At 65.2% G+C, this 57,671-nt stretch carries 45 protein-coding genes, 1 tRNA gene and 2 pseudogenes (2 of these 48 cut by a window edge); 25 read left to right on the plus strand and 23 right to left on the minus strand.

The genetic code is table 11. The annotated features are described in order from the left end of the window. Both H0P51_RS03170 and H0P51_RS03175 read right to left on the minus strand, forming a co-directional pair. Window positions 1-1,120, minus strand: partial view of a mannitol dehydrogenase family protein gene (locus H0P51_RS03170; RefSeq protein WP_180916605.1) — the 5' portion only. The gene continues 269 nt to the left of window position 1, outside the view; only the first 1,120 of its 1,389 coding nucleotides appear in the window; its start codon is at window positions 1,118-1,120; the stop codon falls past the left edge of the window. Further along, window positions 1,117-1,950: a helix-turn-helix transcriptional regulator gene (locus H0P51_RS03175; RefSeq protein ID WP_180916606.1), complete on the minus strand. Its 834-nt coding sequence runs from the start codon at window positions 1,948-1,950 to the stop codon at window positions 1,117-1,119. The genes H0P51_RS03170 and H0P51_RS03175 overlap by 4 nt, the downstream gene beginning before the upstream one ends. Window positions 1,951-1,959: 9 nt before the next feature. On the opposite strand from H0P51_RS03175, the gene H0P51_RS03180 reads away from it, so the two are divergent. From H0P51_RS03180 to H0P51_RS03190, 3 genes are all read left to right on the plus strand, one after another. Further along, window positions 1,960-2,637, plus strand: coding sequence for a class I SAM-dependent methyltransferase (locus H0P51_RS03180; RefSeq protein WP_246398364.1), 678 nt, complete (start codon window positions 1,960-1,962; stop codon window positions 2,635-2,637). A 42-nt stretch (window positions 2,638-2,679) separates the two neighbouring features. Then, window positions 2,680-3,282, plus strand: a complete 603-nt coding sequence (locus H0P51_RS03185; RefSeq protein WP_180916607.1) for a hypothetical protein — start codon at window positions 2,680-2,682, stop codon at window positions 3,280-3,282. Between the two features lie 245 nt (window positions 3,283-3,527). Further along, complete coding sequence (locus H0P51_RS03190) at window positions 3,528-3,842, plus strand: DUF732 domain-containing protein (protein WP_180916608.1); 315 nt, start codon at window positions 3,528-3,530, stop codon at window positions 3,840-3,842. Between the two features lie 273 nt (window positions 3,843-4,115). On the opposite strand, the gene H0P51_RS03195 is transcribed toward H0P51_RS03190, so the two are convergent. Further along, the gene (locus tag H0P51_RS03195) at window positions 4,116-6,707 is read right to left on the minus strand and encodes a flavin-containing monooxygenase (RefSeq protein ID WP_180916609.1); all 2,592 of its coding nucleotides are present in this window, start codon (window positions 6,705-6,707) and stop codon (window positions 4,116-4,118) included. Window positions 6,708-6,794: 87 nt separating this feature from the next. Beyond that, window positions 6,795-8,195 carry an amidohydrolase family protein gene (locus H0P51_RS03200; RefSeq protein WP_180916610.1) on the minus strand — a complete coding sequence of 467 codons (1,401 nt, stop codon included), beginning with the start codon at window positions 8,193-8,195 and terminating at the stop codon, window positions 6,795-6,797. Window positions 8,196-8,515: 320 nt separating this feature from the next. Here H0P51_RS03200 and H0P51_RS03205 point away from each other — a divergent pair, with 320 nt between their 5' ends. Further along, window positions 8,516-9,346: a CDP-diacylglycerol diphosphatase gene (locus H0P51_RS03205; protein WP_180916611.1), complete on the plus strand. Its 831-nt coding sequence runs from the start codon at window positions 8,516-8,518 to the stop codon at window positions 9,344-9,346. Window positions 9,347-9,415: 69 nt separating this feature from the next. On the opposite strand, the gene H0P51_RS03210 is transcribed toward H0P51_RS03205, so the two are convergent. Then, window positions 9,416-11,110 carry an aldehyde dehydrogenase family protein gene (locus H0P51_RS03210; RefSeq protein ID WP_180916612.1) on the minus strand — a complete coding sequence of 565 codons (1,695 nt, stop codon included), beginning with the start codon at window positions 11,108-11,110 and terminating at the stop codon, window positions 9,416-9,418. A gap of 30 nt (window positions 11,111-11,140) precedes the next feature. Beyond that, window positions 11,141-12,370, minus strand: a complete 1,230-nt coding sequence (locus H0P51_RS03215) for an oxygenase MpaB family protein (RefSeq protein ID WP_180916613.1) — start codon at window positions 12,368-12,370, stop codon at window positions 11,141-11,143. A 241-nt stretch (window positions 12,371-12,611) separates the two neighbouring features. Here H0P51_RS03215 and H0P51_RS03220 point away from each other — a divergent pair, with 241 nt between their 5' ends. Further along, window positions 12,612-13,274: a TetR/AcrR family transcriptional regulator gene (locus H0P51_RS03220; RefSeq protein WP_180916614.1), complete on the plus strand. Its 663-nt coding sequence runs from the start codon at window positions 12,612-12,614 to the stop codon at window positions 13,272-13,274. A 39-nt stretch (window positions 13,275-13,313) separates the two neighbouring features. Here H0P51_RS03220 and H0P51_RS03225 read toward each other — a convergent pair whose 3' ends face one another. From H0P51_RS03225 to H0P51_RS03235, 3 genes are all read right to left on the minus strand, one after another. Continuing rightward, window positions 13,314-13,733, minus strand: a complete 420-nt coding sequence (locus H0P51_RS03225; protein ID WP_180916615.1) for a DUF1761 domain-containing protein — start codon at window positions 13,731-13,733, stop codon at window positions 13,314-13,316. An 89-nt stretch (window positions 13,734-13,822) separates the two neighbouring features. Further along, on the minus strand, window positions 13,823-15,037 hold the full coding sequence (locus H0P51_RS03230; RefSeq protein ID WP_246398367.1) for a Fic family protein: 1,215 nt from the start codon (window positions 15,035-15,037) through the stop codon (window positions 13,823-13,825). A 363-nt stretch (window positions 15,038-15,400) separates the two neighbouring features. Further along, window positions 15,401-15,474 (minus strand) — tRNA-Gly (locus H0P51_RS03235). A 29-nt stretch (window positions 15,475-15,503) separates the two neighbouring features. On the opposite strand from H0P51_RS03235, the gene H0P51_RS03240 reads away from it, so the two are divergent. The 6 genes from H0P51_RS03240 to H0P51_RS03265 all read left to right on the plus strand — a co-directional run bounded on the left by H0P51_RS03240 (window position 15,504) and on the right by H0P51_RS03265 (window position 22,223). Then, a complete protein-coding gene (locus tag H0P51_RS03240) occupies window positions 15,504-15,986 on the plus strand; it encodes an SRPBCC family protein (protein ID WP_180916616.1) in 483 nt (160 codons plus the stop codon). Between the two features lie 117 nt (window positions 15,987-16,103). After that, on the plus strand, window positions 16,104-16,787 hold the full coding sequence (locus H0P51_RS03245; protein ID WP_180916617.1) for a VldE C-terminal domain-containing protein: 684 nt from the start codon (window positions 16,104-16,106) through the stop codon (window positions 16,785-16,787). Window positions 16,788-16,813: 26 nt separating this feature from the next. Continuing rightward, window positions 16,814-17,386 (plus strand): dCTP deaminase, encoded by a 573-nt coding sequence (dcd, locus tag H0P51_RS03250; RefSeq protein ID WP_180916618.1) that lies wholly within the window; start codon window positions 16,814-16,816, stop codon window positions 17,384-17,386. 115 nt (window positions 17,387-17,501) lie between these two features. Beyond that, on the plus strand, window positions 17,502-19,259 hold the full coding sequence (locus H0P51_RS03255) for a DUF7159 family protein (RefSeq protein ID WP_246398368.1): 1,758 nt from the start codon (window positions 17,502-17,504) through the stop codon (window positions 19,257-19,259). Between the two features lie 140 nt (window positions 19,260-19,399). Continuing rightward, on the plus strand, window positions 19,400-20,815 hold the full coding sequence (locus tag H0P51_RS03260; protein ID WP_180916619.1) for a DUF7159 family protein: 1,416 nt from the start codon (window positions 19,400-19,402) through the stop codon (window positions 20,813-20,815). 76 nt (window positions 20,816-20,891) lie between these two features. Continuing rightward, window positions 20,892-22,223, plus strand: coding sequence for a UDP-glucose dehydrogenase family protein (locus H0P51_RS03265; RefSeq protein ID WP_180916620.1), 1,332 nt, complete (start codon window positions 20,892-20,894; stop codon window positions 22,221-22,223). Here H0P51_RS03265 and H0P51_RS03270 read toward each other — a convergent pair. Then, a complete protein-coding gene (locus H0P51_RS03270) occupies window positions 22,192-23,988 on the minus strand; it encodes an N-acyl-D-amino-acid deacylase family protein (protein WP_180916621.1) in 1,797 nt (598 codons plus the stop codon). The genes H0P51_RS03265 and H0P51_RS03270 overlap by 32 nt on opposite strands. A gap of 39 nt (window positions 23,989-24,027) precedes the next feature. Continuing rightward, entirely contained in the window at window positions 24,028-24,660 is a 633-nt protein-coding gene (locus tag H0P51_RS03275; RefSeq protein WP_180916622.1) for a TetR/AcrR family transcriptional regulator, read from the minus strand. A 91-nt stretch (window positions 24,661-24,751) separates the two neighbouring features. Between H0P51_RS03275 and H0P51_RS03280 the strand changes: the two genes are divergently transcribed. The 3 genes from H0P51_RS03280 to rfbA are packed head-to-tail and all read left to right on the plus strand — an operon-like array spanning window position 24,752 to window position 26,786. After that, window positions 24,752-25,507, plus strand: a complete 756-nt coding sequence (locus H0P51_RS03280) for a maleylpyruvate isomerase family mycothiol-dependent enzyme (protein ID WP_180916623.1) — start codon at window positions 24,752-24,754, stop codon at window positions 25,505-25,507. An 11-nt stretch (window positions 25,508-25,518) separates the two neighbouring features. After that, complete coding sequence (locus H0P51_RS03285; protein WP_180916624.1) at window positions 25,519-25,893, plus strand: nuclear transport factor 2 family protein; 375 nt, start codon at window positions 25,519-25,521, stop codon at window positions 25,891-25,893. A 26-nt stretch (window positions 25,894-25,919) separates the two neighbouring features. Next, window positions 25,920-26,786, plus strand: coding sequence for a glucose-1-phosphate thymidylyltransferase RfbA (gene rfbA, locus H0P51_RS03290; protein WP_180916625.1), 867 nt, complete (start codon window positions 25,920-25,922; stop codon window positions 26,784-26,786). 87 nt (window positions 26,787-26,873) lie between these two features. Here the strand turns inward: rfbA and H0P51_RS03295 are convergent, their stop codons facing one another. The 3 genes and pseudogenes from H0P51_RS03295 to iniR form a co-directional block, all read right to left on the minus strand. Continuing rightward, a complete protein-coding gene (locus H0P51_RS03295; protein ID WP_425488955.1) occupies window positions 26,874-28,139 on the minus strand; it encodes a pyridoxal phosphate-dependent aminotransferase in 1,266 nt (421 codons plus the stop codon). A 564-nt stretch (window positions 28,140-28,703) separates the two neighbouring features. Next, window positions 28,704-31,298: pseudogene (locus H0P51_RS03300) on the minus strand ((Fe-S)-binding protein); the annotation flags it as partial. 226 nt (window positions 31,299-31,524) lie between these two features. Beyond that, on the minus strand, window positions 31,525-33,960 hold the full coding sequence (iniR, locus tag H0P51_RS03305) for an isoniazid response ATPase/transcriptional regulator IniR (protein ID WP_180916628.1): 2,436 nt from the start codon (window positions 33,958-33,960) through the stop codon (window positions 31,525-31,527). Window positions 33,961-34,185: 225 nt separating this feature from the next. Here iniR and H0P51_RS03310 point away from each other — a divergent pair, with 225 nt between their 5' ends. The 3 genes and pseudogenes from H0P51_RS03310 to H0P51_RS03315 all read left to right on the plus strand — a co-directional run bounded on the left by H0P51_RS03310 (window position 34,186) and on the right by H0P51_RS03315 (window position 36,043). Next, window positions 34,186-34,746: an Rv0340 family IniB-related protein gene (locus tag H0P51_RS03310; RefSeq protein WP_180916629.1), complete on the plus strand. Its 561-nt coding sequence runs from the start codon at window positions 34,186-34,188 to the stop codon at window positions 34,744-34,746. Between the two features lie 279 nt (window positions 34,747-35,025). Beyond that, window positions 35,026-35,118: pseudogene (locus tag H0P51_RS29170) on the plus strand (IniB N-terminal domain-containing protein); the annotation flags it as partial. Between the two features lie 691 nt (window positions 35,119-35,809). Then, window positions 35,810-36,043, plus strand: coding sequence for a hypothetical protein (locus tag H0P51_RS03315; protein WP_180916630.1), 234 nt, complete (start codon window positions 35,810-35,812; stop codon window positions 36,041-36,043). Here the strand turns inward: H0P51_RS03315 and H0P51_RS03320 are convergent. Continuing rightward, window positions 36,040-39,219: a hypothetical protein gene (locus H0P51_RS03320; RefSeq protein WP_180916631.1), complete on the minus strand. Its 3,180-nt coding sequence runs from the start codon at window positions 39,217-39,219 to the stop codon at window positions 36,040-36,042. The two genes, H0P51_RS03315 and H0P51_RS03320, sit on opposite strands and share 4 nt — an antisense overlap. On the opposite strand from H0P51_RS03320, the gene H0P51_RS03325 reads away from it, so the two are divergent. The 3 genes from H0P51_RS03325 to iniC all read left to right on the plus strand — a co-directional run bounded on the left by H0P51_RS03325 (window position 39,202) and on the right by iniC (window position 43,346). After that, window positions 39,202-39,903, plus strand: coding sequence for a hypothetical protein (locus tag H0P51_RS03325; RefSeq protein ID WP_180916632.1), 702 nt, complete (start codon window positions 39,202-39,204; stop codon window positions 39,901-39,903). The two genes, H0P51_RS03320 and H0P51_RS03325, sit on opposite strands and share 18 nt — an antisense overlap. Window positions 39,904-40,014: 111 nt before the next feature. Then, on the plus strand, window positions 40,015-41,856 hold the full coding sequence (locus H0P51_RS03330) for a dynamin-like GTPase family protein (protein WP_180916633.1): 1,842 nt from the start codon (window positions 40,015-40,017) through the stop codon (window positions 41,854-41,856). Then, window positions 41,853-43,346: an isoniazid-induced dynamin-like GTPase IniC gene (gene iniC / locus H0P51_RS03335; RefSeq protein ID WP_180916634.1), complete on the plus strand. Its 1,494-nt coding sequence runs from the start codon at window positions 41,853-41,855 to the stop codon at window positions 43,344-43,346. Before H0P51_RS03330 ends, iniC begins: the two co-directional genes overlap by 4 nt. An 89-nt stretch (window positions 43,347-43,435) precedes the next feature. On the opposite strand, the gene H0P51_RS03340 is transcribed toward iniC, so the two are convergent. The 5 genes from H0P51_RS03340 to H0P51_RS03360 form a co-directional block, all read right to left on the minus strand. Next, window positions 43,436-45,241, minus strand: a complete 1,806-nt coding sequence (locus tag H0P51_RS03340; protein ID WP_180916635.1) for an Hsp70 family protein — start codon at window positions 45,239-45,241, stop codon at window positions 43,436-43,438. 82 nt (window positions 45,242-45,323) lie between these two features. Next, window positions 45,324-45,830, minus strand: coding sequence for an oligopeptide transporter substrate-binding protein (locus H0P51_RS03345; protein WP_180916636.1), 507 nt, complete (start codon window positions 45,828-45,830; stop codon window positions 45,324-45,326). Between the two features lie 74 nt (window positions 45,831-45,904). Continuing rightward, window positions 45,905-46,795 (minus strand): hypothetical protein, encoded by an 891-nt coding sequence (locus tag H0P51_RS03350; protein ID WP_180916637.1) that lies wholly within the window; start codon window positions 46,793-46,795, stop codon window positions 45,905-45,907. 34 nt (window positions 46,796-46,829) lie between these two features. Further along, window positions 46,830-47,411: a hypothetical protein gene (locus H0P51_RS03355; protein ID WP_180916638.1), complete on the minus strand. Its 582-nt coding sequence runs from the start codon at window positions 47,409-47,411 to the stop codon at window positions 46,830-46,832. A gap of 118 nt (window positions 47,412-47,529) precedes the next feature. Beyond that, entirely contained in the window at window positions 47,530-48,945 is a 1,416-nt protein-coding gene (locus tag H0P51_RS03360; protein WP_180916639.1) for an amino acid permease, read from the minus strand. A 160-nt stretch (window positions 48,946-49,105) separates the two neighbouring features. Here H0P51_RS03360 and H0P51_RS03365 point away from each other — a divergent pair, with 160 nt between their 5' ends. After that, window positions 49,106-50,161, plus strand: a complete 1,056-nt coding sequence (locus H0P51_RS03365; RefSeq protein WP_180916640.1) for a DUF4185 domain-containing protein — start codon at window positions 49,106-49,108, stop codon at window positions 50,159-50,161. Here the strand turns inward: H0P51_RS03365 and H0P51_RS03370 are convergent. Then, window positions 50,142-50,804 carry an enoyl-CoA hydratase-related protein gene (locus H0P51_RS03370; protein WP_180916641.1) on the minus strand — a complete coding sequence of 221 codons (663 nt, stop codon included), beginning with the start codon at window positions 50,802-50,804 and terminating at the stop codon, window positions 50,142-50,144. The two genes, H0P51_RS03365 and H0P51_RS03370, sit on opposite strands and share 20 nt — an antisense overlap. Further along, window positions 50,801-51,442: a TetR/AcrR family transcriptional regulator gene (locus H0P51_RS03375; protein WP_180916642.1), complete on the minus strand. Its 642-nt coding sequence runs from the start codon at window positions 51,440-51,442 to the stop codon at window positions 50,801-50,803. Before H0P51_RS03375 ends, H0P51_RS03370 begins: the two co-directional genes overlap by 4 nt. Window positions 51,443-51,680: 238 nt before the next feature. On the opposite strand from H0P51_RS03375, the gene H0P51_RS03380 reads away from it, so the two are divergent. Continuing rightward, window positions 51,681-53,099 (plus strand): FAD-dependent oxidoreductase, encoded by a 1,419-nt coding sequence (locus H0P51_RS03380; protein ID WP_246398370.1) that lies wholly within the window; start codon window positions 51,681-51,683, stop codon window positions 53,097-53,099. Further along, window positions 53,096-53,785: a type 1 glutamine amidotransferase domain-containing protein gene (locus H0P51_RS03385; protein ID WP_180916643.1), complete on the plus strand. Its 690-nt coding sequence runs from the start codon at window positions 53,096-53,098 to the stop codon at window positions 53,783-53,785. The genes H0P51_RS03380 and H0P51_RS03385 overlap by 4 nt, the downstream gene beginning before the upstream one ends. Window positions 53,786-53,860: 75 nt before the next feature. Here the strand turns inward: H0P51_RS03385 and H0P51_RS03390 are convergent, their stop codons facing one another. After that, complete coding sequence (locus H0P51_RS03390) at window positions 53,861-54,604, minus strand: class I SAM-dependent methyltransferase (RefSeq protein ID WP_246398372.1); 744 nt, start codon at window positions 54,602-54,604, stop codon at window positions 53,861-53,863. A 56-nt stretch (window positions 54,605-54,660) separates the two neighbouring features. On the opposite strand from H0P51_RS03390, the gene pip reads away from it, so the two are divergent. Together pip and dnaK are read left to right on the plus strand one after the other, a co-directional pair. Beyond that, entirely contained in the window at window positions 54,661-55,635 is a 975-nt protein-coding gene (gene pip, locus H0P51_RS03395) for a prolyl aminopeptidase (protein WP_213016722.1), read from the plus strand. A gap of 256 nt (window positions 55,636-55,891) precedes the next feature. Beyond that, window positions 55,892-57,671 carry the 5' portion of a molecular chaperone DnaK gene (gene dnaK / locus H0P51_RS03400; protein WP_180916644.1) on the plus strand. Its footprint extends 89 nt past the window's final position, so 1,780 of the gene's 1,869 nt are visible here — the first part of the coding sequence; its start codon is at window positions 55,892-55,894; the stop codon falls past the right edge of the window.

Genomic DNA, 57,671 nt, shown 5'->3' on the forward strand with positions numbered 1-57,671 from the left:
GCGTCACCGGGCGGTCGGCACGCAGGTTGTCGCGGATCACCGGCAGCAACCACTTCGGGATGCGATCGGAGGCCCCGGCGCACAATCGGGAGACCGTGTCGCGGACGTAGGCATTGGCGAAACGGGGCAGGAGCTGATCCTTGAACTCGGTAAGGCCGTCGACCGGGGCGAGTGTCGGCACCGCCTCGAAATCCAGATATCGGCGGAGAAATTCGGCTATCAGCGGATCCTGGGCAGCCTCGTGCACCAGGCGGTAGCCGGCCAGATAGCCGAAGTAGCACAGGCCCTGGTGGCCGGCGTTGAGCAGTCGCAGCTTCATCGCTTCGTACGGTGCGACGTCGTCGACCAGTTTGACGCCCGCCAGCTCTAGTGGGGGCCGGCCGTCACTGAAATCGTCCTCGAGCACCCACATGGCGAACGGTTCTGCGGCCACCGGCCAGGCATCCTCGACATCGAACTCGGTGGCGAGTTGTTCCACGACTTCGGGTGTGGTGACGGGGGTGATTCGGTCGACCATCGAGTTGGGAAACCGTGTGTTCTCCTGCATCCATTGCGCCAGTTCGGGATTGGTCGCTTGCGCGCAACTGGTGAAGACCTGCTGCGCCACCCGGCCGTTCTCGCAGATGTTGTCGCACGAGACGATTGTGGGGGACTTCAGGCCCCGGATGCGGCGCAGCTCGAGTGCCTCGGCCACCAGCCCGAACACGTTGCTGAGCGGCGCGTTGTAGCCACCTTCGGTGATGGTCAGCGAGATAATTCGAACGGTCGGATCGGCGAGCAACTCGAGCACGGGATCCTCAGGCGCATAACGAAAGTCGACGATAGAGCCGATGACTCGGGGCTCCCGGGTGCCGTCGGGATGCTCGAGGATCAAAGTGTAGAGGTGGTCTTGGCCGCGCAGCGCATCGCGCAGGCGCCGGTCACCCGGCAGCACCCCGATGCCGCAGATGCCCCAGTCCCGCGCCAATCGCTGCTCGAGCAAGCGGTCGATGTACATCGCTTGGTGAGCACGGTGAAATCCTCCGACACCGAAATGTACGATGCCGACCGTGATTTGGCTGCGGTCGTAGCTCGGCGTGGCGACTTTGTGCCCGGACAGATTCCGGGCGCTCAGCTTCACGAAGGGAGCTCGCTTCCGTGCCGACGGTACGCTGATGGCGGCTGCCCCCAGGCGTCACGGAAGGCGCGGGTGAACGAGCTGGCGCTGTCGAAGCCGACGCGGGTGGCGACCTGCAGCACGCTCAGTTCGGGATCGGCGAGCAGCGCGGCGGCTCGCATCAAGCGTGCTTGCCGCGTGTAATCCCGCCAGGTCATCCCTAATTCGCGGCTGCACAACCGGCGCAGTGAGCGCGGCGACATGCCCGCTTGCTGTGCGGCATCCTCGATAGTGATGTCGGACAAAGCATTACGTGTGTGCTTGAGTATCGAGACAAGTTGTGGGTGCGTCGTGGTAGGTAGGCTGAACGGGCTTTGCTTTTCCAGCAGTTCGGCGAGCAGCTCGGCGAAGCAGTGAAAGTACGCGTCGGCGATGGCGTCGGAGGACCCACGGTCGATGGGCCAGCGGCAGGCGTAGAGGATCATCTGCCGGATCAGCGGCGACACCGGGAGGATTCCGGCAGCGGGACGCACGGGATGCATCAGCATCGGGTGCAGGAATATCGACACCGAGCGCACCTGGGTGTCGATGGTGCTGACGTGGCCAAGTCCGGCGGGAATCCACGCCGCCTGCCGTTCGGACATCAGGTAGGTGCCCGCGTCCGTCTCGACCTCGAGCATGCCCGCAACGACGTACTCCAGCTGATGCAGGTCGTGTGCATGGCGCGCGAAAGTGATCGGTTGCCCCTGGTAGACGAACGCGCCCGCCGTCGGCCGGCCGCCCTGGCGCATGTCTACCAGCGCGGTGCTGTCCGCTGAGGACAATGATGTGTCCGTTCGTGCAGAGAAAGTCATCTTGGTCCGATGGTACGACTAGTAGCCATGTCCACACCGTCGTTCACTCCTGCCGCGGGTAATCCGAAGTACACCAAGCACTACGACACGGTCATCGCACTGCTGACCCGCGAGCAGCGCTGGCGATCGGCTGCGATTGCGCAACTCGGCCTGCAACCCGGTGACGTGGTAGCCGATATCGGCTGTGGCACAGGGTCATTAGCGATCATGATCAAGCGACACCAGCCTGCCGCACGGGTGATCGGGGTGGACCCCGATCCCGAGGTTCTGCAGATAGCGCGAGGCAAGGTGCGCAAAGCTGGCGTCGACGTCGAATTCGTGCAAGGTATGGGAGACAAGGCGGCCGAACTCGTCGGCCGCGGCCGTGCCGATAAGGCCGTGTCCAGTCTGGTGTTGCACCAGTGCCCGGTGCCCATGAAGGAAGCGATCATCGCCAACATGTTCGCGCTACTGCGGCCCGGTGGTGACCTGGTGATTGCGGACTACGGGCTGCAACGCAGCGCCTTGATGCGGTTCGGATTCCGGTTCGTGCAACGCGTCGACGGCAAGGCCGATACCCAGCCAAACGCCGACGGCATCCTGCCGGAGTTGATCGAGCAGGCGGGCTTCGTCGACGTCGCCGAACGTGCGGTGATTCCGACGGTTACCGGGTCTTTCTCGATCTATCACGCACACCGACCTGATTAGGTTTGCTGGCCCTTGGGCACGGTCGCGTTGAATAATCGGACGATGTTCTCAACGCTGAGACCAAGGGGCAGACACTGGGTGGGCGTCACGCTGGGGGGAATGCTGGCCGCGGCGGTCTGCCTGGCCACTGCGGCCAACGCCGAGTATCAGGCGCTCCCGGTGTTCGTGCCGCACCCGTCGGACTGGCAACCGAACTACACCGTGTTCCCGTACAACTTGTGGCAGACCCGGGTGACCCCTGAGCAGATCACCGCCGAGCAAGAGTCCTGCCAGTGGTTCAACGCACAGTATGGGCAGCTGATGGATCAGGTGGTCGGGTTCCAGCACTTCCTCGGCGACCAACACGACGAGTGGTCGGCGCCAGGCGTGCAGTCCGCCGGCGACGTCGTGATCGGTAACCTCGACCAGTCGGCGGCATTCCTCGATCCGCGCGCCCACACGCTTTACATCGTCAACTATCCCGATCAGAGCCAGTATTCGCCGCTCTACAACGGCGACTCTTTTTACCACCTCTGGTATCAGCTGACTCAGATCAGGGACAAGATGAAGCAGCGGATGGTGTCCGGAGTGATCAACGCCCCCGTCGCGACGGGCAGCGTATACGGCAACACGATCCGCGACTCCGGGGTCTGCGACGGAGCCTGACGTCGTCGCCGACAGCGCACGGTGAGGCAGTCGGCAACGACGACGCGGTGGTCTGTTCTTCGACCAGCAACGGGCTACCGGTCACGCAGAACACGGGCCACTAGGACCTCACCGCGCGTTCACCAGTTAGCCAGATTGCCAGATTGGCCTACTCAAATCCGCAAAATTGCGCAAAGATCGTTCTAGCTGAACGCAGTCGGGGTGCGGCTCATGCGCCTAGTGGTGTCTCGCGAAAGGAACCGTCCATGAAATCGATACTGCGCATTGCTGCGCCTGGTCTGGCCATGCTGGCTACCGGCGCCGCCATCCTGTCGGCTCCAGGAGCTTGGGCCGACCCCAACAGCTTTCTCGACGAGCTGCAGACCAACAACGTCCATCTGCCGGGCAAGACGCCGGCTCAGACGATCGCCGCAGGCAATCAGGCGTGCAGTGACCTGCGCGGCGGCGCCTCCGTGCTCGACGAAATGAGCAAAGTTGAGAAGCAGTACGGCTTCAGTCAGGGCACGTTGTTCGTCAGTGCCGCGACGACCAATCTGTGCCCGGACTTCGCCAACCACTGAGCGTGCGAAGGGTGCTGCGTTATACGGCTGCGCTTTTCAGCAGAGTTCGAAGCACCTTTTGAGCCGCTGGGCAGGCAGGTATTGACCGCGGTAGCGGTAGCGCCACGACGCCGGTTTGTAGCTCAACCGCCCGACCGAGTTCCGGCAAACCCGGTACCGATGGGGCGTAGTTGGACGGCAAACAGCCGTTCGGCCACGAGGTCAGCGCGACCGCCGCGTCGCGGCGCCCCCATTGTCGCGGCACCGAGCGGCCTGTCCGGCCACGTCCGCGGGCTAAGCGGATTCGGCCACCTGGGCCGGGAAAAACCCGTGTAGCGCGGCGGCCAGCTGGGCGCGGATCTGCGCTCCGGAGATCACTACGTCGACCATCGTCACTGACAGGTGGGTATGTCCACGGGCCCGAACCAACTGTGCCTGAACCCCTGCTGCGGCAAGGGCTTCGGCGTAGGCGATGCCCTCATCGCGCAACGGGTCGAACTCCGCGACGACGACGATCGCCGGCGGCAGCGCCGACAGGTCCGCGGCGCGCAGCGGCGCGATTCGCGGATCGTTGCGAACATCGGGATCGGCGTAGTAGTCGAAGAACCACTTCATCAGCCCCGCGGTAAGGATGTAGCCTTCGGCGTTCTCGACGTACGAGCCGCGGGTCTGATCGGTGTCGGTGACGGGGGTGAGCAACGCCTGCCCGACGATGGTCGGACCGCCCGCGTCCCGGGCAAGTTGGCAGACCACGGCCGCGATTCCGGCGCCCGCGCTCCATCCGCACACGGCTAGCTGTCCGGGGATGCCGCCGAGTTCCGCGGCGTGATCGGCCACCCACCGCGTGGCCGCCCAACCGTCGTCGAGCGCGGCGGGGAATCGGTGCTCGGGTGCGTGCCGGTAGTCCACCGAGACGACGAGCGCGTCGCTGCGCACGCACAGATCGCGGCATAGCGGATCGTCGGATGTCGCGTCACCCAGCACCCAACCGCCGCCGTGGAAATAGAGGACCATCGGGTGCGGCCCCGGGCTGGCCGGCCGGTAGAGGCGGTAAGCCAGAATCCCTTCGGCGCCGGACAGGGTGCCGTCGACGATCTCACCGACCTCCGGGCCCGGCGGGCGCGCGCGATTCAACTCGTCCATGACGGCACGTGTCTGTTCGGCGGGCATCGATTCCAACGGGGGCAGACCCATCAACGCCATCTGCTCTAATACCCTCTGAACGTCGGGCTGCAGGCGACGCACCACACCGTCGTTGCATTGCCCACCGTCGGGGCCGGACAGCCGGAAGCCCAGATAGTCCCGCGCTACCACCTCGTCGCAGGCCACCCGGTAGAAGTCGACACCGGCGGCGTAGGCCATGAAAGTCCGCGGCTTACCCGGCACGTTGGCGCCGACATACCACGAGTTCCCTTGCGGGAAAAGCGTTATCGACGAGGCGTCGTCCGAATGCTGCATCCAGCCCGCCTCGGCTAGCGGGGTGGGTTCGATCCGGTCAAAGCCATGGTCTGAAAGGTACGCCAGGGCATCGGCGACGAAGTCGACATGTTGCTCGATCGACACCGCCATGTTCGACAGCACCGACGGGCTGTTTGGGCCGGCGATGAGGAATAGGTTGGGGAAACCCTGGGTGGTCAGGCCCAGGTACGTGGTGGGCCCCTGTGACCACTTGTCCTTCAGTGGAACTCCGTCACGGCCGAGGATATCGATCGCCGCGACAGCACCGGTGATGGCGTCGAAACCGGTGGCGAAAACAATCGCGTCGAATTCGAAAGAATCCGTGGCCGTGTCTATTCCAGCTTCGGTGACCCCGACCAAGGGATCGTTGCGCAGGTCGACTAGCCGCACGTGCGGCAGATTGAACGTGTCGTGGTAGCCGGTATCCAGGCAGAGCCGCTTGGCGCCGACCGGATAACTGTTGGGGCACAGCGCTTCGGCTATCTGCGGATCGCGCACGATGCCCCGAATCTTGGCTCGGATGAATTCGGCGAATTCCGCGTTGGTGTCCGGGTTGGTCATCACGTCGGTGTAGAGGTTGATTACCTCAAGCAGTTCGCCGCGCTGCCACGCGCGCTCATAACGCTCCTGCCGATCTTCGGCGGATACCGCGAACGACGGTGTGAGGGTCCGTTCCAGCGGTACGCCGCCGAAAGAGTACTTCGCCGCGTGCCGGTAGGCGGCGTGGTCGGCCAGCTGCGCGAGCTTCTCGGGTGCGATCGGGCCGTTGTGGGCGGGGATCGAAAAGCACGGTGTGCGTTGGAAAACCGTCAGCTGGGCTGCCTGCGCTGCGATCAGTGGGATCGATTGGATCCCGGAGGACCCGGTGCCGACCACCCCGACGCGCTTACCGGTGAAGTCAACGGGGTGGTGTGGCCATCGGCTGGTGAAATACACTTCGCCGGTGAATTTTTCGACGCCTTCGATGTCGAGTTCCTTGGGCACGGATAGACAGCCCGTCGCCATTACGAGGTAGCGGCAGGCGATGTCGTCGCCACGATCGGTGCGCACACGGTACGTGCCGGAGTCGTCATCCCAGTGCGCCTGCGTGACTCGGGTGTTGAACTGCATGTCGCGCCGCAGGTCGTGCTTGTCGGCGACATGGTTGAGATAACGCAGGATCTCAGGCTGGGTGGCGTATTTCTCCGACCACTGCCAGTCCCGCGACCAGTCCGGGTCGAAGCTGAACATGTAGTCGAGGCTGGGGATGTCGACGCGGGCGCCAGGGTAGCGGTTCCAGTACCACGTGCCTCCGATGTCGTCGCCGGCTTCGAAGATCCGCATCGAATGACCCGTGAGCCGCAGGCGGTAGGCGCTGTAGAGACCGGCGAATCCGGCGCCGACGACCACTACATCTACATCCACATCGGTGTGGTGTGCATCATTCATGCGGTAATCATTCGCCCGACGCGCACGTTTTGGTAGCGAAATGCGCGAGGGATGCACATCGCGGCGCCTCGCTGGCTGACACGGCAGTCAGCTCAGGCGGCGGCCCCGAACGTACACCTCAGCGACCGACGACTCCCGGATGCCCATCAGCAGGGCAAACAGTGTCTGTTGGCCGGCAAGACCAGCGTCCTGGGAGCGCACGCCGTATTTCAGCGCGGATGCGAGCGCCGGCGTTCCGCCGGGGTCGATGACGACGAAGTCGGCCTCCTTGCCGGGGTCGAAGTTGCCGAAGCGCTCCTCCTGGTCGAGTGCTCTGGCGCCGCCGAGGGTACCGAGGAACAGCATCTCCGCGGGACGCATCGACACGCCGGCCTCACCCGGTTCGCTGACGTGCACCTTGAACGCGTCACCAAGCACCCGCGGAATCAGAAACTCGTCACCGCCGCCGACGTCGGTGCCCGCGGCGATGTTCACCCCGGAGGCGACGGTGCGCTTCCAGGGCATGGTGCCGGAGCCCAGGAACAGCTGCGAGATCGGGCAGTGCGCGATCGAGGTGCCGGTCTCGGCCATCCGCTCGAGCTCAACGTCCTGGCAGTGCACGGCGTGCGCCATGATGGTGCGTTTGCCGAGCAGGCTCTCGCCGCCGGCCTTCGAGCCGGGCAGGAACTTGCCGTCATAGGTGTCGAGATAGGTGTCGACCTGGAATTGTGCCTTGGTGGTGTCCACTTCGCCGGTGCCGGGTCGGTTGTTCTCGTTGAGGTGACTGTGGAAGTACACACCGCGGTCGCGCACCGAATCATAAAGCTGCCCAAGTGATTTGAACGTATCAACGGTAATAGACAGGGAGAACCGCGGGATGATGGCCACCTGCAGCAGTGCGGTCTTCGGGTCGCCGGTGTCGGCCGCGTGCCACTTGTCGATCTCTTGCATGGTGAGCCGGACGGCCTCCTCCTCGGACGTCACCAATGGTGGTGCGCTCCCGAAGTTGACGGTTTGGATTGCTCGGCCGGAGACCAATCGCAGCCCACGCCGCCGAGTCTCGGCGAATAACGCGTCCTGAGCGTGCGGAAACGGTGATCCGAAAGCCATCGCCGCGGTGCTACCGGCAGCGATCCGGCGGTTGCAGAACTCCACGGCGGCACGCTGCGCGAACTCCGGGTCGCGCAACAGCGCCTCCGCCGGATAGATGCAGGAGTCCAGCCAGTCCAGCAATTGACCGCCTCCGTAGGAGTCGAACGCGAACACCTGCGGGAAGTGGATGTGGGTATCGACGAAACCCGGCAACAGGAACCCCGATCGGTGATCGACGACCTTGGCGTGCTGCGCAGTCGCGGGAAGTGCGTGCCTATCGCCGCAGTAGGTGACCAGACCGTCCTCGACGACCAGCGCCCCGTTCGGGATTTCTGTCAGCGCCGCATCCGCCTCGGTGATCTTCGGGCTACCGGCGAGGTGATAGATATGGCCCAGGTGGACGGTGGTGGCGGTCATGGCGTTCTCCTTGCGGTCATCGGGGTTGCCTTGCGGTCATCGGGGTTGCCTTGCAGTCATCGGGGTTGTCGTCGATTGTTCAGCCGGGGATGACGGGCTAGGCCTTGCCGGTGCTGACCGGCTCTCGCGCCACGGACCGCCCGCAAAGCCGAACCTAGCGGCGCTTGGATGCGGTGGTGGCGAACGTCGCAAACAACAGATTTCTGCGACGACATCCATTCAACATCCGATATATTGATGAGTGAATACTCACTGCAAAAAATGACCTCCGATCATCTTGCAAGCTTCAGCTACTCCACCTACCTAGACAAGGGCGCCACATGGACACAACGGGCTCGGCCGATCGTCGCGTGACACGTCGGCAGTTCATCACTACTTCGGGAGCGTTGGGGGTCGGCGCGGCGTTTGTCGGGTCCGCAGCGTGGCGGGCCGTCGGGGACCCCGGCTCGACGACGCCCGATTGCGGCGGCCCCAACGACGGTGGTGAATTGTATGAGTCCGTGAAGGATGCCCAACCCGGTGACAAGCATCTGGCGTTGGTCGACTTCCCAACCCCCAACAAGGATCGTGCCTACGGTTACGCGATCAAAACCGGAGCAAAAGGCGCGTGGGACTGGCTGTGCATCCCGCTAATTCGGGTCTCCGGCATCGAATGCGAAAAGTGCTGGAAGGGCCAGATGCTCAACCTGTGGCCATATGCCGCCGCCTGGGTCAACGACCCGCAGAGCAAACTTGCGGGGACGGACTGGGCACTGGGTATCAATTCCGGCGATCCGCAGGCGCGCACCCAGAACCAGATGCACATCCACGTGACCAAACTCCAGAAGAGCGTGCGCGACCAGATCACTGCGGCTGAGAAGAACAAGGTGCCCGTGGCCGAGAGTTTCGGTGATTGGCCCAAGAAGACGATCGAGCTCAACGGCCGGCTGTTCCGCTGGGTCCACGTCAAGACCATGGACCACCACATTTTCGTCGAGGCCTTCAACACCGTCGCGCAAGGCAAGGCGTCCGAGATGAAACATCAATGCATTGCGGTCACCTCGGCGGGCTCCGGTGGTTTTTACGTCATCAACAGCCAGGCGCAGCTGGACACTCAGGGCCACCACCCGTTCGGCATCAAGACCATCGACGGGCTGCTATACCGGGGATAGCTGCGGTTTGGCTTTGGCGGCCGCTGATCATCACGTGCCCGCCACCGAAAGACGAAGTCATCCATGGGGTCAGGCCCGGAAGGCCTGGTTGAAGATGCCGGGAAGCTTGGCCCACCCGGGGCTGGCCGCGAAGCGTGTGAGACGCTCGGCGACGCCTTTGGCCGACCTGGCGGTCACGAACCAGGCCGGTTTGGGTGACAGAGCCATCTCGCCACCTGCGATCGATCGCGGGAACGGCCGGAACGGTCCGGTCACGACGCTGCGTTCGATGTTGGTCAGCAGGCGCGAGTTGTGCACGATGCCGATTCCGGACCCGACATCACCGAGGGTATTGCCCGGATAAGCTCCCCACGACAGCGCCGGCACTAGGAAGCCGATGGCGCTCCACACGTTGATGCCGATGGTGCCGTAGTGCAGATCGGCGACGGCTGCTTCGAATGCTGTTCCCATGGCTTTGCGGTCGTCGGGGGCCACGATGATGCTGGCGCCCAGATTGCCGCCGAGCTTATCGTTGCAGAATTCGATTGCGGCACACAGGAATTCGAGCCCTATAGCTGGTAGTTCGGTGTGGGCCAGCACCGGGCCAAAGTACTCGGTGGTCAGCGCTTCCTGCGACGTCGATTGATCGACCTTCAGCAGGATTCGTCCGTTTAGGCGCTCGGCGTCGGGATAAGCCAAGGCGGCGGCCGCAACTTTCTTGTCGGCGCCCGGATACCACAACGTCCGTTGGGGAAGTGCTTCGACGACGCGGCGGATCTCGGCGAGGAACGCGTCTTTCTGCGGCCAGTCCGCGGATACGACGAGTACCTGGCCGCCGATGCAGTTGTGTCCGCAGTTGTGGAACCGCTGCGTTGCGACGTGCTCGGCCTGGTAGCGCAAATCCGCGTCATCCCACTTGCCGGGCACGACGATGATCGGCGACACTCCGCCGAGCTCGCTGGTGATTGGCTTGCCGAGCTTAGGTGCGCCGTCCTTTTCCGTGCGCGACCCCCACACGATCATGTCGTGGGTCGCGCGGCTTCCGGTGATGTGTACGTGCGAGACACCCGGGTGAGCGGTGAGGTACTGGCCAACCTCGGTGCCGCCGTTGACGATCCGCACCAGGTTGGCGTTGATCAATGGCGCGAAAGCGGCCTCGTACGCAGCGATCAGACCGGCGAAGGTCGGGTTCAGTTTGAGGACACTGACGCGGTTGTGGGCGATCAGTTCGTAAAGGACGTCAAGAGGGCCGATCGCTGCGATGTTCCCCGCTCCGAGCACCAGGCCGACTCCGCCGTTCTCGCCGGAACGCCTAGCGCCCAGACCGGCCGTGCGGCGCGCTTCATCGGCGGAGACGCCTGGCGTCAGCCAAACTTCGGCGCTGAACCCGTTGAACAGGTTGAACTCGAACAAGTCGCCCGGGAGCATCGCGAATGCGGTCCGGTTGCCCGGCACCGTGCGGGACTTGAGTCCGCACGCCGGCGACTTGCCTGCGGCGATCTTCTTCAGACTGTCGATGACCGCCCCGAAGGCGCAGAGGGTCGCGTACGGACCAGACATCCATTCCTCGCCCTCCAGCGGGCCAGGCGGAATGCCCTTGGCGACGATTGCTGCGGCAGCCCAAGCGTCTGCGGCGTCGGCGATGCTGCGCTGCGTGCGTTTGAGCAGTGTGATGCGTTCCGTTAGTCCCGTCACCGCCCACCGCTGCGCGCCGCGTGTGAGTTCGTCAATGGCGGTGTCCAGTTCCGCCTCGGTGGCGAATGTGACGTCGTATGTGCTGGTCATGAGTCTTCCGTTGGGGGTGGTAGGGCGTGATTACTGATCGGTGGGCTGACCGCCGACCGGGGTACCGCGATACTCGGCTTTGATGCCTCGCAGGCCCCGCTCGATGGCGTCGTCCAGGGTCTTCTGGCCGTTCTCGTCGAAGTGGTCGCGCACCCGCTTCAATCGGGTGAGCTGGTTGGGGATTTTCAGCAGGAACGCCACAATGCGCACCAGGATCTCGGCCATCGGCACGGGCGCCACGCCGAGGCACTTGCGCAAGTCGCCGTTGGGAACCGTTGCCGCCATCTTGGGCGCGAGGAGTTGCCGCGTGACTGCCTGGTTGATGGTTCGTGAGCCGCGGAAGGACCCCATCCGCGTCGCTCCGGCAATCACGCTCTCGGTAAGTTCGGCGCCCTTGGCGCTCGGCTCGTAGAGGTACTGGTGTTCCCGCGACTGTAGAGCGAATTCTTCAGCGTGCGTGCGACCGAGTAATTGGTTGTTCGCGCCTTCGATGCGGGCGATCCAGCGCCACATCAGTGCGAACCCGTCACGCTCCGCCTGGCTGACGACGCCACCGGCGAACTTGATGACATTCACCCGATGCTGGCCAAAAATGTAGCTACATGCGGCGGTGGCGAGCTGACTGACAGGCACGCCCCGGTCGTAGCGCGTCCACTGCTGAGTGCGGTGGATGCCTAGGCGGATCATGGTGTGCAGCAGCCGAATTCGCACCCACAGGATCCATCGCTGGCCGCCTGGTAGCATGCCGTCGACATCGAGCGCGCCGACGAAGCCAGCTGCGGTCTCGACCATCCGGCGACGGTAGTCGCCCCCGCTGGCCAGCCGGCCAGTCGCGCCCATTACCTCTGCGGTCGCTGGGTCGATGTAGGTAAACGGCAACGCGGAAACCATGCCAATTTTCATTCCGAAAAGGTTGCGGCGCCCCATGCTGGCGCCTACCCGCAGCGAGTCCAGGTCGAACCAGGACGGAAGGGTCTCGACGTCTCGGAAAAAGGCGGTTGCTTCCGGTATGCCCTCGGCCTCCAGCTTGCGGGCGTTGGCGTAGAGGTCTCCGCCCATCACCTTGCGGGCGCGCATCAGCTCGATCAGATCTTCGGCGAGCGGATCACCGACGTGATTCCAGGCTTCGTAGTCGACGTCAGCCGGGTCGAGGTACACCTCGGATCCCGGTATACGAGCCAGCGCGGTCACCGCGGCGACGCGCTCGGCGAGATCCGTGCCGGGCGGATGTGAGTCGGTGTTGAGGGCGAAAGTGGCCACGTCGTCTCCTAGGTATCGGTCTTGTGACGGTTGCGGGTTCTCCCGGGCCTTTGCGGCAACCGGCCGGTGTGCACAACCAGAGTCTCACTCTAATCTAGAGTTCTACTCTAAACTAGAGTCAACTCTAGATTAAGGTACTTGTGCATTGCCGTCTACGCCGCCAACCTCACCTCTTAGGCCCGTCGACGCGGAGCTACACGGCACCAGCTTGCGGACTGCCGGTGCACTACCATCAGCGGCGATGACGACCGACAAGGCGGCCAGCCTTGCCTCCGCGCGCGGAGAACGCCGGCGCGCGAAAACGCGCGCGTCGATAGTCGCCGCGGCTGAGAAGCTGCTCGCCCACACCGCGCCGGAGTCGGTTCGAATCGAGGACGTCGCCGCGCTCGCAGGCGTATCGCCCGCGTCGGTATACGTGCACTTTGGCACCAAGGATGGACTGGTCGCCGCGACCACCGAGCATCTACTAGAGATCGCTACCACCGAAATCGCTGCGGTACACAGCAACAACAAACGTGCAGTGGATCGCGTGATCGCAACAGGAAGGGCATACCTCCAACTGCTGATCGATCACCCTGCATTGACCCGGTATCTGACTGCGCGCGCACTGCGCACCGACGAGTCCGCATCACCGACCGACGTGAGAATCGACAATCGATTCGAGACCGCGCGCGTCACCTTCCAGCAGCAGATACAAGAGGCGATAGATGACGGCGACGTGCGTTCGCTGGATGCAAGGCTGATGTCACACTTCTTGTTCGGTGCCTGGGTGGGGCTAGCGACGCTGTCTCTGGGGGGCAACAGCTACCCGCTGGCGCCGCACGACGTGAGCCGAGCCGGACTGCAAGCGCTGGAAGTACTGACGCGCGGCGCATCCTCGTGGTCCGTCGACGCAGGCGACTGACAACGACTCGATGCTCATCGGCACGAGCGAGGGCTTCTGCTACTGGATCAGGCCGATGGGGAGAGCCATGCCCAGAAACAAGACGAGCTGGTATGCGCTGTTGATCGCGGTGAGCTGAGAAGGCTTCTGTTCGAAGCCGTTGTGCTGCGCCAGGGTCGAGAGTGAGAACCCTAGCCATGCGGTGAGACCGACGGCCAGGGCGAGCCAGACCGAGTTGTCGCCGAAGAACCCGGCCGCGATGGAGCAGGAGGCGGCAAGAGCGACAGCGGTGACGATGATCGATGCCACCAGAATCACGAAAGGCCCCTTGCCGCCTTTCGCGGAGTCCTCCTTGGTCACTCCGGTCAGCCTCCGCCAAGTACTGCCGACCAGCCCCCAATCGCTGTACCAGACCCATGCGATGGCCATCCCGACGACAATCGCGACCACGACGGCCAACCAGCTGATGTTCAGCTCCATGGGGGCCCCTCTCCTCGACAGTCCATCCAATAGTGGAGATAATCAAGTCTGATGTAGAAAGTCAATCACAAGCCAGGGGGCATCCGCAGCTATGGGCAGTTCTGCGATTTCCCAACGAGCTCGGGATTCTGAACACCCACAAGGGCGCCCCAAGGCATCCTGGGCGACCGTGGCGTTTCGTTCGTTCGATCGCCAAGTTGTCCGGGACTGAAGTCAAGTGCTCGCTCGATCCTGCGCCCCAAGTCGTCTAGTTCGTCGAGTACAAGGCTTGCTCCCCATACCTGGTCCCGTTTGCGGTCAGTCAATGGGCGTAGAACGCCGGAGTCGTGCAGTCGTTTTATTGCGGCGAACACGCTGCTTCGAGGTGCATCGACAAGTGATACGACGTCGTCGGATGAAACGATCGGCGTCGACGGTAAAAGCAGGAGTAGTTTGTCGGTCGCGCTATTACGCCTAATCGGTCCGGTCATGTTTCGCCACTCAATTGGTATCTCGGCCAAACGCGCTGCAGTAGTTCGTGATTCGGCGGCAGCAGTCTTTGATGCATTCGCGAATGTGACGATCAGTGGGCGTAGGTCGCCGGCGCGGTATGTGGTGAGCGCGCCGAAGTAGCGCGCTCGGTGAGCAACAAGCGCCGATGCCAGAGGGACAACGAGGCGCGTTGTTGCTCCCCTCCGCCTAAAGATGGCGTTGATGAGTGCCCGGCCGATGCGGCCGTTGCCGTCGGTGAAGGGGTGGATTGATTCGAACTGTGCATGCGCGATGGCGGCCTGAATCAGAACGGGAACGTCGGTTCGGTTCGCGAACTCCATCAGGTCGTCCATGTACGCGTGCACCGTGTCTGGCGGTGGCGGAACGTACAACGCATCTCGCGGCGAGTAGTCGCTTCCGCCGATCCAGGTCTGGACACTCCTTATTCGACCAGCATGCTGCCCTTCTGTCGGATCTTCTCGCATCAGCGCCTCATGTGCGCGCAGGATCACGGACATCTGCACGGGGGCATCTCGATCGACGCTCGCGATCATTTCGTTTAGGGCGGTGGTTGCCGCCGCCATCGAGACCGCGCTCGAATTGCCTCTTCCGCCGTGCAACGCGCGCGCGTAGTCGTCCAAGCTCGCTTCAACGCGCTCAATTTTCGAAGAGGCCACCGATTCTGTTCGAAGTAGGAGAGTGCTGAGCGCTGCGAGGTGGGTTCCGTGCGTGCTGTCGAGTCTAGAAATCTCGCTCATGGCGGCTTCGAGTTCGACAGCGATATCCGCGTCGACGTTGGCATCGATTTTGGCGATGTAGGGAGGAAGCGACACTGTGACCGAACGAAGTGTCCTGTCCTCGCGGGTGCCCCCCCTTTGGGTCTGTGCCCACGGGCGTTGCTCTGCCCTGTGGCGAGGCCACGCATCTCTGGGTTGCATGGATGTCTCCTAACTCGGACTAACTATAGTGTTAGTCCGAGTTAGATCGATAAATCGGATTTTGGTACGCATTGGTCCGGGGTTACGAGAGCGACCATCCACGGGCACCCGCGCGGTCGACCACCTGCTGAGGGGCGACGCTGGTCACGGTTTGTCAGCAGATCGGTGTATCCCGTCACCTGGGGTTTCGCTGATGGCAAGGCGGTGACACTGAGACCGATTTTCGAACGGATCGAACAGCGTTTTCGCTGGTGAAACTGGAGCCGATGACGGGAATCGAACCCGCGTATTCAGCTTGGGAAGCTGATGTTCTGCCATTGAACTACATCGGCGCAGTGCCCAGAAAGGCTAGCATCGGTCGATGTCCAACGGGGCGCGGGTCGAACAATCCCGCACGATTCCAGTGACTCCCGAGCAAGCCTTCCGGGGCATCATCGAGATGGATATCCCGACCGTGTTCCGGCGCCGATACGGCCCCCTCCCGCCGATCGTCGCCGTCAGCGGACGTGATGCTGGCCACTGGAGCGGAGCCGTCGGGCAAACCCGGGTGCTGGAATTGGGCGGGGGCTTCGGAGCCCTCCGCGAGACCGTCGTCGAGGTTGACGAGCCACACGCGTGGCGGTATCGCATCAGCGATCTGCGCGGCCCGCTGGGCGCCCTGCTCACCGGGATCGACGGCGAATTCCTGTTTGCTCCAGCGGGAACGGGTACTCGAATCACGTGGCGCTACAACATGTTTCCGCGCTCGCCCCTCGTCGAACCAGTGCTGCCGGCCTTCGGCTGGTTCTGGCGGGGCTACGCGCGCCAGATGCTCGAGGAACTGTCCAAGCTTCTCGTCAAGTGATCAGCGAAACCACCCGAATTACAGCGATGTAAGTTTGAACGACCATTCTGATAAATGGTCGAACGTGAATGCGTTTACCCTTTCGTTATTATTCGTAACCCTCTATCGTGACCTTTCGTGGGGAAGCACGAGTTAGCCAAGGAGAGGCGAAAGGCGCCAGCACTGCTGGCTAAGGCCATCGTCCCGGCGGCGGCGCTCTTCGCGGTCGGCGGGGCGCTAGGGGCAGACGTGAATCCCGCGACCGCCCACACAGACGTAAAGCAAGTTGCCGTCGACAATTCTCCGCCATGCTGCATTCAGATTGCGACGGCAGAGGTGCAGGCACTCGACACCTCCCGGATGCGGTTCGACATCGAACAGATGGCGCCCGTCCAGCGAACGCGCGCCGACCGATCGCGCGCCGACCTCGGCAGCCGTGCGCTGCCCGTCGGGGTGGCGCCGGAGCAAGGCCTGCAGGTCAGGACCATCCTCGTGGAGCGTGCCATCAGCGCGATGTTCCCAGAGATCCACCAGATGGGGGGTGTCCGTCCCGACGCCCTGCGCTGGCACCCCGAAGGCCTCGCCGTCGACGTGATGATCCCCGACCCGAGTTCGGATCAGGGCATCGAGCTGGGCAACGCGATCGTCACCTATGTCATGCAGAACGCCGACCGGTTCGGCATCCAGGACGCCATCTGGCGCGGCACCTACTACACACCCGGCGGCGGCGCCCAATCAGGTGGCTATGGACACTACGACCACGTCCACGTCACGACTACCGGCGGCGGATACCCCACCGGAGACGAGATCTACGTCCGCTGACCCGGGACGGCAGATACGCTCGTCGCGTGCTGCTCTCCGATCGTGACCTCAGAGCCGAAATCTCCGCCGGACGGCTGCAAATCGATCCATTTGACGACACCCTGGTGCAGCCGTCCAGCATCGACGTCCGCCTCGATTGTCTGTTCCGGGTCTTCAACAACACCCGCTACACCCACATCGACCCGGCCAGGCAGCAGGACGAGCTCACCACGCTGGTGCAACCCGACGAGGGTGAGCCGTTCGTGCTGCACCCAGGCGAGTTCGTGCTGGGCTCGACGCTGGAAACGGTGACGCTGGCGAACGATCTCGCCGGGCGGCTGGAGGGTAAGTCCTCACTAGGTCGGTTGGGGCTGCTGACGCACTCCACGGCCGGCTTCATCGATCCGGGTTTCAGCGGTCACATCACCCTGGAGCTGTCCAATGTGGCTAACTTGCCGATCACCCTGTGGCCCGGGATGAAGATCGGCCAGTTGTGCATCCTGCGGCTCACCAGCCCGTCGGAACGTCCCTACGGAAGCGCAGGCGTCGGATCCAAATATCAAGGTCAGCGCGGTCCTACGCCGTCGCGCTCGTATCAGAACTTCATAGGTTCTACATAGCTCGCAGGGCTGCGCCGACATCGTTAGCAGGACTACCATTTGAGTTTGGGCCTTTCCTCCTCAATCCGTGATTAGACCTTCGGGAGGGGTTGTGGATGTCGTACTAGGGGTGTCGATGGCGCCCACCGCTGTGCGCATCGCATTGGTCGAAGGTGAGGACGCGGACGGCGCGATCGTCGAAGAGGACAGTTTTCGCCTGGGGCACGACCCGGCCACGATGCGATCGTCGGATCAGGTGATCCAAGCGATCCTCGGCACGCGCGAAGGCGCGGCCGACGCCGGGCTGCACCTGGCCTCGGTCGGCGTGAGCTGGACCGATCAGGAGCAGGCGTCTGCGCTGCGCGACGCGCTGGCCGCCCGCAAGATGGAAAACGTCATGCTGGTCTCGGCGTTCCTGGCCGCGGCCGCGATGGGTCAGGCGGTCGGTGGATCTCTGGGCTATCACCGGACCGGCGTGCTCTTCATCGAACCCGACACCGCGACGTTGGCCGTGGTGGAAACTGCCGATGGCTCGCTCTGCGACGTGCGCCGCCAAGAGTTGGCCGCCGACGACGAGACAGCGATCACCGAGCTGCAAGAGCTGATATCTGACGCCGAATCGATGCCGACCCGCCCAGACGGCATCTATGTGGTCGGTTCGGGAGTCGACGTCCCACTGATCAAACCGGCGCTGGATGCGGCGACGACGCTGGCAGTCAGCGTGCCCGAGGAACCCGAGATGGCGCTGGCCCGCGGGGCGGCCCTGGCCTCCGGCAGCTCGCCACTGTTCGCCGCGAGCACGGCCGCGCTGGCCTATGCGCAGGACGTCGATGCGGCCGACGAGGTCACCGGGCGCGATTTCGGCTACGACCCCTACGCGACGGACGTATTCGACGAGTTCGACGACGACTTCGACGAGGACGAGATCACCGAGACCCCTCGGCGCAGACCCGCGCTGTTACTCGGTAGTGGTGTGGCGGTGGTCGCCACTGCGGCCATGGTCGCGCTCGAGGTGGCCCTCGCACTCGATATCCGCCCGACGGTCGCGTTGCAGCCGATCCCCAGCCAGAACCGTCTGATCGCACCCGCGCAGCCGGAGCCGGCGCCCCCCGTCGTGGCCGCCCCACAGCAGAAGGTCAATCTGCCGAGCGTTCCGCACGGCGGTACCCCGCAAGCGAGGGTGCCTGCTCCTGCCGCGCCGGCTCCCGCTGCCCCGGCCGTCCCTGCGGCTCCGGCGTTACCCGCACTGCCGGCTGCTCCTGCCGCACCGGCTCCCCGGGTGCCTGAGGTGGTACTGGCGCCACCGATCGTGGTGCCGCAGATCCAGGTGCCCGGTCCCGCGACGTTAATGCGGCCGCCGAAAGTGCAAGCTCCTCAGGTTCAGGTGCCGGCGTCGCCGCCGCGACTCGAAAACCCGGTGCCACAAGCCCCGATTGTCAAGAGTCCCCCGGCTCAGAGCGCGCCCGGGCGGGGGCCGTCCTCCAACCCCGGTCGGGGTCCGTTCGGTGGCGGCGGTTCCGGCGGCGCAGGGATTCCCGGCATCACCGGCGGGATTCCCGGCATACCGGGCGGTGGGGTACCGGGCGGCCGCGGCCCGTTCGGCGGTGGGGGTCCCGGCGGTGGTTCCGTTGAACGCGGTCCCTTTGGCGGTGGTGGTCCGGGTGGCGGCTTCGGTGGTGGGCCCGGTGCTCGTGGTCCGTTCGGTGGTGGTGGTCCGGGTGGCGGCTTCGGTGGTGGGCCCGGTGCTCGTGGTCCGTTCGGTGGTGGTGGTCCGGGTGGCGGCTTCGGTGGCGGCGGTCACGGCGGTGGCTTTGGCGGGGGCCACGGCGGTGGCTTTGGCGGTGGCTTCGGTGGTGGCGGTCACGGCGGTGGCTTCGGCGGCGGCCACAGGTAGGCCACAGGTAGGCCACAGGTAGATAGCCCCAGGTCGCAGCCCTCGGCTTCCTGACTAAGCATTTTCAAATGGATAAGCCGCGCCAGCCGTGGGTACCGTGGTGAACGGGTGGGAAATCTGCGGAATCGATAGGGGGAATTGTGGACACCGTCCTCGGTGTGTCGATGGCACCCTCGGCAGTCCGGATGGTGCTGGTAGAGGGCGAAGACGGCAACGGCGCCCTCGTCGACCAGGAAGTATTCGACGTCGACACCCACCCGTCGGCGGCCAACGCCCAAGCTGCCGAACAGGTGATCTCCGCCATTCTGGGGACTCGCGAAGGAGCCGCAGAGGGCGGCTATCAGTTGGCGTCGACTGGCGTCACCTGGCGAGATCAGGACCAAGCCACGGCGCTGCGCGATGCGCTGGCCAACCGCAAGATCGAGAACGTCATGCTGGTCTCGGCGTTTCTGGCTGCCGCCGCGCTGGCGCATTCGGTCGGCAATGAGACCAACTACGCACAGACCGCCCTGCTGTTCATCGAGCCCGACACCGCGACCTTGGCCGTCGTGGACAGTGCCGACGGCTCGATCACCGACATTCATCGCCAGCGGCTCCCCGACGACGATGACGCCGCAGTAGCCCAGCTAGTCGAGCTCGCTGCCGGTGCAGACGCGCTGGAGACACGCCCGGACGCGCTATTCGTCGTTGGGTCCGGCGTGGACATCCCGCTGATCAAGCCCACCCTCGAAGCGGCAACCACGTTGCCGGTGACCGCGGCCGAGGAGCCGGAGACCGCGCTGGCTCGCGGTGCAGCGCTGGCATCGGCGCACTTCCCGCTGCTGTCGTCGTCCACGGCAGCCCAGGCCTACGCCCAAGCCCCGAGCACCGGCACCCTTGAGGCGTACTCGCTGGATCCGGCCCTGTTCGACGGCAGCGGAGACGGTCTGGCCTACAGTGCCGTCGACGACGCGCAGGTCGACGACGAGCAGGACGACCGGAAGCCCTTTGCGCTGCTCGCCAGTATCTTGTTGTCGATCTTCGTTATCGGGGTGGCGTCTCTGGTGGTGTCGCTGGCAGTCAGCATGCGCGACTCGTCCGGTACCCGACCCAACCCCGGGCAAGCCGCTGTCGTCCCCGATCACCAGGTGCCGCAGTCTCCGGCACCGGCGCCCCAGGCTCCCGCTCCTCAGGCTCCTACGCCGGCACCGCAACAAGCGCCGATTCCGGAGCAGGCACCGGCGCCGCAGGCTCCCGCCCCCGAGACACCCGCACAGGTGCCGCAGGTCCCCGCGCAGGTACCGCAGGTACCCGCCCCGGTGGTCGAGGCGCCTGCGCCGGAACCCGCCGCGCCTGCCCCGGTTCCCATTGCGCCCATCCCGGTGCCGATCCCGATTCCCCCGATCTTCACGCCCCAGTTGCCCTCGGTCGATCCGCCGGGCCGCGGCGGTGGGCCGGGCAAGCCGCCCGGTATCGGCAAACCGCCCAGCCCCAAGGGGCCCGGTATCGGCGGCAAAGGCCCCGGCAGAGGTGGCGGTCGCGGTGGGTTCAACATTCCGGGAATTCCCGGCATCTGATCTCGCCGGTTAACCGTCACCCGCCGTTCAGCGTCGCGATGCGGTTAGCTCATCGCGACGACCTACACACGGTGGTATGAGGTGCACCGTATTCGGTACGGGTTATCTAGGTGCCACGCACGCCGTCGGAATGGCGGAGTTGGGGCACGAAGTCGTCGGGGTGGATATCGACCCCGGTAAGGTCGCCAAGCTGGCCGGCGGTGACATCCCCTTCTACGAACCTGGCCTGCGAAAGCTGCTGCGAGACAACCTTGCTGCGGGACGGCTGCATTTCAGCACCGACTACGACATAGCGGCCCAGTTCGCCGACGTCCATTTCCTTGGCGTCGGAACCCCGCAGAAGAAGGGCGAATACGGCGCTGACCTACGGCATGTGCATGCCGTCATCGACGCGCTGGTGCCGCGCCTGACCAGGCCTTCGGTTCTGGTCGGTAAGTCGACCGTTCCGGTCGGCACCGCCGCTGAGCTGGGCCGCCGCGCCTTCGCGCTGGCGCCCGACGGAGTTGACGTCGAAATCGCCTGGAACCCTGAATTCCTGCGAGAAGGCTATGCAGTACACGACACGTTGCACCCAGACCGCATTGTTCTTGGGGTGCAAGATGGTTCAGTTCGTGCCGAGGCGGCTGTGCGGGAACTGTACGGGCCACTACTAGCGGCCGAGGTACCCTTTTTGGTGACCGATTTGCAGACAGCAGAACTGGTCAAGGTGTCGGCCAATGCCTTTCTGGCGACCAAGATTTCGTTCATCAACGCCATCTCTGAGGTGTGCGAGGCCGCAGGCGCGGACGTCAGCGTGCTGGCCGACGCGCTCGGCTACGATCCCCGTATCGGGCGCCAATGCCTTAACGCCGGTTTGGGTTTCGGCGGCGGCTGCCTCCCCAAGGACATCCGGGCATTTATGGCGCGGGCCGGCGAGCTCGGCGCCGACCAGGCCCTGACCTTCCTTCGAGAAGTGGACAGCATCAATATGCGCCGGCGCACTCGCATGGTCGAATTGGCCACTGCGGCATGCGGGGGCTCCCTACTGGGTGCCAACATCGCGGTGCTCGGGGCGGCGTTCAAGCCCGAATCCGACGATGTCCGCGACTCTCCCGCCCTCAACGTGGCAGGCCAGTTGCAGCTCAACGGCGCCGCGGTCAACGTCTACGACCCCAAGGCGCTGGACAACGCCAGCCGACTGTTTCCAACGCTTACCTACGCAGTGTCGGTCGAAGAGGCTTGTGAGCGCGCCGATGCGGTGTTGGTGCTCACCGAATGGCGTGAGTTTGTCGACCTCGACCCCGACGACCTCGCGGACCGGGTGCGGGCCCGGGTCGTCGTCGATGGCCGTAACTGCCTCGAGGCGGCCCGCTGGGAGCGGGCGGGTTGGCGGGTGTTCAGGCTGGGAGCGCGTCGCCCGGCGCGGTGAGCGGCTCCGGCACGGTGCGGCCGCGTCGGCCGGCGCGCAAAAAGCCGCCGGTGCGCTGCCGTCCGAGAATCGGGGTGGGCTGGCCGTCGCGGAACACTTCGCGCCCGGAGACGAAGACGGCCTGTACGGTCGCGTCGTTGCGGTTCACCATGCGGGAAAGCCCGTCGTAGGCTTCGACATTGGCTTCGTGGTACGCATCTAGCGAGTCGTCGAGGCGCTGTGGGTCCAGGACCACCAGGTCAGCCCAGTCGCCTACCCGCAGGTGACCGGCATCCAGCCCGTACCAGTCGGCCAGTTCTCCAGTAAGCCGGTGCACCGCCCGCTCGGGTGACAGGAACGGCTTGCCCGCGCGCTCGGCGTCGCGTACGTGCCGTAGCAGCCGCAGCCCGGAGTTGTAGAACGCCATATTGCGCAGGTGTGCGCCGGCGTCGGAGAAGCCGATCTGCAGGCCGTTCATCCGGGCTAAACGACGCAGCATCTTCGACCGGTGGTTGGAAATTGTTGTACGCCAACGAATCTTGGTGCCATGCTCAAGAATAAGGTCGAGGAAGGCATCCACCGGGTGCAGGTCGCCACGTTCCACGCCGACCTGTCCGAACGACTTGCCCACCACCGATTCGTCGGGGCAGGAAACGATCTCGGCGTCGAAGAAATCTCGATGCCAGGCTCGCGGCCCGAACTTGGTGTCGTAGTCCTTGCGGAACCGCCGACGGTACTCCTCATCGCGCAGCAGTTCGTTGCGCTCCAGTTCGTCCTTGAGATGCAGTGCCGCCGCGCCCGCACCGAACTCCTCGAACACCACTAGGTCGATCCCGTCGGCGTACACCTCGAACGGCACCGGCAGGTGCTGGAAGCGGAAGTTGCCGCCGAGCCGGTTCACCACGGCCGCAAGGAAGCTGGTCAACCAGACGCTTGCGGGTGCCGACTTCATGTCGGCGGCGGCCAGCAGGCTGGTCTTGAGCTGGGGGCGGCGAATACCCAGCGACTGCAGGGCTTGCGACACGATGTTCTGCGGATGGCTGATGTCGGGGCCCGACTGCAGGGCGCGCCCCGCGCGGCGCAGCAGCGACTTCAGCCGCCGCAACTCGCGTCCCTTCGCGTAGGTCGACGGCAGCGTTCGCGACCGGCAGGTCTCTCCGTCGATTTTGTCGAAAAGCAGTTGCTGCGAGGACATTCCGATAAAGCCGGCATCGAGGGCCTCGCTGAGCATCTGCTCCATGCGGTCCTGCTCGGCGGCGGCAGGCCGCACATCGCGGCGGGTGGCCCGGTCCAGCCCCATCACCGCCGTGCGCATGTCGGAGTGGCCGATGAACGCGGTCACATTGGGGCCCAACGGCAACGACTCGAGCGCCTCGATGTACTCGTCTGCATTACGCCACGTCTTGTGCTCGCCGACGATGCGGACCACGTGTTCGTGCGGGATCGCCTCCACCCGCCCGAACAGGTCGGCGGCTTCTTCCGCGTCGACATGCACGGTGGACAGTGAGCACGACCCCAGGATGATGGTGGTGACACCATGCCGTAGCGACTCTGAGAGCTCCGGGGCGGCCAGCACCTCGGCGTCGTAGTGGGTGTGAATGTCGATGATGCCTGGAATCACCCATTTGCCTTCGGCATCAATGACATTCGAGCATCCCTCGGTGTCTAGGGGAGTCGCTGAAACCGCAGTCACCCGGCCGTCGCGAATACCGATGTCGCGGATTGCCGACGGTCGGCCGGTGCCGTCGAACCACCTGCCGTTTGCGACCACTGCGTCGTAAGTCACTGCCACCACCTCACTCGACTGGACAGCTTACCGATCTTGTCAATTCGATGCGTGGGGTTCGGCGATGAGGTGGCCGGCGATCTCGGCCTCGAGTACCGGCGCGACCCAACGCCGCAGGTAGGTACGCAGCACCACACCGGTGCGCGGCGGCCGGCCCGGGTCGATCATGAACGACTGCAGTATCCGCAGCGTGTACTCCGCCAGGTCGTTGAGGTCGGCGTCGTCAAGTCCGAGGTTCGCCCAGTCCACGTCCAGTCCGGCCAGCAGGCCATGGCCGAATCTGATGCCCAAATCCGAGGTCACCCCGGTCGAGGCCTTGGTGAAGTCGTGGATCAGCATCAACTGCACATGTTTGTCGTCGGGCAGCCATTCCAGGGTGAACGCCAGACTCTCCACCAGGGCGTCGACGGGGTCGGTGATGCCGGCGAGGTGCTCGGTGAGCCGATCGATAAACCGCAGCCCCGATCGGGTGGCCGCGGCTTCCAGCAGGGTGTTGGTCCCGGGGAAGTAGTTGTAAACGGTTTGTCGCGACACCCCCAGCGTTCGCGCTACATCCGCGATGCGGATATCACCGCCGCGTTCGTCGATCGCCTGGCTGGCGGCATCCAGGATGCGTTCGATCGCCTCTTCGTCCGATGCGGGCTTCGCGCCGCCCCACCCATGGGTGCGCATGGCTGAGACGTTACGCGTCCGACAGCCTTGTGTGGGACGTCAGTGTCGTCGCGCCAATAGGTGCGCAGAGGCGGCGAGTAGCGTCGTCACGATGGATTACGCCGCGGCCTATCTGGAACAAACCCGTGCCTTCGGCGAGCTGATCCGCGCCGCCGACCCCTCGACGCCCGTACCGACGTGTCCCGGCTGGACCCTGGACCAGCTATTCCGGCATGTCGGCCGCGGCGACCGTTGGGCTGCCCAGATCGTGCGCGATCGACGCGACAGCTTCCTGGAATTTCGCAGCGTCGACGACGGCGCGCCACCATCCGGCCGCGATGACGCGATCGCGTGGCTCAACGGTGGGGCAGAGCTTCTGGTCGATGCCGTCGCGGCGACCGGACCTCAAACCCCGGTATGGACATTCCTCGGCACCCGCCCCGCTGGTTGGTGGATCCGACGGCGGCTGCACGAGAACGTCGTACATCGCGCCGACGCCGAGCTCGCAGTGGGCGGCGACTTCGGCGTCGACCCCGAGCTCGCCGCCGATGCGATCGACGAGTTCCTGGAACGCATTGTGATCAGGGCGGGCAAAGACGGCGCACCGCTGCCGCTCGAAGGCGGTGACACCCTGCACCTGCATGCAACCGATCCCGGCCTGGGTCAAGCCGGCGAATGGACGATCGCCGTCCAGGAAACGGCGATCACGTGGTCGCATCTACACGGCAAGGGCACCGCGGCACTGCGTGGCAGCGCCGCAGAGCTGCTGTTGGCAATTACCCGACGAGTCTCTCTCGCCGACACGGCGATTGAGCTATTCGGTGACGAGCAGGTATGGCGGCGATGGCTCGACCGCACTCCTCTCTAGACTCCTAGACCATGACCACATCGGAGATCGCGACCGTCTTGGCCTGGCATGACGCGCTCAACAGCGCCGACATCGACACCCTGGTGGCGTTATCCAGCGACGACATCGAGATCGGCGACGCGCACGGCGCCGCGCAGGGCCACCAAGCGTTGAGTTCATGGGCGAAGTCGTTGACGACGACGGCGGAGCTGGGCCGGATGTTTGTGCACGACGGCGTCGTCGTCGTCGAACAGACGATCAGCGACCGCCACGATCCCAGCGCCGTCACTACGGCAGCCTCGGCGTTTCGGGTGGTCCGGGACCACGTCACCTCGGTCTACCGTCACGAGAACCTGTCCTTGGCGCTGGCGGCAACCGAACTCACCGAGAGCGATCTGGTCGACTGAGGCCGACCGGAACGAAGGAGTCGCGCATGCGCGGGATCATCCTGGCTGGTGGTTCGGGCACCCGGCTACACCCCATCACCATCGGTATCAGTAAGCAGTTGCTGCCGGTCTACGACAAGCCGATGGTCTACTACCCGCTGTCGACCCTCATGATGGCCGGGATCCGCGACATCCTGGTGATCACCACACCCCATGACGCGGCGGGTTTTCGTCGGTTGCTCGGTGACGGTTCGCAATTCGGCATCAATCTGAGCTGGGTGACCCAGGACAACCCGGACGGCCTGGCGCAGGCATTCGTCCTTGGTGCGGACCACATTGGTAACGACTCGGTGGCATTGGTGTTGGGAGACAACATCTTCTATGGGCCAGGCCTGGGAACCAGTCTGAGCCGCTTCCAAGCCATAAGTGGGGGAGCGGTTTTTGCGTACCGGGTGGCAAATCCGTCGGCCTACGGCGTGGTGGAATTTGACGCCGACGGGATCGCGGTGTCACTGCAGGAGAAGCCGGAGAAACCGAAGTCCCACTACGCCGTGCCAGGCCTGTACTTCTACGACAACGATGTGATCGAGATCGCCAAGGGCCTGAAAAAATCAGCGCGTGGCGAGTATGAGATCACCGAGGTCAACCAGACCTATCTGGACCAGGGCCGGCTGTCCGTTGAGGTGATGGCGCGAGGCACGGCATGGCTGGATACTGGAACGTTCGACTCATTGCTGGATGCATCGGATTTTGTCCGCACGCTGGAACTGCGGCAGGGTTTGAAAGTCAGTGTGCCCGAAGAAGTTGCGTGGCGGCGAGGGTGGATCGACGACGAGCAGCTGGAGCGGCGGGCGCGAGCACTGGCTAAGTCCGGCTACGGGGACTATCTGCTGGAGTTGCTGGAGCGCCACTGAATCTCGTGGCTGTCGAGAGTGAATAGCCTTGCGCAACACGCCGATTCGACATCGTGCGGGTGCACGGTCGCGGTCAGGCGCCAATGCCTACTGGCGGTAGCCGGTCAGGAAATTGCCCAGCCGGTCGATCGCCGCGGCCAGGTCACGCGCCCACGGCAACGTCACGATGCGCAGGTGATCCGGTGCGGGCCAATTGAATCCGGTGCCCTGGGTGACCAGGATCTTCTCCTGTAGCAGCAGGTCCAGGACGAGTTGCTCGTCGTCTTCGATGTCGTAGACCTCGGGGTCTAGACGGGGGAACGCATACAGGGCGCCTTCCGGTTTGGTGCAAGACACCCCGGGGATCTCGTTGAGCTTGCTCCAGGCCACATCGCGCTGCTCGAGCAGTCGGCCGCCGGGCAGCACCAGGTCCTCGATGCTCTGGTGGCCGCCCAGCGCAACCTGAATTGCGTGCTGCGCCGGGACATTCGGGCACAACCGCATGTTAGCCAGCAGGCTGATTCCTTCGATGAAGCTGCTGGCGTGGTCCTTGGGTCCGGTGATTGCCAGCCAACCGGCACGGTAGCCGGCGACACGGTAGGCCTTGGACAGGCCGTTAAACGTCAGACACAGGAGGTCGGGCGCAAGCGTCGCCACGTTGATGTGTTCGGCGTCGTCGTAGAGGATCTTGTCGTAGATCTCGTCGGCGAGTAGCAGCAGTTGGTGTTTGCGAGCTAAATCGACCATCTGCGTGAGGATTTCGCGACTGTACACCGCGCCGGTGGGGTTGTTGGGATTGATCACCACGAGCGCCTTGGTGCGCTCGGTGATCTTGGATTCGATGTCGGCGATGTCGGGCTGCCAGTCCTGGGTTTCGTCGCACAGGTAGTGCACGGGCGTCCCGCCGGCCAGTGATGTGGACGCCGTCCACAGTGGGTAGTCGGGTGCGGGGATCAACACCTGGTCGCCGTTGTCCAACAGCGCTTGCAGCGTCATCGTGATCAACTCGGAGACACCGTTGCCCAAATACACGTCGTCGACGTCGAACTTGGGGAAGCCGGGTACCAGTTCGTAGCGGGTCACCACTGCGCGCCGCGCGGGCAAAATGCCTTTGGAATCGGAGTAACCCTGCGCATACGGCAACGCCTGGATCATGTCGCGCATGATCACGTCGGGAGCCTCGAAGCCGAACGGCGCCGGGTTGCCGATGTTCAGCTTGAGGATGCGGTGACCCTCGGCCTCCAGTCGCGCGGCGTGCTGGTGCACCGGACCGCGGATTTCATACAGGACGTCCTGCAGCTTGGACGACTGCGCGAACGCACGCTGCCGGTGATGCACATGCCCGGGAAGCTGGTGAGTTGTCACGTCAACCATGCTCCCATTGCTGTCCACTGATATTTGCTGATCGATGTCGATCTGTAATCAGCGTTTACCCGGTGGACGAACGCCGGGGGCCAGACCCAGCCCCTTCACCGGGGCTGACGGTGCGGCGGGCTCGGCAGGCTTGGACTTGGCTGCCGCTTCACCGTTTGCCGGTGTGGACGGCTCCGAGGTCGCTGGCGACTCCGAGTCTTCGGGCTCAGCGTCGGCTTGTGCCTCGGGCTTGGGCTCAGGCTCTGCCGGCTTGGCCGCCGGGGCCTTCTTGGCCCCAGGCCGACGTGCGCCCGCGGCAATACCCAGACCCTTGACCGGCACCTCCGGCTTGGCCGGCGCTGCGGACTCCGCTCCCGTTGCCTTCCCGGCCGGCTCGCTCGGAGCCTCCGTCACAGGGGCGGATTCGGCTTTGGGGGCCGCCGCCTTCTTTGCGCCCGGTCGACGGGCGCCGGCGGCCAACCCCAGGCCCTTGACGGGAGCCTCGGGCTGGGCCGGTTCGGCCGGTGCCTCCGCGGCTTGTGCCGGGGCTGCCTCGGCCTTAGGAGCGGCAGTTTTCTTGGCACCGGGACGCTTGGCGCCGGTCGCCAGACCCAGGCCTTTCACCGGAGCCTCGGGAGTGGCGGCTTCGGCTGTTTCTGCTGCTTGGGCGGCTGGCGCCGCGGCTTTCTTGGCACCGGGCCTCTTGGCGCCGGTCGCCATACCGAGGCCCTTCGTGGGGGCGGCTTCGGTAGTCTCGGCAGCTGCAGGTGCCTTCTTCGCGCCGGGCTTCTTGGCGCCGCCGGCCACGCCTAGACCTTTGACCGGTGCCGCAGCGGCCGGCTTCTCGGCGGTCTTGGCCGGTGCTTCCTCGGTCTTGTCGGCTTCCTCGGCGGGCGCGGCCGGTGCGGCGGCCTTCGGGGCAGCCTTCTCCGCTTTGGCGGCCCGCTCCTCTGCTTCCTTGGCGGCGGTGCCCTTCTCGGGCAGCGTCACGCTGTCACGATCCAGCGACGCAAGCAGCACCTGCGCCACGTCGAGCACCTCCACGCCCTCCCGGCCCGCTTCCTCCTGGCGGTCGTTGACGCCGTCGGTCACCATCACCCGGCAGAACGGGCATGCCACGGCGACGGTGGCGGCATTTGTGGCCAGGGCCTCGTCAACACGCTCGTGGTTGATGCGCTTGCCGATGTGCTCTTCCATCCACATGCGCGCACCGCCGGCCCCGCAGCAAAAGCTGCGCTCGGCGTGCCGCGGCATCTCGGTGAGGTTGGCGCCCGCCGCCCCGATCAGTTCACGCGGCGCCTCATACACCTTGTTGTGTCGACCTAGGTAGCACGGGTCGTGATAAGTGATGTCCTGGGAGACCGGGTTGACCGGGACCAGCCTGTCGTCACGTACCAGCCGGTTGAGTAGCTGGGTGTGGTGCAGCACGGAGTAGTTGGCGCCGAGCTGCCGGTACTCCCTGCCCAGGGTGTTGAAACAGTGCGGGCACGTGACCACAACCTTGCGGTCGACAGTTTCGACCCCCTCGAACACCCCGTCCAGGGTTTCGATGGCCTGCTGGGCCAGCTGCTGGAACAAGAACTCATTACCCGAGCGGCGTGCAGAATCGCCGTTGCAGGTCTCGCCGGTGCCCAGCACCAGGAACTTGACCCCTGCGATCGACAGCAGTTCGGCGACAGCCTTGGTGGTTTTCTTCGCCTTGTCGTCGTAGGCGCCGGCGCACCCCACCCAGAACAAGTACTCGTAGCCGTCGAAGCTCTCGACGTCCTCGCCGTAGACCGGCACATCAAAGTCGACTTCGTCGATCCAGCTGGTGCGATCCGAGGAGTTCTGGCCCCACGGGTTGCCCTTGTTCTCCAGGTTCTTGAACAACACCGACAGCTCGGAGGGGAACTCCGACTCCATCATCACCTGGTAGCGGCGCATGTCGACGATGTGGTCGATGTGTTCGATGTCGACCGGGCACTGCTCGACGCACGCGCCGCAGGTCACACAGGACCACAACACGTCCGGGTCGATGACACCACCCTGTTCGGCGGTGCCGACCAGCGGGCGAACCGCTTGTTCGGGCCCGTGCCCGGGGATGCGGCCGAAGCCCGATTCCGGAACGTGGTGGCCTTCTTCCTTGACGGTCTCGAGGTCCAGACCGTCAAGCGGCTCCGCCGTCTTTTCTCCCAAGAGGTAGGGCGCCTTGGCCATCCAGTGGTCGCGCAGGTCCATGATCACGAGCTTGGGGGAGAGCGGCTTGGCGGTATTCCAGGCCGGGCACTGCGACTGACAGCGCCCGCACTCCGTGCAGGTGGCGAAGTCGAGCATGCCCTTCCAGGTGAAGTCCTCGATCTTGCCGCGACCGAATTCAGCGTCGTCAGGCGGGTTTTCGAAGTCGATCGGCTTGCCGTCCGCTTCGATCGGCAGTAGCGGGCCCAGACCGTCGGGCAATCGCTTGAACGTGACGTTGATGGGCGCGAGGAAGATGTGCAGGTGCTTGGAATGCAGCACGATCAGCAGAAAGACGAGTGCCACCGCGAGGTGGGAGAGCAACGCGAACGTCTCGATCCATTCGTTGGCTTCAGGGCCGAGCGGATCCATCAACTTGCCCATGCCGTGCGAGAAGAACGCGCCCCAGCCGTAGGGGAAGTTGCCGGTGACCACTGATGCACCGCGGAAGATGGCGAACGTGAGGATGACCAGGAAGATCATGAACAGGATCAGCCAGGCGCCCCCGGTGTGTGAGCCGTAGAAGCGGGATTGACGGCCGTATTCCTTTGGCTCGGAACGCAACCGGATGATCGCGAACGTGATGATGCCGGCCAGCACGGCCAGGGCGATGAAGTCCTGCAAGAAGCCCAGGGCGTTCCAGCGGCCGACGATAGGGATGTGGAAATTGGGCTGGAACAGCACACCGAAGGCCTCGACATAAACCGTGGCGAGGATGAAGAAGCCCCACATGGTGAAGAAGTGCGCCAGGCCGGGGATCGACCATTTCAACAGTTTGCGCTGGCCGAATACCTCGGCGATCTGGGTCCAGATCCGGGTGCCGATGTCATTGGTGCGTCCCGAGACCGGTTGGCCGGTCATGACCAGCCGGTACAACCACCAGACACGCCTGAGGGCCAGCACGCCCACCACTGCGGTCATGCCGAGTCCCACGATCAGCCGGATGAGGGTCTGAGTGGTCACCGAGGGTCACCCCAATTCGTCGTCAATCGGATGTTTGGTGCGCTCCCGCTGCGCCTTTGCTGCTTAACCTGCCCATACTGACACCTTTCTGGCATTCGCCGCGAGAAAGGCAAACCTAAGTTTGCGCAGATCACCAGCCCAGCGCCGGTGCGATGTGACCAGACGTACACCACTCGCACCTCGAGAGGACTGTCCGACGGGTCTCAGAAATTTCCCGCAGGCCACGTTATCGCTCCGGCGACAACATCGTCCGCAGCATCGACAGCATCTCCGAGCGTGAACCAGCGCCGAGCCGACGCCGGATCCGGGCCACGTGATGCTCGACCGTCTTCGCGGAGATGAACAGCTGGCTCCCTATGTCCCGGTAGGGCATGCCCAGCAGCAGCAGTTCAGCGACTTCGCGTTCACGATCCGAAAGGGGAGTGCCCGACGTGGGCGCACGGGGAGCCGCCGCACCGGATACGGGTTCGACAGGCACCTCGGTTGTTGCTGCGGCTTCACCAAAACCTGTGCTCAACTTCAGGTCTCGGGCAAGTTGCAGCATCGCGCCGGAAATCCGTGCATCGGGTGTTTGCAGCGCGGCCTGACCAGCCAGGCGGGTGGCGTCCGAAGTCAGGCCGACGTGCGCCAGAGAACGCGCGGCGGCGGCTACCTCGTCGGCGTCTACTTGATCTGCCAGCACCCGCAGCCAGGTACGGCCCGCACTGGAAAGGACCTGCGCGAAAACGCTGTCAGCGGCGGCTGTGCTCAGTGCCTGACCATGCGGCGCAACGGATTCTGGAGAACTGACCAGAATCCCGGCGTGGACGCCGGCCCAGTGCAGCGAATTGGACCACAGCGCAGGATTTCCCAACGAATCCAGAAGTGCGAACGCCTGCTTCAGATGATGCCGCAACTGGCCCACCTGGCGCACCCGCGCTGCCGCGACCCACAACTCACCAAGCGGCAGCAGGGCGAATAAGTCCACCGAATATTCTGCAAGTACCTCCATAGCCGCGTACCAATGCTTTTGGAGCGCACCGGTGTCGCCGCTCCGCCGTGCAATCGCGGTCTGCAGTGCGGTGGACCACAACGCGTCCCGGCGATGGAGATCCGCATCGACACTCGCCGCGGCGACGTCTGCCCCGGCCGCCGCCAGCTGGCCTTCCTGCATCTTGATCCACCCGGCTAAAAGCAGGTGTCGACGGTCGAAAAGTGCGTCACCGCCGGCGCGCACCGCACGGCCGATGACACTGTGCGCGCGTACCGGATCGCCGCCGTGGATCGCGGCCAGGGTGATTAACGCGGTCGCGCTGTCCGGGAAAGCTTCGCCGATCGTCTGTTCGGCCCCCGCCTGGCTAAGCTTCGCCATTGCGGCCGGATACGGCTGATCCATGGTTTGAAGCAGGCCTTCGGCGAGCCCACGTGATGCGCGTGCCGCCATTGTCGGCGGTCCGGAGTCTTTGAGGCGCAAAGCATCTCGTGCTGCCGTCAGATCACCCGTTGCAGCGAGAACGATTGCGGCAGCCGAACTGACCACGGCGTTCGGATGAGGTCCGAGCCAGCCGAACAACTCGGCCGCCTGGGCAGCGTTGCCGTTGTGCGTCGCGATGCTGGCCGCGATACGAACCGCGGCGGCGCGCTCCGTGGAATCGGGCGAACTCAAGAGGTCATCCGCCAGTGCCGCCGCGGCGGCGCAGTCGCCGGTGAGAGTCAGCGCGTCGGCCAGCTGAGATGTAAGCCCTATCGCACCAGTCTGGACGGCGGCTCGGTACAGTCGCGCTGACCGAGCGGGATCGTTCCGGGTCTGGGTGGCTTGGCGCGCGAGGATGCCAGCCAGCCGATCATCGCACAACCCGTGCTCGGCCAAGCGTAGGGCGAGATCCGTTGACACAGTGGAAATATCGAGCTGGGAACGTAAGAGCGAGGTTTCCACCTCGCGGTGGCGCGCGTTGCCCACAACTTGGGAAACTGCTTCGTGGACCAGTTGCAGAAACGCCCGTGGATGCGACGGCTCGACGAGCCCGCCGGCTCGCGCACGGTCGACCAAAAATCGGGCATCGGAAACCGAAATTCCTAGTGCACCAGCAACATCCGCAGCGCCCAACTCATGGGTCAGTGACATGATCAGCAGGGTTTCCAGATTAGGTTCGTCGATTCGGCGCATCCGATCGACCAGCGCTAGTCGGGCGGCGTCGACCGGCGGCTGGTCCGCTGTGGACACCGCTTGAATCAAGAACGGTAGGCCGGCGGTGCAATCTCGCAACCGCTCGTCGGTCGGTAGCGGCGACAGCGAGATCCGCGGTCGACAGCGCTCGATCGCCGTCGCGAGGGACCGCAATGCCGGTCGCTGTTCGTGGGCCTCGGCGGCCACCACGACGGTGCCGCGTCCATCGGCGACCCGTTCGGTGAGCCGGACCAGCTCGGCGTCGGCGAGCAGATGGGCGTCGTCGGCGATGAACGCGGCCTCACGTGGGTCGTCGTCTCGCGGCGGACGGGTGCAGGTTGTCAGCCCGGCGCGGCGCAATGCGTCGCGAGCGGCGGCAAGCAGGGTGGTCTTCCCGGTTCCGATGCCGCCGACGATCAAGGCCTGCACCGGCACCGTCGCCGCACCCGCAAGATCGTCGATGACGTAGCGCGCGGCCTTTGGGATCGCCGTGGGCTCGCTGGCGGCGTCGCTCACCGGCACGCCCCTTGCGCTGAGCCCGTGGTTTGCGGTGGTTCTTTCCCACGATGCGGTTGTCTCATGTGCTCCTGCTCGCCCCGTAGCCCCCGATTTCCCCTAACGCGTTACCCCCTAATGATGCCTTGGGGCTGACGGGTTTCATACCGAACACGGCGGACGAGCGAACCGATAGCATCTTGCTAGCGCGTGACGAATACGGCTGGCAGGTCAGGGAGGTGCATGATGGCAAACTCGTTGCTCGACTTTGTCATCTCCCTCGTTCGCGACCCCGATGCCGCGGCGCGCTACGCCGCGAATCCCGCGCAGGCCATCGCAGACGCCCATCTCACGAGCGTTACCAGCACGGACGTCAACAACTTGATCCCCGTGGTGTCGGATTCACTGTCGATGGCCGGACCCGTCAGCGGCGGTACCGGAAGCCCGGCCGCTGATCATGGCAACGTCTGGGCGAGCGGCGCGGCCACCGCGGCGCTCGATGCGTTCACGCCGCACAACCATGCCGTAGCCGGTTACGAGCACGCTCCGATCAGTGGTGCCGGCGGGGTGATAAACCATCCCGTTCCCGACCTTCCCCACGAAACGCCGCTGCTATCTCAACCGACCGCGATCACCCATCACGAGGCATCGCCCCTGATCGCAGGCAGTGAGGGCGCTCAAGTCGGCTTTGATCACACTGCCTTGCCGCTCAGCGATCCCGGCCTATGGGATCACGCGATCATTCATCCGGATACGCATCAGCACGACCCGCAGCCCGAGCACCACGGCTTCGGCATTCACGGCTGAGCTTCGTTCGTTACGCATCTGCCCAGCCGTCTGTGACGGCGGGCCATTAGTGTTGACGTGCAGAAATGCTGTGATGAGGGTGGGCTTTGACGCGGGCATGGGGGTGCCCGAATTTCCCCTAATCCCCTAATGGGGTGGCCCCGACTATCCCGGTGGGTATCCCCGAGGCTGGGGGATCAGACCCCGATTTGGGGATGCGGCGAAATCCATAGCGTCTATGTCAGAGCGCCGGTCACTTCGGCGAAGAACTTCACAATTGCGATTGAAGGGATAGAAGAAATGACCTCGCTTATCGACTACATCCTCAGCCTCTTCAACGACGAGGGTGCCGCGCAGTCCTTCCTCGCTGCGCCCGGGCAGGCCATGACCAACGCCGGGCTTGTCGACGTGTCCCCGGCGCAGGTTGCCTCAGTGGCCGCCAACGCGGTGCCCGGATTGGCCCTCCCCTCTGACGACCCGATAGCCGGGTTGCAGGACGCGGTCGCCGCTCAGCACGGCTTCGCGCCGGCGTTCGACCAAGGATTCGTGGGCCAGGACGCGGTTCCCGTCCTCAGTGACGCGGGTTCCGCCCTCAGTGATGCCGGTTTTGCGGCGAGTGATGCTGTTGGCGCGGTGGCGAACGATGCGGCGATGGCGGTCAACGATGTTGGCCAGATGGGCGCCGACGCGGGTGTCGGGTTGGCGAGTGCAGTCGCCAACGACATCGGCTTCGGGGTGGCTAACGCGGTTGCCAGCAATGTCGGCTTCGGGTTAGCGAACGGGTTCAACGCCGGCATCGCGGGGCCGGGGTTTGTGGAGCCCGGGTTTGCGGACCCGGGCTTCTCGGGGGCCGGGTTTGGAGGGCCAGGGGTAGTGATGCCAGGAGTTGCCCCCGGATTTGGTCTTGGTCCGTCCTTGTTTGAACCGACCGGCGGTTTCGGTACTGGAGTAGGCGTGGGCGCGCAGGCTGGCCTGGCCTTCGGGTTCGGTGCGCAAGCCGGGTTGGGCATCGGCGCTGGTTTGCAGACGGGTCTCGGCGCACAGACGGGGCTCGGCTTTGGGCTCGGCGGACAGGCCGGGATCGGTGGCGGCTTCGGCTTCCTGGGCGGGGCCGGCCTTGGCGGCGGTGCGGGTCTGGGGCTCGGTGGCGGCACGGGTCTTGGTGGTGGTGCTGGTCTCGGTCTTGGTGGTGGGTTTGGCGGTCAGGCTGGCTTCGGATTCGGTGGTCAGGCGGGTCTCGGTCTCGGTGGTGGCGCGGGACTTGGTGGTGGTGCTGGTCTCGGTCTTGGTGGTGGGTTTGGCGGTCAGGCCGGTCTAGGCCTGGGCGGTCAGGCGGGTCTGGGCGTGGGCGGTGGAATCGGGGGCGAGGCCGGTCTGGGCGGTCACGTCGGCGCCGGAGTAGGCGCAGGCGCCGGTCTCGGCGGCACAGTCGGCGGTGGCTTGGGCCTCGGTGGACAGATCGGTGCCGGTGGTGGGTTTGGTGGCGGTCTTGGTGCTGGTGGTGGCCTCGGTGGTGGTCTTGGTGCTGGTGGCCAGGTGGGTGCCGGTGTCGGTGGTGAGTTTGGTGGTGGTCTTGGTGCTGGTGGACAGCTCGGTGGCGGTGTAGGTGGCGGTCTTGGTGTTGGTGGCCAGGCCGGTGCCGGTGTCGGTGGTGAGTTTGGTGGTGGTCTTGGTGCTGGTGGCCAGCTCGGTGGCGGTGTAGGCGGTGCTGTTGGTGCTGGTGGACAGCTCGGCGGCGGTGTAGGTGGCGGTCTTGGTGTTGGTGGCCAGGCCGGTGCCGGTGTCGGTGGTGAGTTTGGTGGTGGTCTTGGTGCTGGTGGACAGCTCGGCGGCGGTGTAGGTGGCGGTCTTGGTGTTGGTGGCCAGGCCGGTGCCGGTGTCGGTGGTGAGTTTGGTGGTGGTCTTGGTGCTGGTGGCCAGCTCGGTGGCGGTGTAGGCGGCGCTGTTGGTGCTGGTGGTCAGGTTGGTGGCGGTGCCGGTGTCGGTGTCGGTGGTGGTGGTCAGGTTGGCGGCGGTGTCGGTGGTGGTCTTGGTGCTGGTGGACAGCTCGGCGGCGGTGTAGGTGGCGGTCTTGGTGTTGGTGGCCAGGCCGGTGCCGGTGTCGGTGGTGAGTTTGGTGGTGGTCTTGGTGCTGGTGGCCAGCTCGGTGGCGGTGTAGGTGGCGGTCTTGGTGTTGGTGGCCAGGCCGGTGCCGGTGTCGGTGGTGAGTTTGGTGGTGGTCTTGGTGCTGGTGGCCAGCTCGGTGGCGGTGTAGGTGGCGGTCTTGGTGTTGGTGGCCAGGCCGGTGCCGGTGTCGGTGGTGAGTTTGGTGGTGGTCTTGGTGCTGGTGGACAGCTCGGTGGCGGTGTAGGCGGCGCTGTTGGTGCTGGTGGTCAGGTTGGTGGTGGCATCGGTGGTGGTCTTGGTGCTGGTGGACAGCTCGGTGGCGGTGTAGGCGGCGCTGTTGGTGCTGGTGGTCAGGTTGGTGGTGAGTTTGGTGGCGGTCTTGGTGCTGGTGGTGGCCTCGGTGGTGGTCTTGGTGCTGGTGGCCAGGTGGGTGCCGGTGTCGGTGGTGAGTTTGGTGGTGGTCTTGGTGCTGGTGGACAGCTCGGTGGCGGTGTAGGTGGCGGTCTTGGTGTTGGTGGCCAGGCCGGTGCCGGTGTCGGTGGTGAGTTTGGTGGTGGTCTTGGTGCTGGTGGCCAGCTCGGTGGCGGTGTAGGCGGCGCTGTTGGTGCTGGTGGTCAGGTTGGCGGCGGTGCCGGTGTCGGTGTCGGTGGTGGTGGTCAGGTTGGCGGCGGTGCCGGTGTCGGTGTCGGTGGTGGTGGTCAGGTTGGCGGCGGTGTAGGTGGCGGTCTTGGTGTTGGTGGCCAGGCCGGTGCCGGTGTCGGTGTCGGTGGTGAGTTTGGTGGTGGTCTTGGTGCTGGTGGCCAGCTCGGTGGCGGTGTAGGCGGCGCTGTTGGTGCTGGTGGTCAGGTTGGCGGCGGTGCCGGTGTCGGTGTCGGTGGTGGTGGTCAGGTTGGCGGCGGTGTCGGTGGTGGTCTTGGTGCTGGTGGACAGCTCGGCGGCGGTGTAGGTGGCGGTCTTGGTGTTGGTGGCCAGGCCGGTGCCGGTGTCGGTGGTGAGTTTGGTGGTGGTCTTGGTGCTGGTGGCCAGCTCGGTGGCGGTGTAGGCGGCGCTGTTGGTGCTGGTGGTCAGGTTGGTGGTGGCATCGGTGGTGGTCTTGGTGCTGGTGGCCAGGTTGGCGGCGGTGCCGGTGTCGGTGTCGGTGGTGGTGGCCAGGTTGGCGGTGGTGTAGGCGGCGCTGTTGGTGCTGGTGGTCAGGTTGGTGGTGGCATCGGTGGTGGTCTTGGTGCTGGTGGCCAGGTTGGCGGCGGTGCCGGTGTCGGTGTCGGTGGTGGTGGCCAGGTTGGCGGTGGTGTAGGCGGCGCTGTTGGTGCTGGTGGTCAGGTTGGTGGTGGCATCGGTGGTGGTCTTGGTGCTGGTGGCCAGGTTGGCGGCGGTGCCGGTGTCGGTGTCGGTGGTGGTGGCCAGGTTGGTGGTGGCGTCGGTGGCGGTCTTGGTGGTGGTGGCCAGGTTGGTGGTGGCGTCGGTGGCGGTCTTGGTGGTGGTGGCCAGGTTGGTGGTGGCGTCGGTGCTGGCCTGGGCGGTGGTGTCGGTGGTGGTCTTGGTGTTGGTGGCCAGGCTGGTGGTGGCGTCGGTGGTGGCGGTCAGGCTGGTGGCGTTATCGGCGCTGGTGCGCAGGCTGGTGGGGCCCTGGGCGGCGGTCTTGGTGCTGGCGGCCAGGTTGGTGGTGGCGTCGGTGGCGGTCTTGGTGGTGGCGGCCAGGTTGGTGGTGGCGTCGGTGCCGGCCTGGGCGGTGGTGTCGGTGGTGGTCTTGGTGTTGGTGGCCAGGCTGGTGGTGGCATCGGTGGTGGCGGTCAGGCTGGTGGCGTTATCGGCGCTGGTGCGCAGGCTGGTGGGGCCCTGGGCGGCGGTCTTGGTGCTGGCGGCCAGCTCGGCGGCGGCGTCGGTGGTGGCCTTGGTGCCGGGGCCCAGGCTGGCGGTGCGATAGGTGGCGGACTCGGAGGCCAGGCTGCCGTTGGCGCCGGCGGTCTTGCTGGTCAGGCGGGACTTGCCAGCCAGGCTGGTTTGGCGGGTCAGGCGGGTCTTGCCAGCCAGGCAGGCTTTGCCAGCCAGGCTGGTTTGGCGGGTCAGGCCGGACTCGCCGGCCAGGCGGGTCTTGCCAGCCAGGCAGGCTTTGCCAGCCAGGCTGGTTTGGCGGGTCAGGCGGGTCTCGCCGGCCAGGCGGGTCTCGCCAGCCAGGCAGGCCTTGCCAGCCAGGCAGCAGTCGGCGGGCAAGCTGCCGCGGCTAGCCAGGCAGGACTCATCGCCAGTGAAGGCGCGGCGCTCAACGGGGCCGGCACTGCTCATGTGGGTGGCCCGCTGGGCGGGGTCGGTGTAGGCGGACAGGCCGGCGCTGCCGGGGGTGCAGGCCTCGGCATCGGTGGCGGTGGAAACATGCCATTCGCTGGCCACCCGAGTCCGCAGCCGGCCACTGTTTCAGGCGCTGTTGGCGCCGGCGCAGGTGCTCAGGCTGGACCGGGCGGCGTCGCTGCTGGCGGCGCCGGCGGGGGAACAATCAACGCCGGAACTGGCGGCCCCGGCGGTGTGCCGGCCGGCCCGGGCATCCACGCTGGCGCCGGAGCCGGAGCTGGCGGACATGGCGACATCCTCGGACAAGAAGGCACGGTGCTCGCCGGCGGAGGCGCGGGTGCGGGAACCGGCATCGGAACCGGCCCAGGTGGTGTCACACCGGGAAGCCACGCACCAGCCGTCCAGACGCCCGGCGGCGGAGCCGGGGCAGGGGCGGGAACGCCTCCGACAGCTGGAGGCCATGGCCCTGTGATTCAGACCCCCGGCGGCACGGCGGGTCAGCCCGACGTGAGCCACGGCGGTGGAACTCCACCGGTGATCAACGCGCCGACGCCGGTTCAGCACACACCGGCACCGCACGTGGACACCCCGACGCCCAGCCACTCGCCGGCGCCGATCGAGCAGCACGCTCCGGTGTACACGCCGCAGCAGCACGAACCGGTCCAGCAGCCGACTCACCAACCGCCGCAAAGCCCGTCGGTGTTCGGTCACGAGCCGCCTGCGACTCACGCGCCCGCGCACGTCGACCCGCCGGCGTCACACGGCCCGGCCGTCGGACACCACTGACGCTGATCAACATCAGCAGATTGGGGGACCGGCGGGGACCTTTATGGTCCCCGCCGGTTTGTCCGCATAACGTGATCTCAAACCACACGATCCAGAGAGGAGGGCGTCCTGGTGACCCAAGCCGATGACCCGCGCCGGGTTGGCGTGATCGTCGAACTGATCGATCACACGATCGCCCTCGCCGAACTCCACGAACGCGGTGATCTGGTGCAGCGGCTGCGCCGCGCCCGCGAGCGGATAGTCGATTTACAGATTCGCGTGGTGATCGCCGGCCAGCTCAAGCAGGGCAAGAGTCAGCTGCTCAATTCGCTGCTGAACCTGCCGGTGGCACGGGTGGGCGACGACGAAGCCACCGTGGTGATCACCATCGTGAGTTACAGCGTCCAACCGTGGGCGCGGATCGTGGTCAAGGCGGGACCCGATGGCGAAACCGCCACCGTCGATATTCCTGTCGACGACGTCAGTACCGACTTGCGTCGGTCAACGCAAGCTGCGGGTCGCGAAGTGTTGCGGCTGGAGATCGGCGCGCCCAGTCCACTGTTGCAGGGCGGGTTGGTCTTCGTCGACAGTCCCGGCGTGGGAGGCCATGGGCAACCCCACCTGTCGGCGACCCTCGGTCTGCTTCCCGACGCCGACGCGATGCTGATGGTCAGCGACTCCAGCCAGGAGTTCACCGAACCGGAGATGTGGTTCTTGCGCAAGGCGTACCAGATCTGCTCGGTCGGGGTGGTGGTGGCCACCAAGACCGACCTCTATCCACACTGGCGGGAGGTCGTCAACGCCAACGCTATTCATCTGCAGCGCGCCGGCGTGCCGATGCCGATCATCCCCGTTTCGTCGCTGCTACGCAGCCACGCTGTCAGCCTTAACGACAAAGAACTCAACGACGAATCCAACTTCCCGGTGATCGTCAAGTTCCTCAGCGAACGGGTCCTGAACCGCGAAAACGACCGGGTGCGTGACGACGTACTAAGTGAAATACGTTCGGCGACAGAGCAATTGACGATGACCGTAGGTTCAGAATTGTCGTCGGTCAACGATCCGGGATTACGTGAACGGCTCGCCGACGACCTGGCCCGTCGCAAGAGAGAAGCTCAGGACGCCATCGAGCAAACCGCGTTGTGGCAGCAGGTACTTAACGACGGATTTACCGACATGAGCAACGACGTGGACCATGACCTGCGAGCCCGGTTTCGTGCCGTCACCGACAACATCGAGATGCAGATCGATGCCTGCGATCCGACCCTGCACTGGGCCGAGATCGGCAGCGAGGCAGAAGATGCGATCGCCACCGCGGTTGGAGACAACTTCGTGTGGGCCTACCAGCGCGCCGAAGTGCTGGCTCTGGAAGTCGCGCGTTCCTTCGCGGACGCCGGACTGGATTCGGTCATGTCACCTGAGCTCACCTCGCGTTTGATGGGTGGCAACTTTGGCGAGCTCAAGGCACTGGCCGAGCTCGAGTCCAAGCCGCAAGGCAAGGGTCAAAAGGCGCTATCCGGGTTGCGGGGCTCCTACGGGGGCGTGGTGATGATCGGCATGCTGTCCTCGGTGGCCGGTCTGGGCCTGTTCAACCCGTTGTCGGTGGGCGCCGGGCTGCTGCTGGGCCGGATGGCATACAAGGAGGAGAAGCAGAACCGGCTGCTGCGGGCGCGAGCCGAGGCCAAAGCGAATGTGCGCCGCTTCGTCGACGAAGTGTCGTTCGTGGTCGGTAAGGAGTCACGCGACCGACTCAAGACCATCCACCGCACATTGCGCGACCATTATCGCGACATCGCCATCGAACTCAACCGCTCGCTCAACGAATCCCTGCAGGCCATCGTCACCGCCGCCCACATGGAAGACGTCGAGCGCGACACCCGGGCGCGTGAACTCGAGCGCCAGTTGAACATCCTCAACCAGATCGCCGACAACCTGGACAAGTTGGGAGCGCCGGCGACGGTGGGTCAAGCGTGAGCACCGGCGATCGGGTTCGCGCAATACTGGGCGGAACCATCCAGGCCTATCGCGGGGAGCCTGCCTACCGGCAGCGTGCCGATGTCTTCTACGAACTGGAACGCATCGGCGCGCGGCTCAACGAGCCCATCCGCATCGCCCTCGCCGGCACCCTCAAGGCAGGCAAATCCACGTTGGTCAATGCCCTGGTAGGTGACGATATCGCGCCGACGGACGCGACCGAGGCCACCAGAATCGTCACCTGGTTTCGGCACGGACCGACCCCGAAGGTCACCGCCATCCATCGCAGCGGACGCCGCAGCAACGTCCCGATCACTCACCGCGACGGGTTGAGCTTCGACTTGCGCAACTGCGACCCCGCCGACGTGATGAACCTGGACGTCGAATGGCCGGCGGAGGAACTGACGCAGTCCACCATCATCGACACCCCTGGCACGTCGTCGCTGACGCGGGAGGCCTCCGAGCGCACCCTGCAGTTGCTGGTTCCCCCCGACGGGGTTCCGAGGGTGGATGCGGTTGTCTTCTTGCTGCGTACCCTCAATGCAGCCGACATTGCGCTCCTCAAACAGATCGGCGGGCTGGTCGGGGGATCCGCCGGCGCGCTGGGCATCATTGGCGTGGCCTCGCGGGCCGACGAGATCGGTGCGGGCCGCATCGACGCGATGCTCTCGGCCAATGATGTCGCCAAACGGTTCACCAGCGAGCTGACTCAAACGGGCATCTGCCAGGCGGTGGTCCCGGTTTCGGGGCTGCTCGCCATGACCGCGCGCACCTTGCGCCAGGGAGAATTCGTCGCGCTGCAGAAGCTGGCCGGATCCGATGCCACCGAGCTCAACAAGGCCTTGCTGAGCGCGGATCGATTCGTGCGGCCGGACAGTCCGCTGCCTATCGACGCAGCGATCCGCGCGCAACTGCTGGAACGATTCGGGATGTTCGGTATCCGGATCTCGATCGCCATGCTGGCCGCCGGAGTGACCAATGCTGCCGGCCTGGCCACCGAATTGTTGGAACGCAGCGGGCTCGTGGCGCTGCGCAATGTCATCGACCAGCAGTTCGCGCAGCGTTCGGACATGCTCAAGGCGCACACGGCGCTGGTGTCGTTGCGTAGGTTCGTCGAGGCGCACCCGGTGCTGGCGACCCCGTACGTCATCGCCGACATCGACCCGCTGCTGGCCGACACCCATGCCTTCGAGGAACTTCGACTGCTGAGTCTATTGCCAACGCGCACAATGACTTTGCGGGACGACGACATCGTCGCGCTGCGACGAATCATCGGCGGCTCGGGCACCGACCCGGCCAGCCGGCTGGGCTTGGACCCCCAGGAGTGTGCGGCCGACCCACAGAAGGCGCCGCAGGCGGCGTTCGCCGCGGCGCAACGCTGGCGCCGACGCGCCGACCATCCGCTCAACGACCCCTTCACCACCAGGGCGTGCCGTGCCGCGGTGCGCAGTGCCGAGGCGATGATCGCCGAGTTCTCCGTCCGGCACTGACGGGAAGGTCCGGCATCAAACCACGCTCTGCTGAGACCCGCCGCCGGGAGACCCTTTCCGGCGGTCGTCCAACAGGAGACGCCAGGCGGTTAGCCGCCCGGAGCGTTCGGGTTTATCGGGAACAGGGGTGGCCGGGTCGGTCTGGTGGGTACCGGCCGCGTGGTTGTCGGGGGCGCCGTAGTCGTCGGCGGATTAGTGGTTGTCGGCTGGGTGGTGGTCGGCTGCGTGGTGGTGGTCGTCGGCTGAGTTGTCGTGGTGCTGGTCGGACTCGTTGTCGTTGAGATCGATGACGTCGTCGACGTGGTGGTGGGTTCGGCGGTCGTCGTGGTCACCGGGACCTCCGTCGTGACGGTGACCGGCGGCGGATAGATCACCGTCGTGGTGTGGCTATTGTCGGGCCCGACCACGTCGCTGGTGATGGGCGGTGGCTGTGACGTGGTGACGACCGGCTTGGTTGTGGTGTTGTGGCCCATGGTCAACGCCAGCACCACGGCGACCAGGATCGCCGCCGCCGCACCGGCCAGGCTCAACAGAATGGCCGGCCGTCGGTACCAGATGGGGACGTCGGTCACCTCGGGAGGGGGCTCCGGCCGGGCGGCCGGGTAATCCGGCGTGGGTGTGGGCTCCCCTGGGCTGGTGTAGTCGGCGGGCCCGGTGTAGGGGACCGGTTCGCCACCCGTGCCAGTGTCCTCGGACCAGGCCAGGGCGCGATCGGTACTTTGCCGGGCGCCATCGGGGAAGGTTTCGGTGGGCACCGCGCTGGTGGGTTCGCCGGTCGGCGCCGCGGGTGCCGCGACGGTCGCCGGACCTACGGCGCCGACGATGCCCGTCGGCACTTCGACGGCAGGGCCCATACCGGTCGCCGCTCCCGCCGACGTCTGGTCCTGCCCCAGCGCCGCGGCGCCGACCGCCGCGCTGAACAGCGGTTCAGGGGTGGTGAATACCGGCACCTGCAGGGCATCGGAGAGCCGGGTAGTGATCAGCGGGATGCTGGCGCCTCCGCCGGCAGCCCCCACGGCCGCCAAGCGCGCAATCTTGTTGCGCTGCAGTACATCTCCGATTGCCGCGATGAAACGGTCCAGCGGTGTAGAGATGAGCTGCTCGAATTCGCTGCGGGTCAGCTGCCGGTCGCCGCCGGGGGTACCGGTGGAGACGGTGGCTACCGTCGTCGCCGAGAGTTGTTCCTTGGCGGCGCGACAGCCACCGAGCATGCGTGTCACCGACCCCATTGAGGTCGCGGTGTTGGAGACGCTGGTGTCATCGACGCCAGGGGAGACGGTCAGTAGGTGATTGAGGATGAGTTGGTCGATGTCGTCGCCGGAGAATTCGCTGTAACGGACCGTTCCGCCGAGCTGTCGGAAATTGGATCCGGCGTCGGCCAGCGTGATGCTGGTGCCGCCAGCGCCGAAGTCGCACAACGCGACCACACCGCTGGCGGGAAACCCCGGTCTGGCCTTCAGCGTCGCCAGCGCGGCGGCGGCGTCGGAGATCAGGGTCGGAGTTCCGCCCTTGACGGCCAGATCGGGTTGGGCGAACAGCTCTTGGCGCAGCGCGGCGACCTGGTTCTCCGACCAATAGGCGGGGAACGCGATGGTGAGCGGAGTTCCATAGCCGACGATGCGTGCCATCGCCTCGAGCGCCTCGATCGTCAGTGCCTGACCCAGGTATTTGGTGCCGTCGGCGGCGACCAGCGGTGACGGGTCGCCGACCCGCTCGACAAAACCCCGCAACACCAGGCCGGACTCGTTGAGGTTCGGGTTCTCCTCGGGTAGCCCGACTTCGGACTGCCGGTGGTCGAAAAGCGTCAGGACCGGCGTGCGGGCCACCGGGACACTACCGCCGCGGGCCGCGACCAGGTTGGCAACCCCGATCGACAAACCGAGCGACTCGCTCATATCCACACCCCTGTGTCTCTACTTTTTCTGGCGGTCGGCGGCCGTCCCCCACCATAGCCGTCACCGATTGGGCCGGGATGGGTCACAGCCCGGGTGGCAAATTGATGACGGTCGGTATCGACGGCAGCGTGATCTGCGACGGAAGCTGGGGGATCAGGCCGGGTGCCGGGGAATTCGCGGGCGTCGTGGTCTGGGTGCTCGACGCGGTAGTCGGTGACGTCGTGCTTGGCGTGGTGGAAGACGACGTCGTCTCGGTCGTCGTCTCGGTCGTGGTGGTCGTCGTGGTGGTCGTGGTCGTGGTCGTGGTGGTGGTGGTCGGCTGAGTTGTCGTGGTGGTGGTCGGCGCCACGCTGGTGGTCGTGGTCACCGAGGCCGGGCTAGGGCGGCCCCGGGACAACAGCACGATGCCGTAGATGATCAGACCGATCAATACCGCGATCAGCACGCCCCACCCCACCAGCGCAAGCGGCTTGCGCCACCCGGGAGTCGGCTCGGGTTGCGGGTCGTGTCCGTGCCCGCCGCCATAACCGTAGTTGCCGTAACCGGTCGGGTCGTTGGAGCCGAATTGCGGCGGGTCGTACCTTGTCACGGCCGCTGATGCTAGCCGTTACGACCTACCCCGAAATGCAGCCACGCGGGCCCGTTGCCGATCGGTGACCTGCGTCAGGGCAGGTGCGGGACCGTGATTGTCGGCCCACCCGGAATCGTGATGGTCGACGGGATGGGCGGCAGGTGCGGGGCGCGGTGAGTCGGTTGCTGCGTCGGCTGTGGGCCGGGCGGCTGACTGCGCGGCGGGTTGGCCGGCGGCGGTTCGCTGGCGGAGCTGGTCTCCGTGCTGGTCGACTCGGTGGTGGTAGCGGTCGTGCTGGTCGACTCGGTGGTGGTCGTCGTAGTCGTGGTCGACGTCGACGTGGTGCTCGGGGCGGGGCTGGTGCCACCCCCGCTACCGAACAGCTGCAGGACGCCGTACGCAATTAACCCCAGCAGGATCAACACCAACAGTGCCCAGCCGATCAGCGCCGCAGGCTTGCGGTACCACGGTCGCGCACTGGCATCGGCGTTGGGATCGTCAGGGTCCAGCGGGCCGAACTGATCGGGGGGCGGGCCTTCGACCGTCGGCTGGTACATCAGGGACGGATCGTCTGGTTGATACGAACCCGACGGCGGCGGACCCTCGACGGTGGGCTGATTCATCACCGACGGACTCGGCGGCGGGTAGGGGCCGGGCGGCGGTCCTTGCACCGTCGGCTGATTCTGCAGCGGTGTGCCCGACGGCGGCCCGCCGGGAGGCGGGCCCTGCGGTGGCGGGCCTTGTTGGGTCGGTCCCTGGTGCGTCGGGCCCTGGTGCGTCGGGCCCTGGTGCGTCGGGCCCTGGTATGGCGGACCTTGGTGCGTCGGGCCCTGGTATGGCGGGCCTTGTTGGGTTGGTCCCTGGTGAGTCGGGCCATGTGGTGGCGGACCCTGCGGTGGCGGGCCTTGAGGCGGATGTCCGCCGTAACCGCCGTACTGGGTCGGCTGCTCGTTGAAGTCGTCTGGTGGGCCGTAGCGTGCCACGGGTCTGATCGTATAGGTCCGAACGCCTATCGGTTCAGAACGTGTCGACCTTGTCGATGCTGACGAACATTCCGTGTTTGGTGGCGTTGTTCTCGAAGCGCGTGCCGTCCTTGGTGGCGACGATCGTCCACCCCTGCGCGTCGTAGGTCTTGTAATCGATCTGAACGGTGGGAATGGCACCGAGATTGCCCAGAATCCACTGCACATTGCCGGCGGAGGTGATGTGGATGCCGTTGGTGTGCTCGCCGTCTTGCATCGGGGAGTTAGTGAAAGGAGCCTCGCAGCCGACACTGTCCTTATTGATCTGGCAGCGTGTCATGCCGGACTTGGTTTCGATGAAGACGTAGCCGTTGTCGTCGGGTTTGAGCGGAATGGCCCCTGGCGCCGGATTGGGTGACGGACCGGGGTTGGTCGGCGGTAGCGCGACGGGTGTCGACGTGCCCGCCGGCGGCGGGATCATGCTGGGCCGAGGCGTCGGAAACGCGGGTTCGCCGGGCCCGTGGCTGTCCGGCCCGCGCGGCGAGGCGACCGGTCTGCCGTCGACGGTGGTGCTGCATCCGGCAAGGAGCACTGCGACGGCCAACAGGCCGACTCGTGCCTTCGGCAAAAACCGCACGCGCTACTCCCCGAAATCTCCGATATCAGGAAGCCAGAGTAAGCGGGCGATCACGCGAGTTGGTGCAGTGACGCGCGTTTGGAACGGCGCCGTAGGCAAAGTGTGATCAGCGCCGCGGCTACTCCGAAGGCGGTCCGGCTGCGGCGGCCTGTACCCGGTTCCGGACCAGGAACCAGCCACCGATCAGCGCCGGGATGCCGACCGCCATCGCCGCCAGCATCCATTTCCCATAGGTCTCGTCGAACATCATCAGCACCAGCACGGCGGCCAGGAACACCAGGGTGGCCCAGCCGGTGTACGGCGACAGCGGCATGCGGAAGTTGGGGCGTTCCATTTCGCCGGCGTTGGCCAGCTGGTGGAACCGCAGCTGGCAGGCGACGATGGTCGCCCACGCCACGATGACGCCAGTCGCCGCGATGTGCAGCACGATTTCGAAAGCGTGTTTGGGGGTGACGGCGTTGAGACCGATGCCGAACAGGCCGATCGCGGCGGTCAGCAGGATGCCGCCGAACGGCACCCCGTTCTTGGACATCACCGCCGTGAACTTCGGGCCGCTGCCGTTGATCGCCATCGACCGCAGGATTCGCCCGGTCGAATACAGGCCGGCATTGAGGCTCGACAATGCGGCGGTGAGCACCACGAGATTCATCAGATCGTCGCCCCAGGAAATGCCGAGCTTGTTGAAGAACGTGACGAACGGGCTCTCCCCTGCCTTATAGGCGTTGTAGGGCAGCAGCAGCGCCAGCAGGATCGTCGACCCGATGTAGAAGACCGCGATGCGGAACACCACCGAGTTGATCGCTCGCGGCATCATTTTCTCCGGATCCTCGGCCTCCCCGGCGGCGATGCCCACCAATTCGACGGCGGCATAGGCGAATACGACCCCCGCGGTGACCAGGACCAGGGGCAGCAGCCCCTTCGGCAACAGACCGTCGTAGTTGCTCCACAGCGACAGCCCGGTGTCTTGGCCCTCGATCTTGAACCGCCCCGCCAGGAACACGGTGCCCACGACCAAGAATGTCACCAATGCCAGCACCTTGATCAGGGCAGCCCAGAACTCCAGCTCACCGAACAGCTTGACCGAGATCAGGTTCATCGACAGCACCACGACCAGCGCGATCAAGGCCAGCAGCCATTGCGGGACGACCTGGAACGCATGCCAGTAGCGGCAGTACTGCGCGATTGCGGTGGTATCAACGATCCCGGTCATCGCCCAGTTCAGGAAGTACATCCAGCCAGCGGCGTACGCCACCTTTTCACCGAAGAACTCCCGAGCGTAGGAGACGAACGATCCCGACGACGGTCGGTGCAGTACCAGTTCGCCGAGGGCACGCAGAATCAAGAAGACAAAGACGCCGCAGATCCCGAAAACGATGAACAAGCCCGGTCCGGCCGACGCGAGCCGGCCACCGGCACCGAGGAACAGACCGGTGCCGATAGCGCCGCCCAACGCGATCATCTGCAACTGCCGGTTCTTGAGGGCCTTGTGATAACCCTCGTCTTCGCGGCCGAGAGTGCTTTCGGACGGTGTCATCCAGTTCCTTGTCGCTGTTGCTAGCGGGGGACGCCGCGAGACTGGGAGCCAGGCTATCCCACCGTCGTCCTTCGAGCAGTTCGGCGGCCTGCGTCGGACGCGATAATGGCCCTGCGTCGGACGCGATAATGGCCCTGCGTCGCGACGCGATAATGGCTGAGTGGAGCACGCGATGCGGCGCGGAGAGGTGCGCAACTTCGGGCCGGTCGCCGGAACGGGGGCAGCCCGTGCCATCCCGGGCATCGGCGCAGCGGACCTGGGCGAGGTGGTGCAACTACCGAACGGGTCGTATGTGGCCGTCTTCGGTGATTGCTTCGGTGGCGACCGGGTGGGCAGCGCTCCGCACTATCCGTCGGCGGCGGTGCCGGTGAAATTCGACGAGCACGGCCGACCTGAATTCGGCGCGCCGCTGACCGGCCCGCGAGGGAGTCGAAACCCGCTGTTCGTGCCGCCGCGTCGGGCGCGCGGCTTCAACACGCTTCCGTCGGGCAGCGTCGCCCTCGGCGACCGGACGTACATGCTTGTGGTCGGCACGCACGAGCTGAAACCGGACGGTGGTTCCTGGCTGGTGAAGGTCACCGACGATCCTGCCAGGGGCTGGAAACCGGTCAGGGGGTCCTGGCGCCCCGGCGATTACGCCGCCGGCGGGCAGTCTCAGATCAGCGGCTACCAAGCCGACGACGGCTACGTGTACGTGGTCGCCGATTCGTTCGACCGCACTCGGCCGGTCACGCTGTACCGGACCGACCCCCGTAGGTTCACCGATCGGTCCGCCTGGCGGCCGTATGTCAAATCTTCGGATGGCAGAACGGGCTGGGGCAGACCGGGGCAGGCGCCCGTCGCCATCAGTGTCACCAATTTCGGAGAACTGAGCTTCCGGCAAGTCGACGGCGCAGCGGTGCTGGCCGGTTTCAACGTCCGAAACGGCCCCGACGGTGCGGTGGAGATCTGGGTGGCGGACAGCCCTACCGGGATTTTCCAGCACGGAACCATGACGGTTCTCATGCAGCAGAGCGACCCGCACGGTTCGAACTTCGTGCCGCAGAACTACGGCGGGTACATCCTGCCCGGCTCGACTCTTGATCGAATGAATATCTTTGCCAGCCAATGGAACACGCGTGCAGATGAACACGGGATCCCGCTGGGTGCGCCGTACAACACGCAGTTGGTCGTCGCCAACCTGGGCCAGCGGAGCCTCAATAGTCAACCGCTGTGAGCGCTTGGGCGGCGGGGCCGAACATGGTCTGTTTGATGGCACCCAGTGTGCCCCGGTCCTTTTGGCCCAGCGGTCGCAGCAGATCGGTGGCCGCTGCGGTTACTTCGCCTTCGCCGGCGGTGGCGTCGACGATCCCGAGTTCGGCGGCGTCGGTACCGCCGAACCGCCGCCCGGTGGTCATCGAGGCGACGGCTGCTCCCGCAGTGAGCTTGGCCTGGATGATCGCGGCCATGCCGGGGGTGAACGGGATCCTGATGTCGACCTCGGGGAAGCAGAAATAGCCGCGGTCGGCCCGCATCAGGCGAAAGTCGTGCGCCAGAGCCAACATCGCTCCGGCGCCGAACGCGTGGCCGACGACCGCCGCGGCGGTTGGTATGGGCAGGGTCAGCATGCGCGCCAGCAGGGTCTGGACTCGGCCGACGTACCACTGGGTTTGATCACCATGTGCGCCGAGCCAGTCCAGATCCAGTCCGTTGGTGTAGAACTTGCCGGTCGCGGTGGTGACGAGGCCTTGTGCGTCGCTGGCTTCGATGGCGTCCAGGTGGGCGTTAATTTCGTCGAGAAACACTGGTGAGAAACGATTTTCGTCGTCACCGAGGTTGAGGACGGCGATCTTCTCGTCGTAGTCCAAGGTGATGGTCATGGTTCGCTCCCTTTTCCTGCTTCTTTCCTGGATGGCGGGCCGACGTCCAGGACGGCCTGCACGGCTGCGCGCAGATGAGCCCGAGCTGTCTTGCTGTTCAACCGATTGCGGTTGAGCAGGATCGCGGTGGGCAGGTCGACGATGCATTCCGTGATGGTGTCAACGGCCTCGGCGTCCTTTCGTTCCCATACGCCGATGGCGAGCCGGATCATCAGTTGTATCAACTGACGTTCGAGTTCTCGTATTTTGCTGAGAGTTTCGTCGGGAAGCTTTTTGTTGAGCAGTTCGTCGCGGGGCACGGTAAGCAGCAGTCGGCCGGAGTTCGGATACTGGTTGACGAATGCCGCCGGTGCGTCTGCGGCGCTCAGGACGGCCTGCACGCCGGCGGCTTCACCTCCCGTTGAGAGCGCCTCGTCCACCGACGCGTTCTGGGTGTTCAAGAACCGGCGAGCCGCGCGAAGCCACGCCTGTGCGAGTAGTCCGGCACGCGACCCGAAGCCGTGATACAGCGCGCCGTTGGACACCCCGACGTCGGCGCTGATCGCGCGAATCGTCACCGCGGCCGGGCCCGAGGCCACGGCCAGCGAGTCGACGGCATCGAGGACCCGATCGCGGTCATGGATGCGGGGACGGGGCATGGATTCACCGTAACAGAGCGCGCGCTCTGTTACGGTTCCTGGCTCTTGAGGGGTATGTGCGCACCTCAGGAGGCTTTCGCGAAGTGTGGCCGCCGTCCGGACTGAAGACGGGCAGGCAGCCCAATCCAGACGGTCTTACGATTTCCACAATTTCCTCTTAATTTTCTTAATCTTGAGGTATTGTCGATCCTCGTAAAGCGAGTCTGTGGCGCACTGCGCCCGGAACGGAGCAGCCGAGATGGACGAGTTAGGTTCGCGGGCGGTGGTTTTGGGCGCCGGCATGGCGGGATTGTTGGCCGCCCGGGTGCTTTCGGAGTTCTACACATCGGTCACGCTGGTGGAACGCGATGTCTTGCCTGATCGCGCCGAACAGCGCAAAGGCGTGCCGCAGGGCCGCCATCTGCACCACTTCCTGAGTCGCGGCACCCAGGTGATCGGCGAACTGTTCCCGGGCATCCTGGACGAACTCGCGGTTGCCGGAGCCGTTGTCGATGACAGCGACGACCTCTCGCGGCAATACATCAAAGTCTTCGGCTACGAACTGAAGCCTGCCGGCCGGTTGGCCGATCCCGGATCGTTGACGGCATACCAGGCCAGTCGCCCCTTCATGGAATGTCATCTACGACGCCGCGTCGCCTCGCTGGACAATGTCACGATCCTTGACGACCACGAATTCGACGGTCTGGAGCTCGCGGATAATGTTGTCACTGGCGCCCGAATTACCAACCGCGACAACGGTACTAACACTGTTCTCGATGCTGCGCTAGTAGTCGACGCGACAGGGCGTGCGCAGCGCACAGCGCACTGTCTAAAGACGCACGGCTTCGGTACCGCACCGGAAGAAGCGATACCATCGGTCGGCGGGTACTCCTGTCAACTGCTTCGTATCCCGCTAGGGCAGATCCACCAGCGCATCGCCTTCGTCAATCAGGGGGTCAGCGCGCCTGGAGCACTGCTCGTAGCCTACGAGGACAATACCTGGATGCTTGCGATCGTCCATCCAGCCGAGAAAGGCAGCCCGCCTTGTGATCTCGCCGAAATGATCGAAGCCGCCGAGCAGATGCTTCCCGCGACGATCATGGCCGGCCTGCGGAATGCCACACCGGCGGCGGAGATCTCGATTTCCCGCACCACCGCCGCCGCGTGGCGACGCTATGACCGAATGCTCTATCTGCCAACAGGTCTGATCGCTCTGGGTGACGCGCTATGCAACTTCAACCCGCTGCACGGGCAAGGCATGACGATGGCTTCACTTGAGGCAGTCGCGCTGCGTGACTGCCTGCGAACCGGCAGAGTCAATCTGCCGCAGCGCTACTACCGCGCGACAACCGAACAAATCGCGCCGGTATGGGCGGCGAACCGGGCCAACGACCGCGCACCGGCTACCGTCGGCACACGCGACAGGGGCCGACGATTGCGCGGCCGACTGCAACTCGCAGCGGTGCGGGCCGCGGCGACCGATGTCACCGTCGCTGAGCCGATACTGCGCGTTCGCGGTCTCATCGACCCAGCCTCACGCCTGCAGGACCCGTCGTTATTTCTCCGGATCGTGAGGGCCAACCTCCGGAGCTGGTTTGTCGAGAACGTGCTGAGCCGGCTGAGCCTGCTGGCAAGCGGGTGGCGTACTGGAGCCGCGGACGGGATGGTTGAAGCATGACCAAACGCATTCTGCACGTCGTCAGCAATGTCTCCCACTACGCGGATCCCTCCGAACCGACCGGCCTGTGGCTCTCCGAGCTGACGCACGCCTATCACGTCTTTGCCGACGCAGGCTACGACCAGAAGATCGTCAGCCCGAGCGGCGGGCTCTCACCGCTCGAGCCACGTTCGCTGAAGTTTCCGAACTACGACAAGACCGCAAAGGCGTGGAAGGCCGACGACGCCAAGATGGCCATGCTGGCCAACACCGCCTCGCCCGATCAGATCGACTCGGCTGACTTCGATGCGATCTACTTCACCGGCGGGCACGCAGTGATGTTCGACTTCCCTGACAGCGAAGGTCTGCAACGCATCACACGCGAGATCTTCGAGCGCGGCGGAATTGTGTCGTCGGTATGCCACGGCTACTGCGGACTTCTCAACACCAAACTATCGGACGGATCGCTGCTGGTCGCCGGCCGCAAGCTGACCGGTTTTGCATGGTCGGAGGAAGTTCTGGCTCGGGTCGACAAGCTGGTGCCCTACAACGCCGAAGAGGAAATGAAGAAGCGCGGCGCTCGGTATGAGAAGGGACTGATTCCGTTCCTCTCCCATGTCGTCGTCGACGGAAAGCTGGTGACAGGCCAAAACCCTGGGTCGGCCAAGGCTACGGCCAAGAAGGTCGTCTCGGTATTGCGCGGCTGACCGGCACGCTAGGGGTTTCCACATTTATCTTCGCGGCCCCGACCTCGCGGGTGGTCACGTTGTTGAGGCTTTGCGTCACCCCGTGACCAGCGGCCGATGCGGATTTGGAACGGCTCTGATGGCAAGAAACCCGGTGGGCTCGCGGTTCAGACGTTCGTACTTCTCCTGGTCGATTTCCGCGGCCTCTGCCTCGGGCCGCGGTTCCAGCAGTCGCTCGATGAGGAAGCCCGCCTTGTGCAGCTCTTCGCAGGTCTGCTCGAGTGGTGTCAGCCAGTATCGAACTTGCCATCCCCGGCTCCAGGTCTCTTCGATGACACGGGCCTCAAAGTAGTTGCCACCGTGTCGAAGCCAGTCGCCGGTGGGATGCTGGCGCGACAGTACGAGTGCACCTTCGGGGCGAAGAACGCGCCGCAGTTCGTCCAGCGCGGCGATCCGGTCGTCGACGTACTCCAATGCCAGGGCGAACAGCACGACATCGATTGATTGATCGTCGAGCCAGTCGAGCGGATTGGCCAAGTCGTGGATGCGAAATTTGCCGGTGGGGACTCGCTGCTGAGCCAACTCCACCATTCGGGGGCTCTGGTCGAAACCCATTACGTGGGCACCGCGCTTGGCCAACTCTTCGGCGTAGAGACCCGGCCCGCACGCCGCGTCTAAGACTGTTGCTCCGACGACGTCCCCGAGCAGGCGCAAACACGCGGGGCGATCGTAATGGGCGTTGAACAGGCCATGTTGCGCATGGTCGAGGAATTCGTCTGCGAAGACCTCGTACTGGGGTTGAGTCCCAACACGGCTGTGCACTGTCTCATTCTCAGGCACCGTGCCGGCCTTCCTAGCCTGCCGTGGATGTTTGAGGCTTCGATACCGTCGACGCCGTGGCCGACAACACACCGTTTTATCCCGAGGTCGAACCGTACAACACCGGAATGTTGCCGGTCGGGGAAGGCAACCGGCTCTATTGGGAGGAGTGCGGCAACCCGCATGGAGTTGCGGCGCTGGCGGTGCACGGCGGCCCGGGATCGGGGTGCGTACCTGGAATGCGGCGGCTCTTCGATCCGAACAAATATCGGATGGTGCTGTTCGATCAGCGGGGCTGCGGACGCAGTGCCCCGCACGCCAGTGATCCCGAGGTCGACTTGCGCACGAATACCACCGACCACCTGATCGCTGACATTGAGCTTCTTCGCCGCCACTTGGGGGTGCATAGCTGGGTGGTGGCCGGATGGTCGTGGGGCACCACGCTGGCGCTGGCCTACGCCGAGCAACACCCGGAGAGTGTGACGGCGTTGGTTCTGACCGCGGTCACGACGACCACAGCGCGTGAGGTGCAGTGGATCACTCGCGACGTCGGGAGATTGTTTCCCGCCGAGTGGGCTCGATTCCGTGACGCCGTGCCTGCAGCCGATCGGGCAGGCAGCCTCATCGAGGCCTACTCCCGCTTGCTGAACGACCCGAATCCGGCGGTTCGGGCGCAGGCTGCTCTGGACTGGTGCCAGTGGGAGGATTCTCACATCAACCTGGGGCCGCAGCCGCGTCCCCGGCTGGTCAACGCCGCCCCCGATTTCCGAATGTGCTTCGCGCGGTTGGTTACTCACTACTGGAGCCACGCCGCCTGGCGCGGCCCAACCGAGCTTCTCGACAATGTCACCAGGGTCGCGGACATTCCGGCGGTGCTGATCCACGGACGGCTCGACGTCAGCGGCCCGCCGGATGTCGCCTGGCACCTGCACCGGGCATGGCCGGCGTCCCGGCTCTATATCGTGGCCGGGATGGGCCACGAGTCCGGCGGCGCAATGGCCGCCCACGGGGTCGACGCGCTCAACCGGTTCGCCGCCCTCGGCGCGCCATGACAGAAGCCCCGAGCCCGAGGCGTTGGTGCTGCTCACTGGGGCATCCGACGGCCTGATCGAGACCCCGCCGACCGTTGCCGCCGCCCTTTGCCCGCCCCGGGAACAAACTTCACGGCCCTACCGTTAGCATGATCGACAAGTTGAGTGCACCAGACTCAGGTCTCGGTTGACAGCAAGGCGCAGCCGGAGCAGGCTTGAGCGGGGTTCACTCAGCATAGTGCAGTAAAGAAGCTCAAGATATTCAGGAGGAATCACTATGGCTCGTGCGGTCGGCATCGACCTCGGGACCACCAACTCCGTCGTTGCGGTTCTGGAAGGTGGCGAACCAGTAGTCGTCGCCAACTCCGAGGGCTCGCGGACGACGCCATCCGTCGTCGCGTTCGCGCGTAACGGCGAAGTGCTGGTTGGCCAGCCCGCCAAGAACCAGGCGGTCACCAACGTCGACCGCACCATCCGCTCAGTCAAGCGGCACATGGGCACCGACTGGTCGGTGGACATCGACGGAAAGCACTACACCGCGCCCGAGATCAGCGCCCGGGTACTGCAGAAACTGAAGCGGGACGCCGAGGCGTACCTGGGTGAAGACATCGCTGACGCGGTGATCACCGTGCCCGCATACTTCAACGACGCGCAGCGCCAAGCCACCAAGGATGCCGGCCAGATCGCCGGCCTCAACGTGCTGCGCATCGTCAACGAGCCGACCGCGGCCGCGCTGGCCTACGGCCTGGACAAGGGCGAAAAGGAACAGACCATCCTGGTCTTCGACCTCGGCGGCGGCACTTTCGACGTGTCGTTGCTCGAGATCGGCGAAGGCGTGGTCGAGGTTCGCGCCACCAGCGGTGACAACCACCTCGGCGGCGACGACTGGGACCAGCGCGTCGTGGACTGGCTGGTGGAGAAGTTCAAGGGCACCAGCGGCATCGACCTGACCAAGGACAAGATGGCCATGCAGCGGCTGCGTGAAGCCGCCGAGAAGGCCAAGATCGAACTTTCGAGCTCGCAGAGCACCTCGATCAACCTGCCCTACATCACCGTCGACGCCGACAAGAACCCGTTGTTCCTCGACGAGCAGCTGACGCGCGCCGAGTTCCAGCGCATCACGCAGGACCTGCTAGACCGCACCCGCAAGCCATTCCAGTCGGTTATCGCCGACGCCGGTATCTCGGTGAGCGACATCGACCACGTGGTGCTGGTCGGCGGCTCGACCCGCATGCCCGCGGTCACCGAGCTGGTCAAGGAGATGACCGGCGGCAAAGAGCCCAATAAGGGCGTCAACCCCGACGAGGTCGTCGCGGTGGGCGCCGCGCTGCAGGCTGGCGTGCTCAAGGGCGAAGTGAAAGACGTTCTGCTGCTTGACGTTACGCCGCTAAGCCTGGGTATTGAGACCAAGGGCGGCGTGATGACCAAGCTCATCGAGCGCAACACCACGATCCCCACCAAGCGGTCGGAGACCTTCACTACCGCCGACGACAACCAGCCGTCGGTGCAGATCCAGGTCTATCAGGGTGAGCGTGAGATGGCCTCGGCCAACAAGCTGCTCGGCAGCTTCGAGCTGACCGGTATCGCCCCGGCCCCGCGCGGGGTTCCTCAGATCGAGGTGACGTTCGATATCGACGCCAACGGCATCGTGCACGTGACGGCCAAGGACAAGGGCACTGGCAAGGAGAACACGATCCGCATCCAGGAGGGCTCCGGCATCTCCAAGGAAGAGATCGACCGGATGATCAAGGAAGCCGAGGCGCACGCGGATGAAGACCGCAAGCGTCGCGAGGAAGCCGATGTTCGCAACCAGGCCGAGACGCTGGTCTACCAGACGGAGAAATTCGTCAAGGAACAGCGTGAGGCCGAGGGCGGCTCTAAGGTTCCCGAGGAGACGCTGAGCAAGGTGGAATCCGCTGTAACAGAAGCCAAGACGGCTCTGGGCGGCGACGACATCGGCGCGATCAAGGCGGCCATGGAGAAGCTCGGCCAGGAGTCGCAGGCGCTTGGCCAGGCGATCTACGAGGCCGCTCAGGCCGAGGGCGCCGCGGCAGGCG

Source organism: Mycobacterium vicinigordonae (genome assembly GCF_013466425.1).
Lineage (GTDB): Bacteria > Actinomycetota > Actinomycetes > Mycobacteriales > Mycobacteriaceae > Mycobacterium > Mycobacterium vicinigordonae.

Bases quoted from the DNA above. Each gene is read 5' to 3' on its own strand.
- H0P51_RS03310 (WP_180916629.1), top strand. From the start codon at position 34,186: ATGGCAAACTCGTTGCTCGACTTTGTCATCTCCCTCGTTCGCGACCCC.
- H0P51_RS03370 (WP_180916641.1), bottom strand. From the start codon at position 50,804: ATGACCATCACCTTGGACTACGACGAGAAGATCGCCGTCCTCAACCTC.
- rfbA (WP_180916625.1), top strand. From the start codon at position 25,920: ATGCGCGGGATCATCCTGGCTGGTGGTTCGGGCACCCGGCTACACCCC.
- H0P51_RS03190 (WP_180916608.1), top strand. From the start codon at position 3,528: ATGAAATCGATACTGCGCATTGCTGCGCCTGGTCTGGCCATGCTGGCT.
- H0P51_RS03265 (WP_180916620.1), top strand. From the start codon at position 20,892: ATGAGGTGCACCGTATTCGGTACGGGTTATCTAGGTGCCACGCACGCC.
- H0P51_RS03225 (WP_180916615.1), bottom strand. From the start codon at position 13,733: ATGGAGCTGAACATCAGCTGGTTGGCCGTCGTGGTCGCGATTGTCGTC.
- H0P51_RS03280 (WP_180916623.1), top strand. From the start codon at position 24,752: ATGGATTACGCCGCGGCCTATCTGGAACAAACCCGTGCCTTCGGCGAG.
- H0P51_RS03205 (WP_180916611.1), top strand. From the start codon at position 8,516: ATGGACACAACGGGCTCGGCCGATCGTCGCGTGACACGTCGGCAGTTC.
- H0P51_RS03195 (WP_180916609.1), bottom strand. From the start codon at position 6,707: ATGAATGATGCACACCACACCGATGTGGATGTAGATGTAGTGGTCGTC.
- H0P51_RS03360 (WP_180916639.1), bottom strand. From the start codon at position 48,945: ATGACACCGTCCGAAAGCACTCTCGGCCGCGAAGACGAGGGTTATCAC.
- H0P51_RS03200 (WP_180916610.1), bottom strand. From the start codon at position 8,195: ATGACCGCCACCACCGTCCACCTGGGCCATATCTATCACCTCGCCGGT.
- H0P51_RS03185 (WP_180916607.1), top strand. From the start codon at position 2,680: ATGTTCTCAACGCTGAGACCAAGGGGCAGACACTGGGTGGGCGTCACG.
- H0P51_RS03325 (WP_180916632.1), top strand. From the start codon at position 39,202: ATGCCATTCGCTGGCCACCCGAGTCCGCAGCCGGCCACTGTTTCAGGC.
- H0P51_RS03255 (WP_246398368.1), top strand. From the start codon at position 17,502: ATGGCGCCCACCGCTGTGCGCATCGCATTGGTCGAAGGTGAGGACGCG.
- H0P51_RS03180 (WP_246398364.1), top strand. From the start codon at position 1,960: ATGGTACGACTAGTAGCCATGTCCACACCGTCGTTCACTCCTGCCGCG.
- H0P51_RS03295 (WP_425488955.1), bottom strand. From the start codon at position 28,139: ATGGTTGACGTGACAACTCACCAGCTTCCCGGGCATGTGCATCACCGG.
- H0P51_RS03380 (WP_246398370.1), top strand. From the start codon at position 51,681: ATGGACGAGTTAGGTTCGCGGGCGGTGGTTTTGGGCGCCGGCATGGCG.
- H0P51_RS03340 (WP_180916635.1), bottom strand. From the start codon at position 45,241: ATGAGCGAGTCGCTCGGTTTGTCGATCGGGGTTGCCAACCTGGTCGCG.
- H0P51_RS03275 (WP_180916622.1), bottom strand. From the start codon at position 24,660: ATGCGCACCCATGGGTGGGGCGGCGCGAAGCCCGCATCGGACGAAGAG.
- H0P51_RS03285 (WP_180916624.1), top strand. From the start codon at position 25,519: ATGACCACATCGGAGATCGCGACCGTCTTGGCCTGGCATGACGCGCTC.
- H0P51_RS03385 (WP_180916643.1), top strand. From the start codon at position 53,096: ATGACCAAACGCATTCTGCACGTCGTCAGCAATGTCTCCCACTACGCG.
- H0P51_RS03240 (WP_180916616.1), top strand. From the start codon at position 15,504: ATGTCCAACGGGGCGCGGGTCGAACAATCCCGCACGATTCCAGTGACT.
- H0P51_RS03175 (WP_180916606.1), bottom strand. From the start codon at position 1,950: ATGACTTTCTCTGCACGAACGGACACATCATTGTCCTCAGCGGACAGC.
- H0P51_RS03220 (WP_180916614.1), top strand. From the start codon at position 12,612: ATGACGACCGACAAGGCGGCCAGCCTTGCCTCCGCGCGCGGAGAACGC.
- H0P51_RS03210 (WP_180916612.1), bottom strand. From the start codon at position 11,110: ATGACCAGCACATACGACGTCACATTCGCCACCGAGGCGGAACTGGAC.
- H0P51_RS03375 (WP_180916642.1), bottom strand. From the start codon at position 51,442: ATGCCCCGTCCCCGCATCCATGACCGCGATCGGGTCCTCGATGCCGTC.